The following is a 57,671-nucleotide window of genomic DNA, read 5'->3' on the forward strand; positions in this document are numbered from 1 at the left end:
TAGATAGCCAGCCCGATGGCCAGCCACAGGGCAAGACGCAACCATGTTTCCCAAGGTAAGGACACCATCATTACCAAGCAGGTCAGAATGCCCAGAATGGGGACGAGCGGCACCAATGGAGTACGGAAGCCGCGAGGAGCGTTGGGCTCCCGTTTGCGCATAATGAGCACGCCCAAGCATACCATTACAAAGGCCAGCAGGGTGCCGATGCTGGTCATCTCCCCTACCACTGAAATAGGCACGAAGCCGGCAAACAAGGCAATGAACAAGCCAAGCAGCAAGTTGGACTGCAAGGGCGTGCGGAACTGCTCGTGGATGCGCGCAAACACAGGCGGTAGCAACCCGTCTTTGGCCATGGAAAAGAACACGCGGCTCTGCCCCAGCAAGTCCACCAGAATCACGGACGTATAGCCGATGATAATAGCCAGAATTACGGCCGAGGACAGCCAGGCGTAGGGCGTTTTTTCAATGGCAATGGCTACTGGCGCGGCGCTGTTCTTGAACTCGGTGTAGTTGGCCAACCCCGTCATGACGTGGCCAAACAGCACGAATAGCACTGTGCAAATCAGCAGGGAGCCGATAATACCAATGGGCATGTTACGCTGGGGGTTCTTGGTTTCCTGGGCCATGGTAGCCACAATATCGAAGCCAATGAATACGAAGAATACAACCCCGGCTCCCCGCAGGATGCCGCTCCACCCAAACTCCCCGAACGTGCCGGTATTCTGCGGAATGTAGGCTGGTAGTTGGCGGGGTCAATGTACTGCCAGCCCAAGGCAATGAACACAAGCACGACGGCCACCTTCAAGGTGACTACTAGCGCATTAAACCACGCCGAGCCTTGGGTACCACGAATGATGATGAGCGTAATAGCTAACACAATAAGCATAGCGGGCACGTTTACAAAGCCATGCACTACGCTACCATCTGCCAGCGTGGAGGTTTCAAATGGCGACGTCACCAGCTGGGGCGGCAAGTGGATACCGTACTTGCCCAGGAACTTCAGCAAGTACTGCGACCAACTGATGGCTACCGTAGCCGCGCCCACGGAATACTCCAGCACCAGGTCCCACCCAATAATCCAGGCAAATAGCTCGCCCATGGTGGCGTAGGCGTAGGTATACGCCGAGCCGCTTACCGGGACCATAGAGGCAAACTCGGCGTAGCACAGGGCCGAAAAAGCGCACCCCACGGCTGCCACCACAAACGAGAGCGTAACGGCCGGGCCCGCATTGTTGGCGGCCGCAATACCCGTGAGCGAGAATAAGCCCGCACCAATAATTACCCCAATACCAATGGCAATAAGGTTGAAGCCATTGAGGCTTCGTTTAAGCGTGTTGGCGCCCGTTTCGGCCGCCTCCTGCCGTAGCAGTTCCAAGGATTTTCTGAGCATGATATAGCGCCAACTCTGGATTGGCTAAGAGTGAGAAATTCAGTTATTTCTAGCCTAGGCGCACAACAGCTCCTAGCGGTTTATACTAGGCCTTTGCAGCGCAGTATGCACGCGTAGCGTTTGCGGCTACGCCGCACCAGGCAATGAAAGAACTGATAAGGAAAAAGCGAAAATCCGCAGCACCAGCAGCTAGCTACGCCGCGCGCCACCAGCATTGCCTTGGGGCTTCAACAGCAACAACATCTTTCCCAACTACACTGCCGCGCGCCGACTGCAATACGGAGAGAAGCAGCAAAAACTACAGGATAGTTGAGGGAGCGGAAGCGAAGCACCACGGTACGTTGTTTTTATATGGTCAGGAATTGGCACCGTTCCGGCAGTTGCGGATGGTTGCCGACGCGTCGTAGAGCCTGTCTCTCAGCGCCTCTGTATAAAAACAATCCTTTGGCTAGAAAGAATTGATGGAACAAAGGTAAGGGCCGCTTCGTGGTCCTGCAAGCAGCTCGGCAACTAGTCGGTCGTGCCCCCGGTTTACCTACCGCAGCTAGCCAAAGGCACTCTTCTCTCAACTCACTATCTAGGCTTAGGGGCGTTGCCGCTCTTTTGGTTTATCGTAGAGCCCGCGAAAGCAGACAGAAAAGTGCGGAGAAAAGTCAAACCGTACGTCAATGGGTTCGTACTTGCGCCTACGTTCTTTCTTGTGGTGGCTGCAAGCATGCAGCAGCCCTCCCACCGTTGCCTCTTTTACATGAACTCAGGAATTCAGAAAGCCCTGAAAGCAACCGGCTACGTGGCCGGTTCTGTGGGCGGCGCCCTCGGCCTCTACCTCACAGCTGCCGCTGTACTGTCGCGCATTACGGTACCCAAAGCCAGCACCGATCCGCGGGAGGACCTCGATATTTACATCTTTTCCAATGGTGTGCACACCGATATTGTGGTACCCATCTGTACACCCTACATTGATTGGAGCGAGACTATTCTGTTAGCTAACACCAAATCCAAGACCCCTGGCATGCGCTACATTGGGTTTGGCTGGGGCGACAAGGGTTTCTACCTCGATACACCCACTTGGGCAGAGCTTAAAGCCAGCACCGCCTTCGTAGCCATGTTTTACTTGGGCACCTCCGCCATGCACACTACCTTCTACCAGGACATGCAGGAGAGCGAGGATTGCATAAAAATCAGTATTAGCCACGTCGACTACCAGAAGCTCATTCGCTACATTCAGGAGAGCTTCCGCTACGACGAACAGGGCCAGCCTATTTATATTCCCGGTCATAGCTACGGCTCCGATGACTCTTTCTACGAGGCCCACCGCACCTACGGCTGGTTCTATACCTGCAATACCTGGGCGAACGATGCGCTTAAGTATTGCGGACAAAAAGCCAGCCTCTGGACTCCCTTCGACACAGGCATCTTCTATCAATACCGTTAAAGCGCTTTTCCTACTACTGTTTACTGCACGAGGTGGTACTGATTATCCGCCCTCTTTTCAGTATTCAGCTAATGCACTTGGCACAAATCAAACTGATGAGTCAGTGTTGAAATAGCGCATGCGGTAGCAGTTCATAGCTGTAGTGCCGAGCTGCTCCAACAGGCGGTAGTTGGCAACGGCTCCCACGGCCGCCCCAATTACGGGTACTAGCTGAGCCATTTTGGCTAAGTCGATGTAGTCCCGGTATTCCTGCTGAAAGGTGCGCCAGTCAAACTCGTTTACATCTTGGGGCAAGGTATGGCGGTAGGTCTCCCAATTGGCTAAGCGCTGATACACCTCATTGCGGGTATGCTGGCTGCTGAAAGCCAGCTGAAAGATGTGCAATAGGTACAGGCGCTCAGTATAGTCTTGCACATCGTGGCCGTAGAGGGCAGCTACATCGTAAAGCAGTTTCAGCTTGATGCCCAATAGCAGCGGAAAATCGGCGAGGCCCAGCAAGAACCCGCCGGCCCCAGTTACGGCCCCTTCAGCCGCAGCCGTATTACGATAATTGCGCACACTAGTGCGCACGGCCACTTCTCGGGCTTGCAAGGTAGCATCGGCCAGGGGCCGGCGCGTAATGTACCCGGAGCCAAACAACACTCCGCGCACCATCTGTTTGATAGCGGTGGTGATGGCCGCGTGTACTTTCTCGGGCAGTAGCGCATTCAGCCTCGCTTGCAGGCGGCGCGCCAGCCGGTTCAGCATGGACGGGCGTTGCTGCATTTTGCGTTGCCAGTCTTGCAACTCGGCGTAGGCATCTTGGTCGGAGGAATTCATACGTGCAAGATGCATCTACAGCGTAACCCGTTGCCCAAGTGGCCCTATAGATGGCGCAAACTATAGATTCGCTCAATTATTTCTACCACTTTCATTCCTTCCAGGGCATTGGTAGTAGCGAAGCTGCGCTTTTGCACGGTCTCTACCACGTTGTCAATTACCTGCACGTGATTAGCAGCACTACCCTGATACGGACCGTAGTCGTTGGCAGGTTGGTGGGCGGTAGTTGGGGCAGTTGATAATCCTTTATATGGCAGTACTCTACCTTGTCCATGTATTGCCCTCCAAGACGAAGGCTGCCGTTTTCTGCCACCACGGTAAGGGAGCTTTCCAGATTCCGGTCCCACACGGAAGTGCTGTACTGTAGCGTGCCGCTACCACCGCGCACTAAGTCAAAAGTGACCAGACCACTATCCTCAAAGTCGGTGATGCTGGCGTGGTTGAAGTCGCGGAAGCGGGCGGAAATATTGGTAATGTCGCCGAACACCCAGTACAACAAATCGACGAAGTGACTAAACTGCGTGAATAAGGTACCGCCATCTTGCTGCTGGCGGCCCTTCCAGCCGCCAGCCTGGTAGTAGCGAGCGTCGCGGTTCCAGAAGCAATTGATTTGCACCAAATACACCTGGCCCAGCCGTCCTTCCACCACCACTTGCTTAAGCCAGGCAGCCGGCGGTGAGTATCGATTTTGCATGACGCCAAATACCAAGCGCCCCGTTTGCAAAGCCGTGTGCACAATAGCCTCCGCATCGTGCTTGTGCAGGGCAATGGGCTTCTCGACCACTACGTGCATCCCATGCCGTAGGCCAGCTATAGCTTGTAGCGCATGCTGGTAATTTGGTGTAGCTATAGTTAGAATATCAGCCTCGTACCCACCACATTGCAGGTAGTCCTCCAAAGACGTGAAGAAGGGTATGCCAGGAAACTCAACTGCCAGTGCGGGGGCTAGCTCCGCTTTCACATCAATAAGAGCAACGAGCTGCGCACCAGGATGGCGAGAAACCAAAGCAGCGTGACGACGGCCAATATGCCCTATCCCACAGATAGCAAAACGTACGGCAGCACTGGCAGACACAGAAGAAGCGGGTTGGGATAGCACGCCGCAAGCTCAGAAAAAACTGCGTTTGTTTCTTACAAAACAAAGCCCGTAGCTCCTTTTTGAGGGCTACGGGCTTTTTGAGGGGCACAAATTGCGGCGGCAGTTGGGGCTAGAGCAGCCGCTTTAGCTCATTGAAGTTGCTATTGTTCACGCTACGGCCAGTGCAGCCTAGCTGCTGGGCACTACGTTGGATGCTAGTGATACGCGAGCCTGGGTTGGGGTGAGTACTCAGGAACTCGGGGGTACCTCCCCCACCGGCCTTTTCAGCTTGATGAAAAAACCAGCGGCACCGTCGCAAGAGTAGTAGCGGGTACCATTGAGGTATATGGTCGAGTACTTGTCGGCTTCGGTTTCAAAGCCACGGCTGAACTTGAGCTGTCCCAAGCCAGCCGCAATCTGGACCAACTGGCCGGAGGAGCGCTTGCCCAGAATAAGACCAAGCAAGATGCTGCTGCCGTATTGCTGCTGCAGCTGCTGGGTGCTATGGCGCCGGTCGGCGTGGGCAATTTCGTGCCCCAGTACCCCAGCTAGCTGGTTTTCATCATCGAGGTACTTAATAAGGCCCGAAAACACGTAGATGTGGCCGCCGGGAGTAGCAAAAGCATTCTGGGTTGCATCATCCTTGATGATCTGTACATCCCAAGGAAACTGAGTACGGTACTTGATATTGCCGTTGTCGAGGACGCGCTTTACTACGCCATCAAGCAATTGGTAGGCCCGGGCGTTCTTGGAGCGCTCCATCAGTTGCCCCTTTGCGCGGTATAACGAATCAGTTTGCTTGGCTACCTGAGCCCCCAGGGCAATATCCTGGTTGATAGAAAACAGGTTGATTCCTTGCTGGGGCGAGGTGAAGGCAGCTGAAGCTAACACAGAAACAGCAGCCAGCGGCAGGAAGAGGGTCAGAAAAGGGCGACGCATGGAAGAGAACAAATGAAAGTAAGCGGACAGTAATACGGTCAAAAGAAAAAACAGTGCCAGCTATCCGCTCAAATACTGAACTGGCATAGGTCTCTACCAGCTTTTAGTACGTCAAACAGGTAGCCATGCCCGGAGCACATCCCCTACGTATGATACCTGATCTACGGTAAGCGTAGGATGAATGGGCAGCGACAGTACGGTACGACACAACCGCTCCGCCACGGGAAACTGACCAGCCTGGTAGCCTAAATGCGCGTAGGCGGGCTGCAGATGGTTGGGCTGAGGATAGTACACTACGCTGGGTACTTTATGCGCCGCCAGGTGCTGTTGCAGCGCCGCACGCTGGCCCGGCTCATCGGGCACCTGCACGGTGTACTGATGGAAAACATGCGTGCTGCGCCCATCCCGCGCCGGGGGCACAATGCGTGGGATAGTAGCCAGTGCCGCATCATACTGAGCTGCTACCTGTTGGCGCGCCGCAGTCCAGGTGGGCAAATGGCGCAGCTTCACGCGCAGTAGTGCAGCCTGTAACGTATCGAGACGAGAGTTAAGGCCAATATGTTCGTGATGGTACTTACGGGTTTGCCCGTGGTTGGCAAGTTGACGCAGGTAGGTAGCCCGAGCTTCATCACGGGTGAACAACGCCCCCCCATCGCCAAAACCTCCCAGGTTTTTGCTGGGGAAGAATGAAGTAGTACCCACCTCCCTACGGTGCCGGCTACCCACGTTGTGCCCTGGCTGGTAGTAAATGTGGCTCCAATGGCTTGGGCATTGTCTTCGATGAGAGCGACGCCCTGGCGCTCGGCAATAGCTCGCAAGGCTTCCAAATCTGCACATTGCCCAAACAAGTGCACGGCAATAATAGCACCGGTGCGGGCGGTACAAGCCGCTGCCGCCGCCACCGGGTCCAGGGCAAACGTATCTGCTCGTACGTCAACGGGTACGGGCACGAGCCCTAATACCGCCGCCGCCTCCAGGGTAGCCACATAAGTAAAAGCGGGCACCAGCACCTCTGTGCCAGGCGGCAGGCGCAAGCTCATCAGTGCCAGTTGAAGGGCGTCGGTACCGTTGGCACAGGGCACTACGTGGGGCCCACCCAGGTACTGGCTTACTTCCTGAGCAAACTGCTGCACGGCTGGCCCCTGAATATAAGCTGCTTCGGTAAGCGTTGCTTGCCAAGCGGCTTCCAGCTCAGCCTGAATGGGTGCGTGCTGAGCAGCAAGGTCGAGCATTTGAATAGGCGAAGGCGGAGCAGAGAGAAGAGTAGGCACAAGCGAAAACCAGAGAAACAGAACCACGTCAAAGATAGAGTCCGGGGTAGAACCCACTGCATATACCCCACGTAACCTGATAGGAAGTGATGCCGTTAATCGCCTCAAGCTCGGCCATAACGGTAGGCTTGCGCTGTTTCCTCCCTCCTATTCCCCAACACTACTATGCTCAGGAAAACTGTCACCCTCCACGCCCTGTCGGCCATGCTGCTGCTCGGGGGCGTTGCTGCTACCACCAGTTGCAACCAAGGTCAGAAACAAGAAATTCGGCCGAAAGTGATGAAGCGTACAACGACTTCAAAACGTTTGTAGCCAACACAGAAACTGCCGCTGACAGCGTAGGAAATGAGATAGAGGCCGACTACGACCGGGAGACGGCCCAGTTGAAATCAGACTTTGATACCAAGGTAGCCGCAGTAGATAAGTACGCCGACCAGTACGACGACACCCGCCGCCAGGAAATTGAGCAGCTGCGTACGCGCTACACCACCGCTTACGACAGGCGCGAAATGGCGTGGAAAAACCGTCCGGGTAGCACTGCTACTAGCACCAGCGGCAGCACTGCCAACCTAAAGCCCGGGAAATACTACAAGCCCATGTCGCCAGCGGCCCAACTAACGGCAGCTAACGCCCGCACTACCTACGAGTCGTTCGTGAACAACATCAAGCAAAACGAAGACAAGTATGACATTGACGACTGGCGCTACATTAACTCCGAGTGGCGCGCCTTGGATGAGGCCTACGACGACGTCAAGAAAGACATCTCAGCCCGCGACTTGGCCGAGATTCAGAAGGAAAAGTTGAAGTATGCCGCCTTCAAGTCATTCGACAAAGCGGAAGCTCGCGCCGCTCAAGGTGCCGACGCTGTAAGCAGCGAGGCCAAAGAAGTATCGGCCGAAACGGCCGATGAGCGTAGCAAAGTGGGCCAAGCCGCTTCCAACACTGCCAGCGACGTGAAAGAAGCCGGCAAGGACGTAGGCAAAGGTGCCGCGAAAGTGGGCAAGAAAGTAGGAGGCGCCGTGAAGGACGTTTTCGACGGTAAGGACGACAAGAAAAACTAGTCTTCCTTTATAAGTAACTTAGGCTGGGCGCCGGCTTTCCTTTAGGAAGGTCGGCGCTTTCAGTTGGTATTGGAACGGCTGCGTTAGCTCCTCCAGCAACCAGTACAATTTCAAGGCGTCAAGCTGGCGCAGGCTTGGATTCTGGGAAAGCAAGTTGCTACGCACGTGGGCTTCTCGCAGCCGAAAAACGGTGCATACAGCTTCGCTCAGCCCCCAGCGCTGGAGGCGTAGCGCAGCTTGCAGTAACTTGGTTTCTGCTCCCAGACCTTCTGCCTTATAGAGCTGCACGAGGTTGCGAACGGCATCGTGGGTTTTGGCTAGGAAGACGGTGGCCGGCTCCAGTCCATCATGCAGCACTGGGTTATCCACGTGCACCACATTCACCCCGTGCTGGCGCAGCAGCCACCCAAACTTGGTGTCTTCGTGCCCATAACGAGTCAGGCTTTCGTCGAGCCCAAAGCGCCGGAACAAATCAGCCTGAATCAGGAGGTTGTTGAGGGTCAGCTGGCCGTGGGGGGCCCGCTGGCGCACGGCCGCCGAGCGGGCTTCTCGGCTTCGACCATAAAGCCAGCGCAACCGCAATGATGCATCGGGCGGGGCACTACCTTCGTAGGCCGTGCCACCCGAAAGCACAGGTGCTAGGTCGCGGGCGGCGGCGTACCGAGTCAGGAAATGACCATCGGGTAGTAGGCTATCATTGTCGAGCAACAGCAGCCACTCATAGCGGGCTTTGGCGGCCAACCGATTGCGCACCGCCGAGCGGCCTACATTATAGCCCAGTTCCTCATATTCAACCCCAGCAATGGTTGTTAGCATCCGATTGCGTAACCGGTACTCTGGCGCCGAGCCGTCATCTAGGCAGTGAATCTCAACGGGCTCGCCCCAAGTAGCCGCCTGCACCAACAACCGACGCACGAGAGGCGTCACGTCGCGGTTGTATACCGGAATCAGTACTGAAAGCCCGGGGTGATTCACTGAAAAGGAGCGTTAAAGGGTAGAAGTAGCAGCTAGTAAGCCCAGCTGATCAGGCAGGCTATACCTCTCTCCTTTTAGCTATCTGCGTGCAGATGAAACGGTTTGGTAGCGGAATCTAGTAGCTGGCCCTGCTCACATTTGAGCACGCGCTTAGGGTACTTATTGATAATCTGGTAGTTGTGAGTAGCCATAAGCACCGCAGTACCTGAGTTGTTGATTTCCACAAACAAGCGCATAATGCTGTCGGCCACATCCGGGTCAAGGTTGCCCGTGGGCTCGTCGGCAAGTAGCAACAGAGGCTCATTGAGCAAGGCTCGGGCTATAACTACGCGCTGCTGTTCGCCCCCGGAAAGCTGATGCGGCATCTTAGAAGCCGCGTTGGCTAGCCCTACTCGCATAAGCACTTCTGAAATGCGCTGCTGCTTGCGTGCTTTACCTCTCCAACCGGTGGCATTCAGGACAAAAAGTAAGTTATCGGCAACGCTCCGATCAAAAAGCAGCTGAAAATCCTGGAAAATGATGCCCAGCTTCCGCCGCAGGTACGGAACCTTGGTGCTACCCGCTAGCTTGGGCAAGGGAAACCCAACTACCGTACCCGTACCCGCGGGCAAGGGCAAGTCGGCATAGAGAGTCTTTAGCAGGGAGCTTTTGCCCGAGCCCGTACGTCCCACTAGGTAGGCGAATTCGCCTTTTTCGAGCGTAAACGTGACCTTCTGCAGCACGGTGTTCACGTCCTGCATCACATACGCATCGTGCAGCTCAATAACGGACATAAGCGGTGGGTTCTTGCGGACTCGGGAGCGGCGGAGGTAGGCTACGTACGACTAGTGTTAGACTTCCAGCTTTTGCAGCTTCCCAAACTCCAGGTTAGAAATGACAGCGGCCAGTTCGGTTTCCTTATTCTCTAGCCCGTAGCGGTGTAAATCCTTCAGAGGCCGATCAGCGCGGAAATAGGCGATGAGCACAAAGTGCTCATCACGCAGCTGAATGTAATCCGGAATCTTGGCCTTGCCTTTTACTTTGATGATGTACATAAGTACGAAGTGCGAAACGTGAATAAGTGAGAAATGTGACAAGGGCTTTCTACTGCGTTCAGCACATCTCTCACAGTATGCACATTACTTCTCTACCCGTTGACCTTCTTGTGGTCGGCCAGGAAAGTAGCTAAGCCTTTGTCGGTGAGCGGGTGGCTAAGCAAGCCAGTAATAACGTTGAGCGGACACGTCACTACATCGGCTCCAAGCTCAGCGCACTGAATGAGGTGAGGAACATGGCGCACCGAAGCGGCCAGCACCTGCGTGGGGTAGCCGTAATTTGAGAAGATATCTACAATCTGCTGAATCAGTTGCAGGCCATCATGTCCGATGTCGTCGAGGCGACCTACGAAAGGCGACACGTACGTAGCGCCTGCTTTGGCTGCGAGCAACGCTTGGCCCGCCGAGAAAATCAGCGTGCAGTTCGTTTTAATACCTTTCTCGGAGAAATACTTGATGGCCTTGATGCCATCCTTAATCATGGGCACCTTCACCACAATGTTGGGGTGCAGGTCGGCTAGCGCCTCCCCCTCCCGGATGATACCATCGTAGTCGGTAGCAATTACTTCGGCCGAAACATCGCCGTCCACCAACTCGCAAATCTGGCGGTAGTGGCTCATCACTGCGTCCGTACCCTTAATGCCTTCCTTAGCCATCAGCGAAGGGTTGGTGGTCACGCCGTCGAGCACGCCCAGCTCTACGGCCTCCTGAATGTCCTTCAGGTTAGCGGTGTCAATGAAGAATTTCATGCGGGTAGGTTGGAAACAAAGATGCCCCAAAGCTAATCACGGATTTATCGGATTAAACGCATTGTCCGGATTTTGTAGCTGGCTTGCCGTGTACAGCCATAAAGGAATGGCCTTGAACGCAGAAAGGCGCCCCTTGCGAAGCGCCTTTCGTTTTGTATGCGAGTAGTTCTCTTTATGCCGCCTAGCTAGCAGACTAGACAAAATGGAACTGTAAGGACAAAAAAAGCGAGCCAAAATCGCACCGCTCAACCACCTACCCTTGCTACCTTCCGGTCCTGGGGGAGTTCAGCAGGAGCTGGTCGTTCTGACTCGCCGGTGCAAAGGTAAGCACATATTTGGCGGATTAGGACAAGCAGGCTCATATTTTTTTCACAATACTGCTGCCGTTCCTATACTACCTGGATCTTATTCTGGGAGTAAGTAGCTAGGTAATAATCTACTAGCCAGACTACGCAACCAGGGGCCGCCCAGAAATTTTAGCGCTTCCGATAAGCTTTGTTTGCAGCCTTACTTTGCTGCTTGAGCTGCTGGGCATAATTCCGGATGGGCTGCATTTCCACCGAAACTGGCCGTCCTGAGTCCACAGTTACTTGTACTTGCTGGTATCCGGCGTAGCTCACTATCAGGGTTGGCGCGGTGGCCGTGGTACGCAGCATAAACATCCCGTCAGCATTGGTGCTGCTGGTATGACTTCTTTCCAAGGCTAGCTCTACAGTAGCGCCCGCCAATGGCACTCCACTCGTGCTAAGCACGATGCCACTGATAACGTGCGACGCAGGAGTAGCAGACCCCGCTACCTTGGGCGCTGCGGTAGCAGGCTGGGCGGCTATAGTGGCCATGGCAGCCGGGGGTAACTGGGTAGGCTTGGCCGCCCGGGTTTGGGCAACTAGGGTCAGCGGCAGCAGCAAAAATAGTGCGAGCAGATAACGTAACGTTTTCATTGCGAGCAGAAATGGAAGGAGAAGGAGCCATCTAAACTACCGAAAAACGAGCTTCGGTTGGCTATGATGTTGAACAATATTACACGGGGCTTTTATTCTACGAATTGAGTTCTCGCCCAATGCACGCAAATCCTATGCGAGCAGGCATTTTAGGGGAGTTCAGATGTAGAAAGAACACGCGCGGATTTTGTACGCCCCGGCCAGGTACTTACTTTTGTGCCATGCCTCAACAAATCCTGATTCTTGATTTTGGGTCGCAGTACACCCAACTCATTGCCCGACGCATCCGGGAATTGAATGTTTACTGCGAAATCCATCCGTATACGCACGCCCCGGACCTCACTGAGGACATCCGGGGCGTGGTGCTTTCGGGCTCGCCCTGCTCCGTACGCGACGCCAATTCGCCCAATCCTGACCTGAGCAAGTACCTCGGCCAGGTGCCCGTGCTGGGCGTATGCTACGGCGCCCAATTGCTGGCGCATCAGCAGGGTGGCGATGTAATGCCCGCCACCATTCGGGAGTACGGCCGCGCCCGCCTGGCCCGCGTACACCACGATTCACCCTTGCTGCACGGCGTGCCTACAGAGTCGCAGGTATGGATGTCGCACGGTGATACCATCAAGACGCTCCCAGCCGGCTTCGACATCATTGCCAGCACCCCCGAAGTAGCAGTAGCTGCCTTCCACATTGCAGGCCAGCCAACCTACGGTATTCAGTTCCACCCCGAAGTAACGCACTCGACGGATGGCAAAACCCTCCTGCAGAACTTTGTGGTGGGCATTTGCGGGCTTGATCAGAGCTGGACGCCGGAGCATTTTGTGGATAGCATGGTAGAAACCCTGCAGCGCACTATTGGCGAGGAAGACCAAGTAATTCTGGGCCTGTCGGGCGGGGTAGACTCTTCGGTGGCGGCTTTGCTCCTGCACCGGGCTATCGGCCCGCGTTTGCACGGCATCTTTGTCAACAATGGCTTGCTGCGCAAAGACGAGTTCGAAGATGTTCTTCACTCCTACCAAGACCTGGGCCTTAATGTGCGCGGCGTAGATGCTTCCCAGGCATTCTATGACGCGCTGGCTGGCCTCACCGACCCCGAGCAGAAGCGCAAAGCCATTGGCCGCACCTTCATCGAAGTATTCGATCAGGAAGCGCAGAAGGTACAGGGTGCCCGTTGGTTGGCCCAAGGTACCATCTACCCCGATGTAATTGAGTCCGTGTCAGTGAAAGGCCCGGCCGTGACCATCAAGAGCCACCACAACGTAGGGGGCCTGCCTGAAAAGATGAACCTCCGCATTGTGGAGCCGTTGCGGGCCTTGTTCAAGGATGAGGTGCGTGAAGTGGGCGACACGCTGGGCTTGCCCCACAATATTTTGCACCGCCACCCCTTCCCTGGGCCTGGCTTGGGTATTCGCATTCTGGGCGATATCACCCCCGCGAAAGTAGACTTGCTTCAGCGCGCCGATGCCATCTTCATCAATGGCCTGAAAGCGCACGGCCTGTACGAGAAGGTGTGGCAAGCTGGCGTGATGCTGCTACCCATTCAGAGCGTGGGAGTGATGGGCGATGAGCGTACGTATGAGCAGGTGGTAGCACTGCGCGCCGTAACCAGCGTGGATGGCATGACGGCCGACTGGGCTCACCTCCCCTACGAGTTCTTGGCCGACGTATCTAACCGCATTATCAATCAGGTGCGCGGCATCAACCGCGTGGTATACGACATTAGCTCCAAGCCACCAGCAACTATTGAGTGGGAATAAGCAACCCCACGGCGTTCGTATAGGTAATTAAAACGGTGAGGTGAATGGTCAGAAGCAAAGCACTGCTTAAGACTATTCACCTCACCATTTTTCTTTTTGGTAGTTTCCAACAGTAGCGTAGCACCCTAATCGAGCCAGGCAGCAAACTGCTTGGGCCTGTTGGCTCAATCCCATGCGCTGGGTAGATTTCCCGGTTAGAATAGCCGCCCTACTTCCCCAGATAAATAGGCGCCCTCCTGCTAGCTGTACCGTTCAGCTACTTTCTGCGTAGAAGTGCCGGTACTCACCTTCTCTTGTCTCCCTCCGCTCCGGTATGAAACGCCCTTCCTTCCGTCAACTACTAGGTCTGGGCGTGGTAGTGCTTGTGGTGGCGGTAGGAGTTGTTGCAGGCCTGCTGGGCTCTAGTTGGGGGCGAAGGCAGATAGAACGGCAGGTTCGGGAGCGACTGGCGCAAAACTCCGACCTAGTGCTGGCACCCTTTCAGGTTGATTTCTCGCTGCTGCGCGACTTTCCACATCTGACAGCCTCTCTGCATCACATGCAGCTTACCGACACCGCCTACCGGCACTCGGTGCCTGTCCTGCGCATTGGCCGCGCCGATCTGCGCCTAACAGTTAGCCAGTTGCTATGGGGCCGCGTTCAGATCGACCATATTACAGTGGAGGACGCCGAGTTTCGGCAGTACACTGATGGGCAGGGCCGCGACTGGGGCCTGCACGGTCGTGGACCCCGCAAAGCCACTCCTACCATTCCGCCCGACTTTGACTTGGCATCTTTGACGGTCCGCAACCTGCACGTAACGGACCGTAACGACTTGCACCATAGTGGGTACGCGGCGCACGTAGCGCAAGCGCAGTTGGTGGCCCGGACGCGCAACGGAGTAGCCAGGTGCGAGGCACGATGCGGGGGCAGCTGCAATTTCTACGAAGTGGGCGAGGCAACTTGTTTGAGCAGGAGCCCGTGTGGACGCAAATACGGTACGCCTACAACTTTGGGGAGCGCCAAGGTACGTTTCAACGGACCCGAGCGACGCTCAATGGCGACACGGTCCTGATTTCAGGCACCCACAAGGCAGCAGGGCTGGGCGAGCGGCGGGGCACCCAGTTGAATTTAACGTTTGAAGGTACCCAACCACTCTTGGAAGTGCTACGGGTAGCATTGCCTACCAACCTGCACCGCTTTGTGGCAGAGGCCAAAAGCCCTAGCCGCGCGCACATTCGCTACACCATCCGCGGCCTGAGCGGGCCGACAGTCCGCCCGCGTACGGTTTTGTCGTTTCAGCTGCGCGACGCCCAAATTCAATGGGCCGACTCCGGGCGGCGCATTCGGCGGTGGGATGCGCGCGGGGTGTACGATAATGGCCCCGGCCACAACCCGAAGACAACCTACCTTACCTTTCAGCAGTGTCGCCTTTACTCGTCAACTGGAGAGTTGGATGCGGTGCTGACGGTACGAGACTTTACCCGGCCGGCTCTGAGTGGGCAGGTGCGCGGCCGCACCGACTTGCAAAACCTAGCGGCTATTGTGGCTCCCGAATTATGGAGAGCCCGCGGAGGTGAGGCCACGCTGAACCTGCGGCTGAATGGCCCACTACCCGTTCGCCCAAGCCAAGCAACGGCTGATTCCTTGCTGCTTCCGCTGGCGGCGCGGGGTACTGTTACCCTACGAAACGCCTCTTTCACAATACCCAGCCGAGGAGCCGATATGTCGGGGCTGAACGTACGGGTAGGACTGCGCGACAGTCTCTGGACATTGGAGAACTTATCGGGCAGGCTGAACGGGATGAACGTGCAAGCTAACGCCACTACTACTTACCTGTTGGCGTATGCATCGGGCCAGCATCCTACAACTACCGTGACAGGCACGTTTGCAGTTGACAAGCTGTTCCTGCCCCAACTCCGGCGACTGTTGGCTGCACCTTCGCGCCAGCCCAAGCCAACTCCACCTCCCCTGCCTCCGGGCCGCACCCGCAACCAGCAGCTAGCATCTCGTGCCCTCAATATTTTGCCGCCCGGCCTGCGCCTAAACATCCGGCTGCGGTGTGCGCAGTTCATCTTACCGGCAGACACCCTCTACCAACTTGCCACCACGGTTTACCACGATGGGCACCGCGTGCAGTTACGCAACATTCGCGGCCAGGCCTGGGGTGGGCAGGTAAGCGGAGTCGTTAGCTGGCCTACAGACACTATTCATTTGCAGCCCGTGGCGGCGCAACTACAAGTGCACTTTGGCACGCTGGAATACCGGCGGCTGCTCTCGGTGCTGCGCCGACCTACGCGCACTACCCGCTCCGGTCCTTCCGACCCCACCCTGCGAGAGGTGCTACTGGCCGCCAACGGGCAACTGCTAGCTTCGGTGCAAACAGTGCACTTACCCGGCAGTGAGTCTTTGCGCAACCTACGCCTACGCCTCGACAAAACAGCTACCAGCTTTCATGTGCCCTATCTCACCTTTGCCACTAGCGCGGGTGGGCGGGGGCGCATTACTGCCAGTGCGCGCGTGCACGAAAAACAGCTAGCCGCCGCCACTGCTAACCTCGACCTACACTACGCTACGCTCGATATTCAGCGGTTACTTCAGCTTTTCGCGGGACTAGCACCACCGCCCGCTCCTAACCCGGGAGGAGCAAGCCCAATGGGCCCGCGTAATGAAACGTCGCCGATTCTAGACGGCACTATCAATGCGCAAGTGCGGGTTTCGGCCAACCAGGTGCGGTATGCCGTTTTACGAGGCAGTGAGTTCCGCTTGACTACTCGCCTGCGGGCGGGCCAGGCTTTACTCGATACTTGCTCGCTCCGTGCCTTTGGCGGTAAGATTTCCTTACGCGGGCGGCTAGAAACTAATAATCCCAATAACCAGCATCCACTGCATGCGCAGATGCGTTTGCAGCAAATTCACCTGCCAGACCTATTTCGGCTGGCGGAGGCTCTGAACTTTGATGTCCTAACGGCGGCCAACATCCGGGGTATTATGCAGTGCGATGCCGATGTGCACACCGCCCTCGACAATGACTTCCTACCCGATCTGACCTATACCCACGCCTACCTCAAAACCGACCTACAGAATCTGGAACTGCTAAACGTAACCGCCATTGAGCAGGCGCTACGATTTCTGCGGAAGGAGCGCACCAGCCATCTATACTTCGAGCCCGTAAGTCCCCGCTTTGTGCTGGACGGCCGGCGGTTGCTTATTCCCGATTTGCACTTGAACAGTAATCTAACGGATATGGCCGTGAGCGGCGAATACTACCTCGACGGGCGTGCCAACTTATATATGGGCCTGAGCCACTGCAGGCGCTTTTCGGCAACAACACCAAACGTATAGATGAGATTAAGAGCGGGGCCGCCGCACGCCAGCCCAGCCGGGGCCTTATCTTCGTAAACCTGCACCGCACGCCGGGCAGCAAGTACAAAGTGCGGCTATTTAAGAAGCAGGAGCAACACCAGCAGCAAGACCGCCTGTGGCGGCAGTATCAGCAGCTACTTCGGCGCCAACCGCTTGATACCGTCTTGCGCCAACTTCCCTAGAGCACTGCCGGCAGGGCCAGATTATGGCGGTTGATCTTTTACTACCCTGCTGGTTTTAACGGGGCAACCCTACCGTGAACTCCGTAAAAATGCCCTCTGCGGTTTCTACCCGTATGGTACCGCCATGTCCTTTCGTGATAATGTCGTGAGCCAACGACAGCCCCAGGCCCGTACCTACACCCACGGGCTTCGTCGTAAAAAAGGGCTGAAACACTTTGTTTTTGATTTCCTCGGACATGCCCGTACCGTTGTCTCTGACTCGGATAAAGACGTGTTCACCTTCTTGGCTACTACTCACACTCACGGCAGGTGCGTAGCCTTCGGGTTCTAAGAGCATGCGGGCCGTAACGGCGTGGAAGGCATTGGTAAACAGATTCAGGAGCACGCGCCCAATTTCCGTGGCTACTACACTCACCTGCCCCACCTGGGGATGTAAGTCGGTGGTGAGCGTGGCTTGGAAGGAGGCATCCTGCGCCTGTAGTCCCTCGTAAGCCAAGCGCAAATACTCTTGAATGAGGCCATTTAGGTCGGTGGGCTGGTGCTGGCTGGTGCCGGTGCGCGCATGGGCCAGCATATCGGCAATGATGGCCGAGGCCCGCTGCCCGTGCTGGCTAATCTCTTGCAGGTTTTGACGTAGTCCAGCTACTATCTCCTGCTGAAGGTCGGAAGCATCTTGGCTAGCAGATTCCTGACTGAGCAGCCCCACGCTTACCTCGGCAAACTTCTTCATGAAGTTGAGTGGATTTTGCAGCTCGTGCGCAATACCGGCCGACAACTCCCCAACAAACGCCCACTTCTCGGAAGCCACTAGCTGTTTCTGCGTGGCTATCAGCTGGGTCTGTTGTTGCTCTAGCAGCGCGTAGGCCCGCTGTTTCTGCTGGTTGTTGAGCCACAAAACCGCACTCAGCCCTCCTACCACCGTCAGCCCTAGCAATGCAACTCCTAGTAGCCACTGTTGCTGGCGGTTTTGCTGCCGAATCTGTTCGGCGTGCTGGGTCAGCTGCTGAATGCGCACTTGCCGGCGCGACAATTCGTAGCCGTACTGCAAGGCGGCCGTTCGCCGGATAAGCTCCCGGCTACTCAAACTATCCTGATAGATGCTCGACAGGCGCTGGTAGCGGTAGGCGTCCTGATAACGGCCCAGCTTGGCGCTGGCTTCAGTGAGCACCCGGCTTACGTCGCGCACGTTCTCTTTCACCCCACTGCGCAGGCTTGCTGCCAAACTGGCCTGACCATACACCAGGGCACTATCGGGGCGGCCGGTGTGCAGATGGGCGCGAGCCAGCACTAGCTGCGTCCAGGTAGATAGCCAATTACATCGAGCTTGCGCAGTTGCGCCAGGGCCCGGTAACCAACGGTGAAGGCTTCGGGATAGTGCCCTTGCCGCTCGTACATATCGGCAATGTTGAACTCTTCTACCAAGTGCCCAGGCACATCACCCAAGCGAGAGGCTAGGGCCGCATCCTGCTCATAATACTGCCGTGCAGTATGCCACTTACCTTGCGTGCGATACAAGTCGCCGAGCCCACGCAAGCTCTGGGAAACGCCCGATTGGTTGTTATGCTGCGCGGAGAGCTGCCGGCAGTGCAGAAGGTAGAACTCGGCCTTTACGTACTCTCCTAGCTGGGTGCTAATGATGCCTAACTGGGCGTTCATCAGTACCAGCCAGTGCGGGTTATTGAGCTTTTCAGCCAGCGACAATCCTTGCTGAGCGTGCGACAGGGCCTGCGCATAGTTGCCCTGGCCGAAGTAGATGTAGGCCAGATTATACACGCACGCCAGGTGGTTGAGGGAATCATGCACTTGGGCAAACCCTTGGCGGGCACGCTCGGTGTAACGCTGAGCCGGGCCATGTTCGTTGCGCTTGCGGTAGTAGAACCCAAGCCCCAACTCCGCCTTTGCTCGCCCAAACGTGTAGCCTAGCCGCTTGGCTAGCCGCAACGCTTCTTCAAAGGTTGCTTTAGACTCGCGCGGGGCAGAGGAACGCTGCTCAAACGCCAGGAGGTTAAGCCGGTTGACTCTTCCGGTATCTTGCTGGGGGTGCGCCTGTAGCTGCGCCTGCATTCGTTGAAGAGAAATTCCTTGCCCCCAGGTAACCGGGCTGGCAAGCAGCAGCAATAGGAGGAGCCAATATTTCACGAAGGTCGGCAAGTCAAGAACTATGCAAACCTAACTATATTCTGGGCTATTCCTGCACACTACAGTTCTGCTTGCTGCATTCTAAATCAGCACCATAGGGTACGCTCACCTAGTAGTTATCAGAATATTTTCGGGAGCTCAATCCCCCGAATAGTTCGGAATAGGCTCATTGCATTTTGGTCCGTAAGGCCTCCGATGTAGTCCGTAAGCAGTACAATTTGCTCGTAGGCTGAGGTGCCTTCCTGGGGGCCAATAGCTCGGAATTGCTCAGGTAGCAGTTGTAGCAGCCGGCGCGAGCGGGCACTGGCTTGCGGGTCGAAGGTGGCGTGTAGGAAGGCATCGAGCAGACCGGCCAGTACCTCGAAGCCGGCCGCCTCGGTTTCCAGTACTGGGCGGCTCCGGTAGAGATGCTCCATGGTAAGCTGGTGCATATGCTGCAACTGGGGCCAGCAGTCGAGCTGCTGCACCAGGGGCTCATCAGAATGACCCCGCAGCAGGTCGTCGGCCCGGTCGGCAAACAGACGAGCGGTTTGCTGCACCAAGCGGTTGATGAGGCGAGCCCGTAGGTAGCCGAGTTCCTCGCGCCAGTCGCGCCACTCAATGGAACCACGCCGGCCGGGAGCGTCGCCTAGCAAGTCGCGCAGTAGTTGTAAGCCGGTTTCGCATGGAATCAGGCCCAGCTTCAGGCCGTCTTCAAAGTCGATGATGCGGAAGCACAGGTCATCGGCTGCCTCCACCAAAAAGGCCAGCGGGTGCCGATGGTAGAAGCCTCCTACGTCGGTGCCGGGCGGCTTGGGTAGCAGGCCAAGCTCCCGCGCTACTTCCTGAAAGCGCGGTGCTTCCGTCTGGAAATAGCCGTACTTCTTCTCACTGGTGCCCCGCGTGCTGCCGGCCTCATCTAGAATAGAAGGCCGGGGGTACTTCGTGAAAGCCCCTAGCGTAGCGTACGTAAGGCCCAGGCCAGCCGAGCCCGAGCTATGCGCGGCGTAGGTATGAGTAAGGATGCGAAAGCCCGCGGCATTGCCCTCGAACTGCTGCAAATCGGCCCGCTGAGCGGCGTTGAGCACGCGCACAAACGGCTCGGCGGCGGGGCTGCGGAAGTAGGCTGATATAGCATCTTCTCCGGAATGCCCAAACGGAGGATTGCCAATGTCGTGCGCCAGGCAGGCCGCCGCCACAATATCGCCCAAGTCACTATCGAAGTGAGGCAGCAGTTGAGCTAGGCGCGCCGTTTCTTCCAGCAGCAGTCGGCCGCCCAAGCGCCCCAAGGAGCGTCCTACGCTGGCCGTTTCCAGCGAGTGCGTGAGGCGAGTATGCACAAAATCAGTTTCAGGCAGCGGCATCACCTGGGTTTTGCGCTGCAACCGCCGAAACGCTGAGCTGAATACCACCCGGTCGTAGTCGGCCACGAAGGCCCCACGAACGGGCGGGGCATCGGTTACTACGTGCAGTTGGGGCTGATCGGGGTAGCGGCGGCGGGTCAGGAGTCGCTCCCACGTCATGGTGGGGGCGTCGGGCGAATCGGTTTGCAGGTGCATCATGGGAGGGGCAAGGTAGCGGGCCAAGATGATTTTTGCAGTACGCAGCCAGCAGATAAACTATGGGGTTCCTGGGCCCTTGTATTTTAGATTGCTTTGCCTTCTATCTTGCCAACCTGAACACCACGGAGCCTAGCGCTCTCAGAACCAGCAGCGAAGCAGGTAACCCGCTACTTCATACACGCCACTCCACAAGCGTTTTCCTGGCGCCCGCACCCTTTCTGATATGAAGTACCTAGCAAGTGTTTTTGCGTTCTGCTTACCTGTCAATTTTGCGCAGGGGCAGTCTCTTGCTAGTAGCCAGCCCGCGTTGGACAGCCTGATTCAGGTGCATAGGATTCCGGCGTTGCTTGCCGCCGTGATAGAGCCTACTGGTATTCGCTACCTGCACGGGGGCGTGCGCCAACAAGGGAAGCCCGCACCAGCCGCCTTTACCGACTTTTTTCACATTGGCTCCAATACTAAGGGTATTACCAGCTTTATTGCTGCCAAGCTGGTAGAGCAGGGCAAAATTCGGTGGGATTCGCCGCTAGCGGCAATAGGGCCCGAACTGCGCGGCAAGGTTCGGACGGAGTAGGCCGCCATCACTCTTGCCGACCTCCTCTCACACCGTGCCGGCATTCGTCCCTACGCAAGCGGGCCAGAAATAGACGCCCTACCTTCTTTCAGTGGTTCGATTTCCCAAAAACGCCTGCAATTTGCCTTGCACACGCTACAGGAAAGCCTCGCAGTGCCCAACCAATCGCCATTTGCTTACTCCAATGGTGGCTACGCACTGGCGGCTCTCATGCTGGAGCGGGTGAGCCATCGTTCGTGGGAGGAGCTGGTGGCGCGCACATTCCGCACCCTAGGCTACCGGCACCGGATAGGATTTCCTAATCGGCAGGATGCTACCCAACCCTGGGGCCATTGGCTGGAATCCCCTACCGACTCGGTGTTTACGGCGCTGGAGCCATCCATACCCTACCATATTCAGGATTTCCTGGCTCCTTCCGGGGACGTGGCTATGCCCCTACCCGATTACGCGCGCTTTGTACAGCTGCACCTACTGGGGCTCCTGGAGCAAGCTAACTACCTTCGGGCAGCTACCTACCAGCAGCTACACTTTGGTCAGGAAGCTTATGCGTATGGTTGGGGCAACGGTACGTTTACGGGTTCGGGAGCTAGATTTAGCTTTCATGACGGCACAGCGGGCACCTTCTTCTGCCACACCTTTACGGTCCCAAGCCAGAAGGTAGCCTTCGTGGTCATTACCAATGCCGGTGGCGCCCCGGCTCAAGCTGCCTGTTATGCATTGCGCCGGGACCTTTTACGGCGCTTCACCGCCCATACACTCTAGTTACCTAGCTGTCTCAGCACCTTCTCCTACTTGCCCCATTAGGCGCACAGTAGCGTAGCCAAGCAGCAGAAACACCCCGTACAGCACAGTTACGCCCCAGGCATCGAGGTGGGCCCGGGGGTGCAAAATGCAGCTGATGATGTCGTAAAATAACGCTAGCGGGTTGGTCACCACGTCCCAGCTGTTGAAACGTAGGTAGCGGCCCAGGAAGATACCAAAGGAGCTAAGCACCAGGGCTACCGTCGCGAAGGCCCAGCCACTCCACCAGCCCAGGCGGCGCGCCACGAGCGCGTGCATGTCGCTAAGGGAGGCATAGGCCAGCATTACCCCGTTCCAAGCGCAGGTAAGAATCAGGGCGAGGTCGTACCAATAGGGTACTGCAGCGCGGGGCTCTAAGTGAAATAGGTCGGTAAGTATGTAAGGAGCGTTGGGGAAAAACAGCAGCCACACTGCTCCCACTGGCAGCAATACACGCGCTTTCAAGCGCCCGGCCGACAGTCCGAGCATGGTGCTCAATCCAAACGGTATCAGGGCCAGAAACAAATTCCACAGCAGGAACACAAACGTAATCTGGTGCGTCAGGAACACCCGAAAAGTAATCAGCACTACGCTAAGCGTGAGCGAAGCACCCAGCACCAGCATCAGATTTAGGCGCTGACGAATTTGGGGCAGGGATAGAGTGGCTAGGGACATTGGCATATCTACAAGTAAGACAATTTTAATCGACGATGGTAACGGTGGCTGAAGCCGAGCAGTATTGCTGGGCCAGAAAATTTTATTGTAAGCAAGCCCACTACCCCCAAGGCGGAACAAGGAACCACTGGGCCAGGCCTTACACTAGGTAGGTAACACACCACATCTTCCGCGGCGTTCCTGCGTACCTTTGCGCGAGCGGAGCGTGTTGTTGCGCCCCATCTGTTTCTCCCGCCACCTCTTCCCTGGCCCCTCTGCTATGAGGTATCTACCTGCCCTCCGGCTTGCTGCTTGCTGCGCTGGCTTCGTTCTGACGTTGACGGCCCATGCCCAACAGCCAGCTGCTAAAAAGCCCGCCACTACCCCGCCGACCACCTCTACCAAACCGGCAGCGGGCACAAAAGCTACTACTCCTGCCAAGGTCCAGCCCGCTACTACGTCGGCAGCGAGCAAGGGCAAGGCAACCCCAACGACTACCAAATCAGCCGCCACAACGGCCGCCAAGCCCACCCCTACTTCGGCTACTGCTACGAAGCCCGCTGTTACCCCGTCGGCCCGGCCAGCTGCTACGGCCGCCAAGCCGGTAGGCCCTCCCCTCCCCACCAACATGGGCTCGGCAGACCCCAACATACGCTACAAGAACGGAAAAACGCTTATCGACCAGGCGCGCTACGACTTGGCCATGCAAGAGTTGGAGCCGGTGGCAGCCAACGCGCAGTTTGGGCGAGCTCCGGAGGCTGCTTACCTCTACGCGGTAGCGGCCAGCCGAGCGCAGAAATGGGCCGAGGCTGAGCAGATGCTTAACCTGCTTCGCAATCAGTACCCACAGTGGTCTAATCTGCCCGAGGCGTTTTTCCTGCAAGGACAAGTTTCGTTTGAGCAGGGCGACTTCGACAATGCCTTGCGCGTACTTGCGCAGCTACCTTCAGACCGCCTCGCTACGGAGCGAGAGAACATGAAGGCGGTGTATCTCCCGCGGATAAAAGATAAGGCTACCTACCTGAGCCTACTCAAAACCTACCCTCAGGAGGCCGCCCTCGGCCGTGCCTACGCCGATAAGCTAGCCAACGGTGGGTGGTACACTGACGACGACCGGACCCAGCTCGACCAACTTATTGCCCAGTTTTCGTTGGACCGTGCCCGCTACACGCCCCGCCCCCGAGCCCAAAAGAAGAGCACGTATAATATTGGCGTGCTCCTACCCTTTGAGTTTGGTGACCCCAGCTGGGAAACACGCCGCAAAAACCAGTTTGTGACCGACCTGTACGCCGGCCTGCGCATTGCCCAGGATTCACTGCAGCGGGAAGGCCGCCCAGTACAGCTATTTGCCTACGATACAGGCGCCGATACACTGCAGCTCAAGCAGGTGCTTGCCCTGCCCGAGCTGGCAGGTATGGACTTGATAATTGGGCCGGTATACAAATCGGGCAGCAAAATTCTAGCGCGCTACGCTCAGCAGAAGCAGATTGTGGTAGTAAACCCCCTTTCTGAAGACGGTGCGCTGGTGTTGGACAACCCCTGGCACTACCTCTTCGAGCCCAGTGCGGCCACGCAAGCCCGGCAGGCTGCTCAATTTGCTTTTACACGTTTAGGCGGCCCTCGCACAGCTCTGGTGCTCTACGAGGATAACAAGGACGAAGCCGCTTTCGGGCAGGCGTATAAGCAGACGTACGAAGCCCTAGGGGGCCAAGTAGTACAGTTGCGGCGTATCAACTCTGATGTGGAAGAATCCTTAGCCGCGGGCTTTGCTAGAGTTGACCTCAAAACGATTGGGCACCTTGTGGTAGCATCCAATGGGAAGAAGGCTGGTCCCTATACATTGGGCTTGCTACAAACCCAAACCCCGCGCCCTCCTCTTATCACCTACGCTTCCTGGCTTGAAAACAACCGCGTGAGCTTAGGCCAACTTAATGCCCGCAGCGTGTACTTTGTGCACCCCAAGTTTACAGACAAAACATCTGAGGGGGTGCGCCGCTTCCGCCAGCTCTACACCCAGCGCCAGAACTTACCACCGTCCGTCTTTGCCTTCACTGGCTTCGAGCTGCTGTATTACTTCGGCAACCAACTCCACCAAAACGGCCCGGCCTTTCAGCAGGCGCTGGCTACTGGTGGCCCGGTGTCGGGGTCAGTATTTCAGGGCATTGGCTACCCCGGAGGTGCGCACGATAACCAGTACGTGCCCATTACAAAACTTGAGCGCTTAGAGGTGGAAGTACTGAACCCCGTAGGCATTCGCTAGGTTGTACTATAAAGGCTGGGCATCAGCTCAGCCGGCCCCCGCGCTATCATTTCATGCTGTTTGCGAGGCGAGTATGCCGCTTCGACTTCTCCCTTTTTCTTATGTCTTCTTCAACTACTGACACCCCCAACCTTACCCTCACCACTAGCGACACCTTGTTCACGCGCGCCAAGGAGCATATTCCGGGCGGCGTAAACTCACCGGTGCGCGCTTTCCGGGCGGTGGGTGGTCACCCGGTTTTTATGCAGTCGGCTAAGGGTGCTTGGCTGACCGACGTGGATGGCAACCAATACTTAGACTTCATCAACTCTTGGGGGCCCATGATCTTAGGGCACGCCCCTGATCTGGTGCTAGATGCCGTGCAGCAAGCCGTACAAGGTTCCCTGTCGTTTGGTGCGCCCACTCGCCGCGAGGTAGAAATGGCCGAGCTGATCAAGCAAATGGTGCCCAGTATTGAGAAGGTGCGCCTCGTGAATTCGGGTACGGAGGCTACCATGTCAGCCATTCGGGTAGCGCGAGGCTACACGGGCCGCAACAAAATCATCAAGTTTGAGGGCTGCTACCATGGCCACGGCGACTCCTTCCTGATTGCGGCTGGCTCGGGTGCCCTTACCCTCGGCGCCCCCGATTCGCCGGGCGTGACCCAGGGTGTAGCGCAAGATACGCTCACGGTACCCTACAATAACTTGGCGGCAGTAGAAGAAATCATTGCGGCTAACCCCAACCAGGTGGCGGCCCTCATTCTGGAGCCGGTAGTTGGCAATATGGGGCTTGTAGCGCCGCAGGAAGGCTACTTGCAAGGCCTACGCGACTTATGCACCAAACACGGCATCGTGCTGATTTTTGACGAGGTGATGACGGGCTTCCGTTTGGCCCGCGGTGGCGCTCAGGAACTGTACGGCATCAAGCCCGACCTCACGACCTTAGGTAAAATCATTGGGGGTGGCATGCCAGTGGGCGCCTATGGTGGCCGCCGCGACATCATGGACCAGGTAGCGCCAGCAGGCAAGGTGTATCAGGCCGGCACTTTGTCCGGCAACCCTATTGCTACGGCCGCGGGCATCGCCCAGCTTACCTACCTCAATGAGCACCCTGAACTCTACGACGAGCTTAACCGCATCACGACCCGTATTGCGGATGGCACCCGCAACATTGCGGCCGAGCTGGGCTTAAACTACACGGTAAACCAGGTAGGCTCCATGTTCAGCCTGTTCTTTACCGATCAGCCCGTCACGGATCTGGAGTCGGCAAAGGCTTCGGATACTGAGGCTTTTGGGCGCTACTTCCGGGCCATGCTGCACCGGGGTATCTACTTAGCGCCAGCACAGTATGAAGCGCTGTTCGTGAGCACTGCCATTACGGATGAGCTAGTAGAGACCTATCTCACGGCCTGCCGCGAATCATTGCTGGAAGCGCACGGCCTGTAAGTCCGTCCGGCTACGCGCCAACGCTCCGTAGAAGACCTTCTTGTGCCGATACCCGCCGGTAGTCCGACGAGTGTTTCAGCACGGGAAGGTCTTTTCTGCGCTTGACTACTGCGGTTTTCTTGCGCGGGCCGCCAAACCGCATGGGGAAGCGCTTACCTTTGCGGCAAACCTGCGTAGCCTTATGTTCCGATTTCGTCAGCTGTTCCCGTTGTTTTTGCTGGTTTGGCTTGTGATTCCCGGCCAACTCCGTAGTCAGACTGAAACACCCGCGGCCGCCAACAAGCGCCTCTTCGACCGGACCGTGGATGAGCTGAACTTTCGCACCATGGAAACGGTGTACGATAAGTCCTTTGCTCGCGGCAAGTTTCCTTCTTCCTTGCGCACGACCAAAGCCCGCCGCGAGTTCGATAACTTCCCTGGACGTCCTGACCTGGAAAAGCTCTTTCAGAACTACAACAGCGTGTCTGAACGGTTCAAGAGCCGCTTTGGGCAGGGTCGTACCGATTTAGTTGAGTTCGAGAAGCAGCTGAACACCATTCTGGTTGATAAGAACTTCGAGTTTTTCATTCGGGTGCTACCGCGCGATGAACGGATATCCATCATTCGAAGCTTGCAGCGCGCCATTAAGCAAGCCACTGCTCAGTTCAATGCCTCTCAGGACCCCGCTCCGGAAGAATTAGCCGCCGATGGTGCTGCCGTTCCGCCCGCCGTAGATGGGGAATTGCCCGCTAGTGCTGTTCCCCGCACCCCCGCATCCACGGAAGACTTGCAGCCTGAGCCCGAAGTATCCTTGCCTACCGAAACGGCCATCGGCTACACCGGCCCCCGTTCCCTGGACGTGGCTCCGCGCCACGATTGGATGGACTACCTCACGCTTATGCTGGCAGGCGGCTCCTTCCTACTAATGCTGTACATCATCACAAGCGTTCTGCCCGATCTGCGTACCCGTATCGACGGTCTGGCAGAGGAGCAGGACCAGGCACTAACTAAAAAGCGCACTCGCACCCGGACTGCCCTCCCCGAAGACCGGTACGAGGACGAAGAAGAAACCACCTAAAATCTAGTGGAGCCCAGTTGCTACACCGTCTGCTTAGTAGTAGGCCTCTTGTACGCCGCCGAGCCGCCCAGATTTTTGACGCTTACACTTTATTCTCTTACATGATTCTCACCGACCAGCAGATTCTCGCCGAAATTGAGCGGGGCAACATCATCATTGAGCCCTACGACCGAACCTGCCTTGGCACCAACTCCTACGATGTGCACCTAGGTCGCTACCTGGCTACCTACCGCGACGCCGTGCTGGACGCGCGTAAGCACAACGAAATCGACGTATTCGAAATCCCTGCGGAGGGCTTTGTATTGCAACCTGGCACGTTGTACTTGGGCGTGACGGAGGAATACACCGAGAGCCACGCCCACGTCCCCTTCCTGGAAGGAAAGAGCAGTGTTGGCCGCCTTGGCATCGATATTCACGCTACTGCGGGCAAGGGCGACATTGGCTTTTGCAACACCTGGACCCTGGAAATTAGTGTGTCGATGCCGGTGCGGGTGTACCATCTCATGCCGGTAGGCCAGCTTATTTATTTTGCTGTGCAAGGGGATGTAGAAACGTTTTACAACCGCAAAACCAACGCCAAGTACAACGAGCGTACAGACAAGCCCGTGGAGTCCATGATGTGGAAAAACCGGTTCTAACCCGTACGCATTAAGCCCCAGGTTGCCGGCACGAACTGGCTATCTGGGAAGTGCGAGCTACCGTCTACCTCGGCCGTAATAGGAAACCAGCTGGCTAAAACCCAGAGAACGAGGCAGCAGGTTTTTTAACTGGACTAAACTCGTTGGCATAATTTTTCGTTAGGCATACAAGACAGCGGCACTACCTAGCTCGGCTTTTTTACCCCGAACTTCATCTGCCGCTTTTCTTTTTTAGAAGCTCAACGCCTTAGATACCGATGAGAAAGCAACTTGCCACTGCTGCCCTGCTGCTTACCGCCACCCTCGGCGTTCAGGCCCAGCAGAAACCTTCCCTAGTACAGCCCCAAGATAAGACACAGCCTTCCCCACGCCTCAACCCGGTGCAGGAGCGCGCAAAACGCCTCTCCGACCAAATGGCTCGTGAGCTGCGTCTCAATGGCTACCAAGCTACTCGTTTACGCGCCATCAACGAGGATAAAGTAGCCAAGATGGCGGCTATCGAGAAGAAGAATGCTGGAAATCAGAAGCTCATTACGCAGCAGTGCGATGCAGTGTGCAAAGAGCGCGACCGGGAATTGCAAGCAGTACTGTCTACTGACCAGTACAGTAACTACTACGACTCCCGCGCTACGTTCCGGAAATATGATAGCGACTACGCTGCACGAGCTGCCGACGCTATTTTCGTGAACTCCGTGCAAAACCCTCTGCCAGCTAGTAGCCGCGGTGCCATCTTAGCCCCCGCTCGTACCACAACTACTCCCGCCAACAACGGTCGGTAGGCCATATGGCTCTATATAAGAAAAGCCCTGCCGGTGATCCGGCAGGGCTTTTTTTGTTTACTCACGGGTGTAGCAGCACTTACTTCTGATTGCGCTCCTCTTCCTCAATGTGGTCCATGAGTACGCGGCACAGGTCACGCATCTTGGTAGCCATTACGGAGTCATTCGTAGCAGTTACAATGCTCTCGGCCATGGCGCCCATGGTGTCCACGTAAAAGCGCTTCATCTCGTCTACGGGCATCTCCTTAGTCCAAAGGTCGATCTTCATAGTGCCCCGCTCGTCCCGATCCCACAGGGCAATGTTAATGGCCTTAGCGAAGTGAATGTCGGGGCCCGCGTCGGTGGCCGACCAGCTGATAGCCTCGGGCACCTTCTGATCATCGAGGGCGATGCTGAAGCGGATTTCAGATTTTTTCATGCGAAAGAGGTAAGAAAGAACGTCATGCTGACGAAGAGAAAATCTCGCCGAAGGTAAGTTTATTACCGTGACACGCGAGGTGCTTTCTTCGTCAGCATGACGTTTTGAGTTGAATGATCTGGAAAACCGTCGTTACACGTAGTTGTTTAGCATCACTGGCATTACCAGCATCAGAATGCTCTCGTTATCGTCGGGGGTAGTAGGCATGAGCAGGCCGGCACGGTTGGGAGTGCTCAGCTCCAGGGTAATTTCCTCGGAATCGATGTTGCTCAGCATCTCGGTCAGGAATTTGGCGTTGAAGCCGATTTCCATGTCCTCACCATCGTATTGGCAAGCCAGCTTCTCGTTTGCCTCATTCGAGAAGTCCAGATCTTCGGCCGAAACTGTCAGTTCCGAGCCAGCTAACCGCAGGCGTACTTGGTGAGTAGTCTTGTTAGAGTAGATGCTGATGCGCTTCACCGAGTTCAGCAACTCCTGGCGGCTGATAATGAGCTTGTTGGGGTTAGATACCGGAATCACGTTCTCGTAATCGGGGTAGCGCTCATCAATCAGACGGCATACCAGACGCATCTGGTTGAAGGAGAAGAAGGCATTAGAGTTATTAAACTCTACCCGCACGGTAGTTGTCTCGGAGGGCAAAGCCCCCTTCAACAAATTGAACGCTTTGCGCGGAATGATGATGTTTGCCGTTTGGCCCGCTCCTACGTCGGAACGACGGTAGCGCAGCAAGCGGTGACCATCGGTAGCCACGAAGGTTACCTGGTTGTCGGCTAGCTGTACCAAGATGCCCGTCATAGCGGGGCGCAGCTCGTCGGTGCTAACGGCGAAGATGGTTTTGTTAATAGCCCGCGACAAAGAAGACGAGGGCATTTCTACCGGGGCTGAGCCCTTCACTACCGGTACACGGGGGAAGTCGGTAGCATTTTCGCCGGCTAGCTTGTAGCGGCCATTGGAGCTGGCAATTTCGATAGTGTAAGTTTCCTCATCCAGCGTAAACGTAACGGGCTGGTCAGGCAGGTTCTTGAGCGTGTCGAGCAGGATGCGGGCGGGGGCAGCAATACGGCCGCTTTCGCGGGCCTCCACGGGTAGCTCCGTCATCATGCTGGTCTCCAGGTCGGAGGCCGTAATCGTCAGCTTGCCGTCCTCAATCTCGAAGAGAAAATTCTCCAGAATGGGCACCACGGGGTTGTTCGTAACCACGCCGTTGATGCTCTGCAATTGCTTGAGCAAGGCGGAAGACGAGACGATGAACTTCATATAGGCGGATGGTTTGGCAGGCGTTTGGGGAAGAGGACAAAGATAGGAAACGGGCGTGGGGTTTTCTAGCGCCCTAAGAAGCCGAAACGGCCCAAATCCTTACTTTACCGTTGATTTCTTTCGCCCAGCTTTATAGTGCTTATTTCTATGCTTTCAGACCAGGAGATACTCCATACGCTTGACCACTCCAACGATGGATACTATAGTAGGTTCATTCCGCTAAACCATCCTTATTGCTATCTACTAGACACGCGGCTGAACTTATTCCGCAGCCAAGACGGATGGGCTATTGCGGCAGAAATACTAGGGTATAGCCCGCGCGGTGGCAGCATTGAACTACAAATTTTCTACTACGGCAACTGCCTCATCAACCTCGAACAGTACAACGGCTGCAGCGTCAATAACTCTACCGTGTATCCTATCAGTGAGGCGTCTTACGCAGCTGCTACGGCGCACGGGATGCTTACTCACGATGCAACCACCCTGAGCATTCGCGGTCAAGAAGTTGCACTCAGCCATAACAAGGCTGACTATGCACGAGCGGGTATTGAATTGGTCGAGTTCGAGCCAGGCAGCATTGATATTCAAGAAGCCGGCCGACTACTTATCACCGAGCACCAGCACTTATTACGGGCCACCGATGCAGAGCTCTATACATGCATCCCCCCGCACCTCGATAAGATTTTAGTGCTCGATGAATGGTACCATAAGGATTTTACGATAAGCTCGCCCAAAATCATGACAGAGGAAGATATCAGGCAAGCGTACGACCTTAACCACCCTATTGGCGGCTTGCATGGCATGAGTTTCGAGACGTTGCGAAGCACCATTCGGGCTCAGGAGGAACGTACCAACCAACAAGCTCTCCAAGACTGGAATGAGAACCGCCCAAGCAGCTACGAAACGTGGCAGCAGCTAGCGAAGGTGCTGGCTACTGGCGACCCAGTGCACTACAACCCAACCGTAATGCCTACTACACACTGGTCTAACTGGCCAGAATCAGGGGAGCTATAGTTTATTTCCCGAATGAAGCATACCGCCGCTTGCGCAGCCAAGCGCGCACGGCCCCAAAGAGACCTAAGAGTGCCAGAGGCAGCACTAGGTTCAGGAGCTGCCAGCGGCGGCGTTCCTCTACGGCACGGAGCTTGTCGAGGGGGCGCAGGGTGACTTGCTTGCTACGTACGGAGATGAGGCCCGACTCATCGAGTAAGTAATCAACGGAATTGAGCACCAACTCCCGGTTGGCAAATTCGGTATTGGCCAGGCGGTCGAAGCCGAGGCGGTAAGGCCGGTTGGTTTTCGCGTCTACCTCATTGCGTACGAAGTCACCATCGGAAATCACTAAGATTTTAGATGCCCGCGCCCCAGGTAAGCTTTCTGGTTGGAAGCGGGTAGTACCTGGCTCGGCGCGGTTGGCAAACAAGGAGCGGAATTGGCCTTCTAATAGATAGCCAACGGGCTTGAACTGCTGCTGGTATAACTTCTGATCGGGTTCTAAGCGGGCATCGTTGAGGTTCACGGGCACCGGGGAGGGCAGCACCCGAGTGTAGCGCGAGGTAAACAGAAGCGGCGTCTTACGAATACCCGCGGCCTTTACCGTATCAATGCTGCTCACAAACTTGGTGTACACAGCATCGAGGTTGCGGGTAATGGGGTGCTGGCTGAAGTTGTTGATGAGCGGATAAAATTGCCAGGGCATGGGCTCCACCTTGGGCTTGTCGCCGAGGGCGCCCGTTACCAGCGGAATCACCCCGGAGTTCAGATCGAGCAGTAAATCGGGGTTCACCCGTACCCCGTACTTAAATAGCAGATCATCCAAGTTTAGTTGCAAGGGGAAGGACAGCATGCCGCCGCGGTTAGCACTATCCAGATTCACGCGCATGGCGTCTACAAAAAACAAGGCATTGCCCCCTTGAGTGATAAACTGATCCAGCTTGAATTTCTCGGGTTCCGTATAAGCGGCGGTAGGTTTAGCAACTACAAGAGCGCTAAGCGTTTTCAGATCCTGGGGGCGCGACTGGGCCAGGTTTACCCGAAACACGTCGTAGAACTGCCCAAGCGAGCCGATTAGGTCGCCGGCTTCCAGATTGGTTAGCTCACCATGGCCCTCCACTACCCCAATGCGCTTGCGCCGACCAGGGTTTAGCTTACGAATGGCGCTAGCCAGTTCGTACTCCAACCCTTCAATGCTTTGATTTAGGCGCACATCGGAGGGAGCGGCTTGGTTGCCACGCAGCAGTAGCACCTGTTGCTCTTTACCGCCAGCCGCCACCGTAGCCCAAGGGAAAATGATTTTCTCTACCCGCTTTCCATTCTCATTGGCGCCCAAGTTGGTAGGACGCAGTCCCTTTTTCAGGAGAGCAGTGTAATAATCATTGCGGGCCTTTTCTGTACCGGCCGCGGAAGGGTCCACGAATACATAGTGCAGGTTAGAGCCGCCATACACTTGCATCTCATTGAGCGTTTCCCGAACCGACTGCTGCAGACGGCGAAAGGCGGGCGGAAAGTCACCATCCAGATACACCGTCACTGTTACGGGCTGCTTCAGGTTTTCCAGGAGCTGCTTTGTAGCCCCTGCCATGGTATAGCGCTTTTCCTCCGTGAGGTCGAGGCGAAAGAAATAGAGCCCACCAAGAAAATTAAGCAAGAGCAACGCCAGCAGCGCCACGCCAAAGCGCGTCAGGTCGCGGCGCTTGCGAGATGTAACCGGAGTAGTTGTATCAGGTACAGGAGAAGCCATACAGTGGCAAATTCAAAATCAGATTCTGGGTAATGAAAGCAGGTAGTAGCGGCAAAGTGCCTATTGAGGGCGCAGCATACCACGGGGCGGCTGGGTACTATTACCCACAAAGGAGAATGCGGCCCAAGGGTTACCAGTTCCGGCTCTGCAACACCAGGCGCGTACCCAGCAGCAAGCCCGCAACTAGGCTGAAGAAATACAGCAGGTCGCGGGAGTCGATGAGGCCTTTGCTGATGTCACGGTAGTGGGCCGCAATGCCCAACTGGCTGATATAGTAGGCCAGTGTACCGTCGAAAACCGATGCTAGCGAATCGAAGCCGGAGTACACCAGAAAGCAGCCGACTACCGCCACCAGAAACGCAATAATCTGGTCGCGCGTGATGGCCGAAGCCAAGATGCCAATGGCTGCAAATACCGCCGCCAGCAGCGCCAGCCCCAAGTACGAGCCTACTGTAGCCGCCGAGTCGATATTTCCCTGGGGGCTACCCAATTGGTATACCGAGTAGTAGTACAGCAGCGTAGGCACCAGCGCCAGCAAGGCCAGCAGCAGGCAGGCCAGATACTTCCCTCCTATTATCTGCCCATCGGTGAGCGGGCGAGTAAGCAGCAGTTCAATGGTGCCCGCCTTCTTTTCCTCGGCAAAGGTGCGCATGGTGATGGCGGGAATCAGAAACAGAAAAATCCAGGGCGCCATGTTGAACAACGTTTGCAGGTCGGCATACCCGTAATCCAGCACTGAGCTGTCGGGAAATACCCACACAAACAGCCCCGTAGCCACCAGAAACACCCCAATAACAACGTAGGCTACCGGTGAGCTTAAGAAGGCATTGAATTCCTTGCGAAGTATAGAGTACATCAGCTAGATGTGGTAATAGTGAAGGTAGTAGGGTGCTGACACTGAGTTGCAGTGGCGTTCTAGCATACCGGCCCTACTTAAGCGAAGAACCAGTTAGGAAGCTATTTGGTCAGGGACTGAAACACCTGCTCCAACGACTGTTCTTCCTGCCGCAGCCCCAGCAGCACCCAGCCATGGGAGGCAGCAATTCGGGAAATGGCAGCGCGTTGATCAAATTCCGCACGAATAAGGTAGGTGGAGTCCTTTTCTAGCACCACACTATTGACCCCATGCAGCATAGCAAGAATGTTTAAGTCAACAGGCTGCTCAAATTCAGCGCGGATAACCATCTCGCCCGCGGCGCGAGCCCGTAGCTCGGCTACCGGCGAATCGGCTACCAATTGGCCGCGGTTGATGATAACCGCGCGGGAACATAAGGCGGCTACTTCGGGCAGAATATGGGTGCTGAAAATAACCGTTTTATCCTGGCCCAGTTCCCGAATCAAGGTGCGAATTTCGCCAATCTGGTTTGGGTCAAGGCCCGTGGTAGGCTCGTCGAGAATAAGCACTCCGGGGTCGTGGATGAGCGCCTGGGCTAGCCCCACGCGCTGACGGTAGCCCTTCGACAACGCCCCAATAAGCTTGTTCTGCTCTCGCCCCAGCCCCACGCGCTCCACCATTTGCTGTACGCGCTGGCGGCGCTGGCTTCCTTTCAGGCCGTGCACCGAGCCAATAAATTCCAGGTACTCATGCACGTACATGTCTAAATACAGCGGATTGTGCTCGGGCAAGTAGCCCACCCGACGGCGCACTTCCAGGGGGGCTGTTTGCACGTCGTAGCCATCTACTACTACCGTACCGGCCGAGGGAGGCAGGTAGCTCGTGGCAATCTTCATGGTAGTGGACTTACCGGCCCCGTTCGGACCCAGAAAGCCTAAGATTTCGCCCTTGCCCGCCGTGAAACTGATGTTGTTCACTGCCACTTGGGGGCCAAACGTTTTTGTCAAATGCTGTACTTCTACCATATACTACTAAGTGAAGCGTCTGCTTCGTACCTCCATGAACGGTGGCTGGCGCAGGATAGTGCAAGCACTTTGGTTGCCACGGGGGCGCTACTGCCTAGCTCGCGCTAATAAGGTGCTTGCTGCTTATTTGGGCTGAGTAGGCCGCATTTGCAGCTCCGAAATCATAACCGTTTGGGGTGCCTCCAGGGCGTGCACAATAGCAGCGGCAATGTCTTCGGGTTGCATCTTGTGCGGGTCAGGCTCCTGGCCGGGGGTAGCCCCGTTGAAGTTCGTTTCTACCGAGCCGGGCATTACGCAGGTCACTCGCACACCATCGGGGCGCACTTCCTTAAATAAGGCATCGGAGAAGCCACGCACCGCATATTTGGTAGCGCAGTAGCCGGCCAGGTTGGCACTGCCGGCCGTGCCGGCCAGAGAAGCTACGTTGATGATATGGCCCTGCTTCTGCTTTTTCATTTGCGGTAGTACCGCCTTGGTGCAGTAAAAAACACCGTGCACATTGGTGTCGAACATGGCGTGCCAGTCTTCGGAAGAAAAGCCATCTACCGGCCCAAAGTTGCCGATGCCGGCATTATTGACCAAGATGTGCACTTCGGCGCCGAGTTCCCGCTGGGTATTCATGAAGGCTTCCTGCACGGCAATTTCGTCACGAATGTCACAGTCGAAGAACTGAAACCGCTCATGCGTAAGTCCTTCGGGAGCAGTGCGGCCCCACCCTGCTACTGTGGCTCCGCGAGCTAGCAAGGCCTCCGCCGTGGCATACCCAATTCCTTTGCTGACGCCTGTGATAATGGCTACCTTGCCGCTTAGATCCATAGCTGTCGTGATGTCTAGGTTTGAAATATGGGTGCAAGGTAACGCCCTCCCGCGGCTTTTGTGCGTTGGAATTACGAGCGTGGCAGCCATACTGTGGCTATCGGCTTGCCAGCAAGACAGCGAAGCGGGATGCTTTACCAGTACGGGGCGCGTGGTGACGGAGCGCCGGGAAGTACTACCCTTTCGCACTCTTACGGCGTACGACAACGTACGGGTATCCATTGTGCAAGACACGACTACTTACGCAGAGGTAGAAGCTGGTAGAAACGTGCAGGCCGATATTCGGTTGGCTGTGGAAGGAAATGAGCTTACCATTCGCAACACGAGCAGTTGCAACTGGGTGCGCCGCTACGATACACCGCGCGAAGTAACCATCCACACGCCTACCCTTACCGACGTGTTCCTGCGCGGCCAAGCAGACGTCCGTACCGTAGGAACATTCCGCGCCGACACCCTATTCGCCCACCTCATTGGGTCCGGCGACTTTCACTTGAATCTGGCTAGCCGCTACTTAAATATGGATCAGTATGAGCTAGGTGATTTGCATCTGGAAGGCGAGACGGATGTCCTCGTGCTGACTATTGGGGGCAATGGTAGTACGTATGCGGCTGGCCTGCCAGCCAACCATATCTACCTCCACACCAACTTCGACAGCAATGGAAATGCGCACTTCACGCCCAAGCAGTTTTTGGGAGGTACGCACGCCGGCACGGGCACCGTACGCTACAGTGGTACCCCAAGCAATGGCCTAAGCTTGCAAATTACCGGCAAGGGCAAAGTAGCACAGGAGTAGGGGATCCCCTACTCCTGCACGTGGGGGCCTAGGTTGGACCTGCTCTTATAAATCACCTAATTGGGGACGGATAAGCAACTCCTCAACTACTGCATGGGGGGAAAGGCTGAAAGTGCTGAAAATAGCTTCGGCTACGTCTTCGGCTTTCACAAAGCGTTCAGCGGGCAGGTCGGTGCCGGCCCAACTAGCGGTTAGTGTTGCGCCTGGCAGCACCGCCGTTACCCGGATGTTGTGCTCCTTCAATTCCTCGCGCAAGTTTTTGGTCAGGCCCAACAATGCAAACTTAGCAATACCGTATGAGCCCCCGTTGGGGTACGGCATAATGCTGGCGGTGGAGCAAATGGTGAAGATGTGGCCGCCGCGCCGCCCAATGAGGCCCGGCAGCAACGCCAGCGTTACATCATATGCACTAAGCAAGTTTACCGCTAGCATCTGACGCAGCTGGGAGCCATCCTGAGGCTCGTCTTGCAACCGGCCGGGAATAAACGAACCCGTATTATTAATTACTACCTCCACCTCTCCTAGGCCAAGCACAAAGTCGGTGAAACCTCTGGTTTCGGAGGCTTGGCTGAGGTCGGCGGGAAAGGTGTGCAACACGGCACCAGGGTACGTGGCTTGTAAATCGGTGGCTAAGTCGTGCAAATCCTGAGTTGAGCGGGCACACGTAACCACCGGAAACCCAGCCGCCCCAAATCGAAAGACGAGGGCCCGGCCAATTCCCTTGGTACCGCCGGTAATCACTACGAGTTTTTTTTCCATTCCTTTGATTGCTGAATAGGTTTTTACGTACGTCAAATGCATAAGCCCGGCGGTAAAGCCACGACCACCAATTCGGGCACAAGTTTCCGCTTTTCCTTTCCTTGTTTCGCTTTTTATGGTCAAATCCTTCGGCGAATTTCTACTCTTCATTCAAAGCATGCTCTTCCGGAAGGAGCGCTTCGGCGTGCTGTGGAAACGCATAGTAGATGAGTGCGTCATCATTGGCGTCGATTCCATTTTCATTGTCGCCATCGTTTCAGCCTTCATTGGTGCTGTTACGTGCGTGCAGATTGCCTACAACCTTACCAACCGCTCATCCCCAAAAGTACCATCGGCTATATGGTGCGCGAGATGACCATTCTGGAGCTGGCACCTACTATTACGAGTATTGTACTGGCGGGCAAAGTAGGCTCTAGCATTGCGGGGGGCTTGGGCACTATGCGCATTACAGAGCAAGTATCGGCCCTGGAAGTAATGGGCATCAACTCGGCCTCGTACCTAGTGCTGCCTCGCATTATAGCGGCCATGTTTATGTTTCCCCTTCTCGTGATTCTGGCCATGGCGCTGTCAATCATTGGGGGCTACCTAGCCGGTTCACTCACCGGCGCTATTTCGGCGCAGGAATATATTGAAGGCATCCGTACCGACTTTATTCCTTACAACATCCTGTTTGCCCTGATTAAGTCGGTGGTGTTTGCGTTTCTGGTGTCAGCCATTTCTTCGTTTAAAGGGTTTTTCACCCAAGGCGGTGCACTGGAGGTTGGTGCAGCCAGCACCACGGCCGTAAACAATTCTATCATTGCCATCCTGGTAGCTGACTTCGCCTTGGCCGCCATACTGCTGTAAGCAAAACAAGCATCTGCCAGTCACTATCAAGGAAGCCGACTTCACGTAGGTCTTGGCGCATCCAATAACGCTGACAGCAGACACAAGACTTTAAAAGATGATTGAAGTTCATAACGTTCAGAAGTCGTTCGATGGGAACCAAGTGCTGAAAGGCATCAACTGCACCTTCGAAACCGGCAAATGTAACCTACTGCTGGGGGGCTCCGGCACCGGTAAGTCGGTGCTGTTGCAGTGCATTGTGGGGCTTATGAAGCCCGACATCGGCAGTATTACGTTTGATGGCACGGTGTTCACTAACAATAAGGTGGACATCAAGCAGGACATCCGGCGTAAGATTGGGATGCTCTTCCAGGCTCTGCCTTATTTGACTCCATGACGGTGTACGAAAACGTGGAATTCCCCTTGAAGATGCTCACGTCGGACATGAGCAAGGAGGAGCGCCGCGACCGAGTGGAGTTTTGCCTGAAGCGGGTGGGCCTGGAAAACGCGGGCGCCAAAATGCCCTCTGAAATTTCGGGTGGTATGAAAAAGCGGGTAGGTATTGCCCGGGCTATTGCGCCCAACTGTACTTATCTATTCTGCGACGAGCCTAACTCAGGCCTAGACCCGCTTACCAGCATCAAAATCGACGAGCTCATTCACGAGATTACGCACGAGTATAACATCACCACCGTGGTAGTAACCCACGACATGAACTCCGTAATCGAGATTGGGGACCACATCATTTTCCTCTACAAGGGTCTGAAGTTGTGGGATGGCAACAAGGATGAAATCTTGAACGCTCAGGTCCCCGAGCTCAAGGAGTTTATCTTCAGCAGCAGTCTAGTCCGGGCAGCTAAGAAGGTAGATGATGAAACCGAAGGTGGCTTAGCCGCGGCCACAACAGATGAGGCTATTAATATTTAAGCAACTGAGGGCTCCTCTCCTTCTAAACCGCATGATGGCCGGCCCTATGTAGGACCGGCCATCATGCGGTTTAATGCAGACGTGAGGCGCTTACCACTGCTCACGCTGACGTAATTCTGTAATGTGCGCTATATGATGCCGACCATGCCAGGCATAGAGTGCAAGGGCTTGGTCGAGAGTGAAGGTACGCTTGCTGCCAGGATGGTAGAAAGTTCGGGCCCACTGCTCGTCAGTCAGATTGCGCAGCAGAATCGTCCAGCGGATGTGCAAAGCTTCCAGCAGAGCCAACGAAACGGCCGTGGGAGTGGCTCCTACATCTGGTAACGCTGCCCATGCTTCCTCATCGTAGGGGCTGATGGTAGGATTGTCTTCCGTTAGGGCCAGCCGGAAGCGGCTGTAGCTGTTAAGGTGTGAGTCGGCAGATGGTGAATTACCTGGCGCACTGTCCAGCCATCGGGTCGATACGGAGTGTCCAGTTGCGTAGGGGTGAGGCCAGTTACAGCGGCCCGCAGTTGGTCAGGGAGCAGTGAAATTTGCGCGATATACGCCGTGCGGCTCCCCCGTTCCAACGGTTGTTCGGGTAAGGCCGGCCGCCCGATGGGGTAGCGCAAATCTTGTTTAAGGGTTGTTTCCATAGAAGAGCAATCAGAGCAATTTACGCCAGCAAAAGTACAACAGGGAAGATATTCTACTACTGAAGCTTCCAATAAGTGCCCGTACGAAGCGTGGGAAGGCAATATGAAAAGCGGCCTCCCCGAAAAGAAAGGCCGCTTTAGTAGGTGTTGATAGAAAGTAACAGCTTATCCGTTGCGTTTGTTTAACTCGTCCCGGATTTTGGCTGCCTTCTCGTAGTCCTCGTTAGCCAAGGCTTGGCTCAACATTTTATTTAGTTCTTCCATTGACACCTGCCCACTTGGCTCGCGGGGCATGGGCTCCGGAGTAGTAGGCCCATCGTTAGTATCGTCATCATCCTCATCTTCGTCGTCCGAATCCTCTTCAGAGTTTTCGTCGAGGTCAGATAAGATAATTCCGGCTTCGCTAAGTACGCTTTCTACGGTGAAGATAGGAACGCCGAAACGCAGTCCGATGGCAATGGCATCGGAAGGGCGCGAGTCTAGCTCGAAGGTAGTGGCTCCATCAGAGCACACAATCTTGGAGTAAAACACGCCTTCTTTCAAATCGGAAATCAGAACTTCCAGCACGGCCACATGTAGTTGCTCCGCAAACGACTTAAACAAGTCGTGCGTAAGCGGCCGATTTGGGTTAATCTTCTCTATCTGGATGGCAATACTCTGTGCCTCAAACATACCGATGATGATCGGCAAACGCCGGTTGCCGGTTTTCTCACCCAGGATAAGGGCGAAAGAACCGGACTGCGACTGGCTGGACGAGAGGCCCAGAATTTCGAGGGGTATCTTCTTCAAGGGAAATCGAAAGTGTTAATGAGAGGGAGGTGAAAAATGTGGCTGCGAATGAGAGCAAGCCTGCTCCCAGCCACAGCCACACATTAATCACATTAACCTAATTCCTTTACTGCTTGGGTTAGTTTAGGCAGTACGTCAAATACGTCGCCTACGATGCCATAATCGGCAGCCTTAAAGAACGGAGCCTCGGGGTCTTTGTTGATTACCACAATTACCTTAGAGGAGTTTACGCCCGCCAAGTGCTGAATTGCGCCGGAAATACCACAAGCAATGTACAGGTTAGGCGATACGGTAATGCCGGTTTGGCCTACGTGTTCGTGGTGAGGGCGCCAATCGACGTCGGACACTGGCTTAGAGCAGGCCGTGGCAGCCCCCAAGGCTTTAGCAAGGTCCTCAATCAGGTTCCAGTTCTCGGGGCCTTTCATGCCGCGGCCACCCGACACAACCTTATCGGCTTCGGGCAGCAGCACACCGCCGGCCTGGTCCTGCATTACGACCTGCTTAGGAGCATCCGCAAAGTCGGCATCAGTTAATTGCGCCGAGAATGACTCTACTTGAGCCGTCTTGCCAGCCTCGTGTAGGGCCTCAATAGAGTTTTTCTTAACGGCAATGATTTTCCGGTCGCTCGACAGCTTCACATCGGCCAGGGCCTTGCCCGAGAAGGCACCGCGCTTCACCGTGAAGGTACCACCGTCTACCTTAGGCAGTTCTACTACGTTCGTAGCCAGGCTAGCCTGCAAGCGCACCGAGAGGCGCGAGCCCACGGCAGCACCAATGTTGGAGTTGGCTAGTACCAGCACTTTGGCGTCTTCCTGCTGGGCCGCCGCCGCAATCAGCTTGGTGTACGCGCCGTTTACAAAATCCTTCAGACGGGGCTCAGCATCGTAGAGCACTTTCGTAATACCCTGCTCGCCTAGGGCGGCTAAGCTCGCTTCGGTCGCTTCGCCTACGGCCACAGCCGTAGCTGTGGTACCGAGCAGTTGGGCTACCTGGCTTCCGTACGAAGCTACTTCCAGCGAGGACTTCTTTACCTCGCCGCCATCACATTCAACTACAACTAAAACAGACATTTATTTAGACATGAGGAGTGGGAAAAGAGAAGCGTAGTTCGGTGGAGCAGCAACAAATGAAACGCGTGGGGTGCGCTTGTCCTGGGTTTGCTACTGCTCCCGCTTCTTCCTTTAGATAACTTTAGCTTCGTTACGCAGCAGCTTGATCAACTCCCCAGCGCTTTCGGCTGGGATGAGTTTCACGCCTTGCTTCTTGGGAGGCAAGGCATACTCAGCTACTTCCGTACGGGCCGCGTCGCTGGTAGGCTGTACTACTTTCAGGGGCTTGGTGCGGGCCGTCATGATGCCGCGCATGTTGGGGATGCGGGGCTCGCACATGGGCTGCTGGCAGCTGGCAACGAAGGGCGTGTTTACTTCCACAATTTCTTTACCTCCCTCAATTTCGCGCTCCAACGTGGCAGTAGTGCCGCTCATGTCCAGCTTCATGGCTGGCGCTACCGTAGGGATACCGAGCAACTCACCTACCATACCGTGCACCTGGAAGCCGTTGTAGTCGATGCTTTCCTTACCCATCAGAATAACATCGTAGCCGCCTTCCTTGGCAACGCTAGCAATCTGCTGAGCTACGAAGAAGGCATCCGTAGGAACCGCGTTGACGCGAATCGCGTCGTCGGCACCAATGGCGAGGGCCTTGCGAATGTTGGGCTCGGTGTCAGCCTCTCCTACGTTGAGCACGGTAACGGTGCCACCGCCTTGGGCTTCTTTCAGCTCAATGGCGCGGGTGAGGGCGTATTCATCCCACGGATTGATGACGAACTGCACGCCGGCCTTGTTGAACTCCTTATTATCGGGCGTGAAGGTAATTTTGGTGGTCGTGTCGGGAACGTTGCTGATGCAAACGAGAAACTTCATCTACGGCTGCTTGTAGTGGAGGAGAAACTAAGGGAAAGTCCCAAATTTGGGGCGAAGATACTGAAAACTCCCGCCCAATGGATATGACGCCGAGCCGCCTGCAACAACTCCTGGCCTTCTACGAAGAGGACCCCACCGACCCATTTATCATTTACGCGCTAGCCACGGAATACCGAACTACGGAGCCAAGGCGGGCGATGGAGTATTACCAAAAATTGCTCGAGGAGCACCCGGAGTATGTGGGTACGTACTACCACGCTGGAAGATGCTTCAGGAATTAGGAAAGCCTGAAGAAGCCGAAAAAGTTTACCGCACGGGCCTCACCGTAGCGCGGCGAGCAGGCCAGATGCACGCAGCCAGCGAAATTCAACAAGCCTTAAACCAACTGCTGGGCTTAGATTACGAGGATGAAGATTAGCAGGCCGTAACCCGCTGTGATTTGGCAACGCTATATTCTCCTCAAACTTTCTCGGTCCCGTAACTGGTCCTGCTACGTTTGCCTTACCGTCTGCATGCTGTGAAAATACTACTAGTTGAGGATGAGCCAAAGGTTTCCGCCTTTATTCGGCGGGGTTTAGAGGAAGAGGGCTTTGAGGTGGAAGTTGCTTACGACGGACGCTTTGGGCGCCAACTAGCCCTCTCCCATTCGTACGACCTCATCATTCTGGATGTGATATTGCCGTACGCCAGTGGCTTGGAGGTGCTCCAAACCCTACGCACCCAGGACCAGCAAACCCCAGTGCTCATGCTCACGGCCCTAGGCACCACCCAAGACAAACTAGATGGCTTCAACGGCGGGGCCGACGACTACTTGCTCAAGCCTTTTGATTTTCCTGAGTTGGTAGCCCGGGTGCATGCTCTTACCCGCCGCCGGGGGCAACAAATCAAGAGTGCGGTGCTTTCTCTCGCCGACCTTACCTTGGATACTGCCGCCAAGACGGTGACTCGTGCCGGGCAGCCTATCAAGCTCACCGCCCGCGAGTTTGGCTTGCTTGAATTGTTCATGCGCCATCCGGGCCGCGTGTTGAGCCGCGCTGAAATAGCCGGCGACGTATGGGAAGAGTCGTTTGACGCGGGTTCGAACGTGGTAGATGTGTACGTAAACTACCTGCGCAATAAAGTGGATAAAGGCTTCTCCCAAAAGCTATTGCATACGGTGGTAGGTATGGGCTACGTATTGCGCGTGGAGAGTTAGGGCATCACCAGCAGGTAGCTGCGTGGCTGTACTCTAACTCTCCGACTCGCATCCTTTACGCATCTTACGCCGGCTAATCCTACCTCACATTCTGCTTTGCTTGTCCTATGACCATCCGTAACCGGCTGACGTGGTTATTTCTGGGGCTGGTGGCCGTAATTCTGCTGGCCGTTATGTCGGTGGTGTACATTCTGCAGGCTGATTACACGCACGAAGAATTTCATGTGCGCCTGCGGGACCGGGCCGAAGTAACAGGGTATGTTTTCTTGGAGCAGGACGAGCTGCGGGCCGATGCTTTTCGAGAATTTCAGCGCCGCTACCTCCGCACGCTTACTAACGAGGTGCTGCAGATCTACGACGCGCAGTTGCAGCCCCGCTTCATTGAGCAGGACCGGCGCATCATGATTTCCGAACACCTGCTGGCGCGTATCCTTGCAGAGAAGGAAGTATACTTTCAATTGGGGAGCCGCCAGGCGGTAGGGCTGTTTTACCAAGACAACCAAGGAGAATACATCATTGTGGCGGCCGCGAGAATCACTCGGGGCGGGCCCGTTTGGAGCATCTGGCTACCATGCTGGCGGGTATCTTCGTCAGCAGCATAGTGGTTATTTATATAGCTGGGCGGGTATTTGCGGGCAAGGCCCTGGCTCCTATTGCCGCCGTTAATGACCAAGTAGACCGCATCACCACCCAAGATTTACACCTACGCGTGAATGAGGGCATTAGCAATGAGCAGGACGAGATAACGCGCCTAGCCCGCACCTTCAACCGCATGCTGGAACGGCTGGAAGATGGCTTCGAAACCCAGCGCACGTTCGTCAGCAATGCCTCGCATGAGCTACGTACGCCGCTTACGGCCACTATTGGGGAGTTGCAGGTGCTCTTGAACCGGGAACGGGAGCCAGCCGCGTACCGCGAGGGCCTTGCCTCGGTGTTGTACGAGCTGCAACAACTCAAACTATTGATTAACAATTTACTGGACCTAACCCAAACTAACTCCGGCAACACTGAAGAAATCAGGCTGGATGAATTGCTGTGGGAGGTACGGGAGGCGCTGGCGCCCGATCAGCGCCTTCGCGTGCACATCACGCTGGGTGAGTTGCCCGAGGAAGCCGACCAGCTGGAAATCAAGGGCAACCGCCAGTTGCTGAGCCGGGCGCTGGTAAACCTGCTCGACAACGCGCTCAAATATTCGCCCGAAAACCAACCGGTGGAGGTGCAGTTCAATTACCGCCACGGGCAGCGGCAAATTCGGGTGCAGGACCACGGCATTGGTATTGGAGAGAAAGAGCTACCCCAGATTTTTCAACCGTTTTTCCGGGCCGATAATGCCCGTGCTGTTACGGGGCACGGCGTAGGGCTGCCGCTGGCCCGCAAGATTGTGCAGCTGCACGGCGGCGAGTTGCGTATCAGCTCCCAGCTAGGAGCGGGCACCTTGGCTGAGGTGGTCTTTTAGCAGGTGTTAAGTGGGATTTGCAGGCAGAAATTCATAGAAACTTCATTTTCTAATCGGTTTCTAATCTACCTCTAACCCGTGGCTAATACCGGGGGCGTAAGCTTGCAACTTACAAGCTACGCCCATGAACCGCCTATTCCATTTCTCCTCTCTCCTGCTGCTGCCTACCAGCTTATGCCTGAGCGGCTGCACCGAAGAAACCACCGACCCCCTACCCCGCCCCGATACCCAGCGGCTACCCGCCGCCACCGTGGCCGCTCTGCAAACTGATAGTGTGCAGCTGGCTCCCATCCAAACGGAATTGCGCCTAGAAGGCCGCATAACGCCCAACGCCGACCGCCTAACGCCCGTGTACGCCTTAGCCGGCGGGGTAGTAGAGCAGGCCCCCGTGGCCCTCGGCGACGTGGTAACGGCGGGGCAGCCACTGGCGGTGCTTCGCAGCGCCCACATTGCCGGCCTAGCCCAGGAGCGTACCGAAGCCACCGTGAACTTAGGCACGGCCCGCGTGCAGCTGGAAGCTGTGAGCGAGATGCACGCCGACGGTATGGCCTCCGACCAGGACCTGAGTTTGGCCCGCGCCGCCCTGCAAAAAGCCCAGGCCGAGCTAACCCGCCTGCGCAAGCAAACCGACGTGTACGGCACCGCCCCCGACCACTACACCCTGCGCGCGCCCCAGGCGGGCACCGTCGTTGAAAAGCACCTAACGGAAGGGCAACAGTTCGATCCCGGCCAAGTAGGTAGCCTGTTTACGGTGGCTAACCTCGATGAAGTGTGGGTGCTGGCCGATGTATTTCAGTCGGATATTGAGAAGGTACAGGCGGGTTTGCCGGTGCAAGTACACACCCTGAGCTACCCCGACCGGCAGTTTGCGGGCCGTGTAGACAAGGTGTTCAACGTGCTGGACCCCGAACGTAAAACGCTCCAGGTCCGGGTGCGGCTTGCTAACCCCGACCACCTGCTAAAGCCCGGCATGTTTGCGCGCATTCACCTCACCCAAACCAGCACCACCCGCCTGCCGGCAGTGCCTTCGACCAGCCTGGTGTTTGCCAACGGCCGCCGCTACGCGCTGGTAGTGAAGAACAACTCCGTGGAAACCCGCCCGGTAGCCGTGCAGCACGCCGGTCAGGGTATGAGCTACGTGAGCAGCGGCCTAGCGCCCGGTGAGCAGGTAGTGACTAATAATGCGTTGCTCTATTACAAAGAACTCAATGACTAGCCCGCACGCCTCCTGGCACTGGGTCCGGCATGCCATGAGCACGGCGGAGCGGGAACTACTGGAGCCGTCCTCGGCGGCAATTTCTTTGCCTGCTAACAGCGTCAGAAAGGCGGTTTCGGTAGAAAGGACCACCTTTCTGAAAAAAATATTTCGCTCTAATCCGTTTCTAATATACCTCTAATTCGCCCCTAATATGGGGGGCGTACTCTTGCATATCTCAACACCGAATTCGGATATGCAACGCCTCCTTTTCCTGCTGCCGCTGGCTCTGCTGCTGCACTTCAGCCCCCCTGCTACTGCCGCGCCGCTTGCCGGCGACACCCTGACGCTCACGCTGCCCCAAGCCGAGCAGCAGTTCGTACAAAACAACTTGCTGCTGCTCGCCCAGCGCTACAACGTGTCGGCGGCGGAAGCCCAGATACTACAGGCCCGCCTCTGGGACAACCCTACCATTTCCATCGAGCAGAACACCTATAATCCGCAGACGCGCAAGGTGCTCGACGTAACCAAAACCGGCAACTCCATTGTGCAGGTGCAGCAGCTGTTTGCCATTGCCGGCAGGCGCAAAGCCGCCGCCAACGTGGCCCAGCAGAACGCCCTAGTCGAGCAGTTCACCTTCCAGGAACTTTTGCGCACCCTACGCTACCAGCTCCGCAGCACCTTCTACGACCTGTATTATAAGCAACAGAGCGTGAGCGTGTACGACCAGGAAGTGGCCAGCTTTCAGCGCACCGTGAGCTTATATCAGGGCCAGTACGAAAAGGGGAATATTGCCCTGAAAGAGGTGATTCGACTGAAAGCCTTTCTGTTTCAGCTGCGCAACGAGCGGCAGACCTTGCTCAACGACATTGCCGCCGAGCAAGCCGACCTCCGCACGTTGATGCGCGACACCAGCGGTGCGTACTACATGCCTCAGGCCGACGGCAACCGCCTGAAAGCCCTCAGCCTGACCGACCGCACCGAAGCGCAGCTCATTGACTCGGCCCAGGTGAACCGCGCCGACTTGAAAGCCCGCCAAGCCGCCGTGCAGCAGCAAACCCAGAACCTGCGCCTGCAACGCGCCTTAGCCGCCCCCGACCTGGCCGTAGGCTACGTGTACGACCGGGCCGGCAATTACATCCAGAACTACAACGCCCTCACGCTAGGCGTGGCCGTTCCCATTTTCAACCGCAACCAGGGCAACATTCGCACCGCGCAAAACCAGATTGAAGTCAGCAAGGCGCAGTTCAACCAACAGCAGCTTCAGGTGCAGAACGATGTGCAGGAAGCCTGGCGCCTGGCCCGCCAAAATGACCAGCTCTACCAAGGCACCGACCGGGAAACCTCCGACTTCAACCGCCTGATGCGTGGCATTGACGAGAGCTATGCCAAGCGCAACCTCACCATTGTGGAATTCCTGGATTTCTACGAGAGCTACAAGAACAACCTCGTGCAGCTCAACGCCCTACGCGCCAACCGGGTGCGCGCCTTCGAACAACTCAACTACGCCGTGGGCCGCCCGGTGTTCAACGCCGAATAATCATGCTGCCGACTTCAAAATCCTTCGCCACTTCCCTCAAACGCCCTCTTTCCATGCCCCGCTTTGCCACTCTGGCCACCTCGTTGGCCCTCCCGCTTGCCCTGGGACTGGCGAGCTGCTCGAAATCAGAAGAAGCCGACGTACCACAGAAAGCGGAAGCGGGCTTCACTATGTCCAACCAGATGCTGCGCGAGTTGAAGATTGATACCGTGCGCCGGGAGCCGGTGCGCGACGAGCTGAGCCTCTCGGGCCAGATTGCCACCGACGGCGACAAAACCGTGAAAGTGTACCCACTGGTAGGCGGCGTGGTAGAGCAGCTGAGCGTGGAGCTAGGCGACCATGTAACCAAGGGCCAGGTGCTGGCCGTGATTAAGAGCGGCGAAATTGCCGACCTCCAGAACCAGAGCAGCACCGCCGGCACCGACCTGGACATTGCCCGCAAAAACCTTTCGGTGCTGGAAGACCAGTACAAAGTCGGCCTGGCCTCGGAGCGCGACGTGAGCCTGGCCCGCCAGGAGTTGCGCAAAGCCCAAAGCAACGTGGGCAAAAGCCGCAAGCAGCTTGGTGTGTACGGTGTGTCGGCCGATGGTACCTACACGTTGCGGGCCCCCATTTCGGGCTTCATCACCGAAAAGAACGTGACCGACCACATGCAGTTCAACGCCGACAACGTGGGCAACCTGTTCACGGTCAGCAACCTCGACGACGTGTGGATTATGGCCAACGTGTTTGAGTCCGACATCAGCAAGGTGCAGGAAGCTACCAGGCCGACGTAACCACCCTCTCCTACCCCGACAAGCACTTCACCGGCCGCATTGATAAGGTGTTCAACGTACTCGACCCCGAAAGTAAGGTAATGAAGGTGCGCGTGAAGCTCAACAACCCCGGCTACCTGCTCAAGCCCGAGATGTACGCCCAAATCAAGGTGCTCAATACCGAAAACCAGCAAATGCTGGCCGTGCCTGCCCAGTGCGTGGTGTTCGATAAGGACCGCAACTTCGTGATGGTGTTCAAAGACCGGCACCACGTGGAAACCCGCGAGGTTCAACTCTTCAAAACCGTCGGCGACGTGAGCTACGTGCAAACCGGCCTCAAAGACGGGGAGCACATCATCGCCCAAAACCAGCTGCTAGTCTACGACGAGTTGAACGACTAAAGCTAGAAAGCTAGCTCCCCTCAGATGAGGAGGGGTTGGGGGTGGTTGACCGGAGCGTCAGCTCATCTACTAATACTAGTTCTAAGAACTACCCAAACGACTATCAACCATCCCCAATCCTTCCTCATCTGAGGAGGGGAGCTAGGCTAGCCTTGCCATTTTCTAGCTCTAGTTATTGCCCTCTAGCTTCTTGAAAAGCCATGAATAAATTCATCCAAGGCATTATTGCCTTTTCGCTCAAAAACCGGGGTTTCGTGTTTCTGATGACGTTTGTAGTCATTGTGGCCGGGGTGATGAGCTACCGGAATACACCGATTGAGGCCTTTCCGGACGTTACGAACACCGAAATTACCATCATCACGCAGTGGCCCGGCCGCTCGGCCGAGGAGATTGAGAAGTTCGTGACGGCGCCTATCGAAATTGCGCTGAATCCGGTGCAGAAGAAAACCAGCATCCGGAGCACCACCCTGTTTGGGCTGTCGGTGGTGAAGGTGATTTTCGATGATGGCGTGGACGATGCCTTTGCCCGCGTACAGGTCAACAACCTGCTCAGCCAGGCCGACCTGCCCGAAGGTGCCGACCCCGACGTGCAGCCGCCTTACGGCCCCACCGGCGAAATTTTCCGCTACACCTTGCAAAGCAAGGAAAAGACCACCCGCGAACTGAAAACTTTGCAAGATTGGGTGGTGGAGCGCAACCTGAAAGCCGTGCCCGGCGTGGCCGACGTGAACAGCTTCGGCGGCGAGGTGAAGGACTACGAAATCAGTGTGAACCCCGGCAAGCTCCAGGACCTGGGACTCACGCCCCTCGACCTCTACAACGCCATCCAGCGCAGCAACATCAACGTGGGCGGCGACGTGATAAACGAGGGCCAGCAGAACTACGTGGTGCGCGGCATCGGCCTACTCAACAACATCGGCGACATCAACAACACGGTTATCAAGAACGTGAACGGCGCCCCTATTCTGGTAAAGGACGTGGCCATCGTGCACGAGTCGGCGCTGCCGCGGCTGGGCCGGGTGGGCCGCGGCCTCAACGACGACGTGCTGGAAGGCATTGTGGTGATGCGCAAGGGCGAAAACCCCTCCGAAGTCATTGCCCGCCTCAAAGACAAAGTAGCCGACCTCAACGACAAGATTCTGCCTGCCGACGTGAAGATCAAAACCTTCTACGACCGGCAGCAGCTCATCGACTTCTCGACCGAAACCGTGATTCACAACTTGCTGGAAGGCATTGTGCTGGTGACGGTGATTGTGTTCGTGTTCATGGCCGACTGGCGCACCACGGTGGTCGTGAGCGTGATTATCCCGCTGGCCTTGCTGTTCGCCTTCATCTGCTTGCGGCTCAAGGGCATGTCGGCCAACCTGCTCAGCATGGGTGCCATCGACTTCGGGATTATTATTGATGGGGCCGTGGTGATGGTGGAAGGGCTCTTTGTGGCGCTCGACCACAAGGCACACAAAATGGGGATGGAGCGGTTCAACAAGGTGGCCAAGCTGGGCCTCATCAAGAAAACCGGCCGCGACATGGGCAAGGCCATTTTCTTCTCCAAGGCCATCATTATCACCGCGTTGCTGCCCATCTTTTCCTTCGAGAAAGTGGAAGGCAAGGTATTCAGCCCACTGGCCTGGACGCTAGGTTTTGCTTTACTGGGTGCGCTCATCTTCACCCTCACGCTGGTACCGGTTCTCACCTCCATCCTGTTGAAAAAGAACGTAGTGGAGAAGGACAACTTCTTTGTGCGCGGCATTAACCGGGGCGCGCAACGGTTCTTCTCCTTCACCTACGCCCGCAAAACCGCCAGCTTGCTGGTAGCCACCGTGGCCGTGGTGCTAGGCATGGGCGCCTTCCACTTCCTGGGTTCCGAGTTCTTGCCCGAGCTGAACGAAGGCTCCATCTACGTGCGGGCCCAGCTGCCACTGAGCATCAGTCTTGATGAATCGAACAAGCTTTGCAACGAGATGCGCCGGGTGTTTCTGAGCTTCCCCGAAGTGGGCGACGTAGTGAGCCAGACGGGCCGCCCCAACGACGGCACCGACCCGACCGGCTTCTACAACAACGAGTTTCTGGTGCAGCTCAAGCACACCCCCGAGGTGGAAGCCGAAATGAAGCACAAAGACAAGCGCGAAGCCCTGATTGAGCACATGAAGGAAAAGCTGAACCGTTTCCCCGGCGTGGATTTCAACTTCTCTCAGCCATCACCGACAACGTGGAAGAAGCCGCCTCGGGCGTGAAAGGCTCCATTGCCGTGAAAATCTACGGCCAGGACCTCAAGCTGATGGAGGAAAAAGGCCGCCAAGTGTACGGCATCCTTAAGAACATCAAAGGCATCGACGACCTAGGCGTGCTGCGCAACATCGGCCAGCCCGAGCTGCACGTAGACCTCGATGAGCAGCGCATGGCCCAGTATGGCGTGAGCAAGGCCGACGCCAACGCGGTGCTGGAAATGGCCGTGGGCGGCAAGCAAGCATCCCAGATGTACGAGGGCGAGCGGAAATTCCCCATCCGGGTGCGTTACCAGGAACAGTTCCGCCAGACGCCCCAGGAAATTGCAGCCCTCATGGTACCCACCCAAAACGGCACCACCATCCCCCTCTCCGAAATTGCCACCATCGGCGACGTAAACGGCCCCAGCCTCATCTACCGCGACGATAACCAGCGTTTTGCTGCTGTGAAGTTCAGCATCCGGGGCCGCGACATGGGCAGCACCATCGAGGAAGCTCAGAAGAAGGTCAACCAAGTGGTAAGCCTGCCCAAAGGCTACACCATGAAGTGGACCGGCGACTTCGAGAACCAGCGCCGCGCCACCCAGCGCCTCATGCAGGTAGTACCAGTATCGTTGGGCCTGATTTTCTTTATTCTGTTCATTCTGTTTGGCAACCTCAAAGATGCCGGCCTAGTGCTCCTGAACGTGCCGTTTGCCATCATCGGGGGTATTGCGGCCCTGCTCATCACCCACACCAACTTCAGCATTTCGGCTGGCATTGGGTTCATTGCCTTGTTCGGTATCTGCATCCAGAATGGGGTGATTCTGATATCGGTGTTCAAGCAGAACATGGTGCGTAAGATGAGCCTCGACCGTAGCATCCACGACGGCGTAACCAGCCGGGTGCGCCCCGTGGTCATGACGGCTCTCATGGCCACCATCGGCCTGATGCCCGCCGCCATCAGCACTGGTATTGGTAGTGAAACCTCTAAGCCACTGGCTATTGTGGTTATTGGCGGCCTCATCACCGGCACCATTCTCACCTTGTTCATCTTCCCCTTGATTTTCGAGAAGGCCTACCGCGCCGAGCATACTCACTACGGCGATGATCTTACGCTCCGCCCCGAGCGGCACCAGCTTGGAGTACTGGTGCATTAGGGGTACCTGTTTGGTGAATTAAACAACAGTCGGCTTTTGGCCGGCTGTTGTTTTTTAAAGCCATAGTCTTCTTGCTTGGCGGGTAGCAGCCCTGACAAACAACCATAGCTTTATCTGGCGCATCTGTGCGGAAAAGTTTGCAACTAGCAGTCCTAATTCTTGCTCTTTCATTCATGACAAAAGCTTTCCTGCTGAGCCTCGGCTTATTGGCGGCCGCCCCGGCTTTGGCCCAATCCTCGGCATCCCGTCCCGACTCGGCTGCTACACTCTCCTACCGTGAAACACCCCGCAAAGTCAACGCTCTGGTGCACACCAAGTTGGATGTACGCTTCGACTATGCTAAGCGCCAACTACTGGGCCGCGAATGGGTAACGCTTCAGCCCGTAGCCTACGCCACCGACTCGTTGCGGCTGGATGCGAAGGGTATGGATATTAAGTCGGTGACTATGGTGAATGGCAACGACACCAAGACCCTGCGCTTCGACTACAACCAGGAGCAAATGTTGGTACACTTGGATAAGCTGTACACGCCCGGCCAGCAGTACACGGTATACATTGAGTACGTAGCGAAGCCAGAGGAGCTGAAAGCCAAGGGTAGTGCCGCCATTACCGATGCCAAGGGTCTCTACTTTATAAACCCCGATAGCACTGAGGCGGGCAAGCCCCGGCAGATCTGGACCCAGGGCGAGACGGAAAGCTCTTCGGCCTGGTTTCCCACCATCGACAAGCCCAACCAGAAAACAACGGCGGAAATTAGCATGACGGTGCCCGCCCGCTACGTCACGCTCAGCAACGGCCGCCTGGATTCGCAGAAGCAAAACACCGACGGCACTCGTACTGACACCTGGAAGCAGGAATTGCCGCACTCGCCCTACCTATTTATGATGGCGGTAGGTGATTTCAAAATCACCAAGGACACGTGGCGCGGCAAGGAAGTAAACTATTATTTGGAGCCGAAGTACGCTCCCTTTGCCAAACAGATTTTCGGCAACACGCCCGAAATGCTAGAATTTTTCTCGCGCCGGCTGGGGGTAGACTACGCCTGGAATAAGTACTCCCAGATTGTAGTGCGCGATTACGTGAGCGGGGCCATGGAAAACACCTCGGCCACCCTGCACGGGGAGTTTCTACAGAAGGATGCGCGTGAAATGCTGGACGCCGAGTATGCCAACGGCGAATCGGTAATTGCCCACGAGCTTTTCCACCAGTGGTTTGGCGACCTAGTAACGGCCGAAAGCTGGAGCAACCTAACGGTAAACGAATCTTTCGCCGACTTCTCGGAGGCTTTATGGGCTGAGTACAAGTATGGCCAGGACGCTGGTGACGCCCACGCTTACATGAACATGCGCAACTACCTGCGCAGCCCCCAGGACGCGCAAAAACACCTTGTGCGCTTCCACTATGCCGACAAAGAGGACATGTTTGATTTGGTAAGCTATCAGAAAGGCGGCCAAATCCTTAACATGCTGCGCAACTACCTCACGGACGACGTATTCTTTGCGGGCCTGAAAAAATACCTGACTGATAATAAGTTTGGCAATGGCGAGGCGCACCAGTTGCGTTTGGCTATGGAAGCCGTATCGGGCCAGGACTTGAACTGGTTTTTCAACCAATGGTACTTTGGTGCCGGCCACCCAGTAGTCACCATTGACTACGGCTACGACGCCGGGCGTAAGGAACAGACCGTAACTATCAAGCAAACCCAGCCAGGCAAGGTATTTCAGCTCCCGCTAGCTGTGGATGTATACGTGAACGGTAAGCCGCAGCGCCACCAGGTAGTGCTGCGCCAAGCCACTGAAACCTTACATTTTCCGGCCGCCAGCAAGCCTAACCTCGTGAATGTGGATGCCGATAAGGTGTTGCTGTGGCAAAAAACCGACAACAAGCCATTTGGTGAGTACGCCTATCAGTACAAAAATGCCCCACGTTTCGTGGACCGCCGCGAGGCTGTAGCGGCCGCCGCTCAGTTGCCCCCTACCGATGTGGCAGCCCGCCAGCTTCTCTTCTCCGCCCTGAGCGATAAGTACGCTGGCCTCCGCTTGGCGGCTCTTGCTGGCCTCAAGCTAGACGACAAGGCTGTGCAAAAAGCAGCCGCGCCGGTCATCCGTCGTCAGCTGGCTCAGGAGAAGAACACAAACAACCAAGCAGCCCTGCTACTAGCGCTGGGAGAGTTTAAAGACAAGAAAGACCAGAAAGCATTTACCCAGGGCCTCAACAGCCAGTCGTACGCTGTGCAAGGTGCGGCGCTGCAAGGCCTCGCCGCCGTGCAGCCGAAGCAGGCGCTGACGCAAGCTCAGTCTTTACAGAAAAATGCCAATGGCACCCTGGCGGCCTCCGTAGCGGCCGTGTATGCCGAGTACGGCGATGCTAGCACCTGGGCCTACGTGCGCGACCAGTTTGATGCGGCTGGCCCACAAGGCAAGTTTAGTATGCTGGAAAGCATTGTGGGTTTTATGACTCGCCTGAATGATGCCAAGGTACTTGCTGAAGGCGTAGAACGCCTGCAGAAGATGGCTGTGCAATACAAGAAATATGGCCTCGACGAACCCATTTTGGGCATGCTCGACAAAGTGCAGAAAGACAAACCGGCTGACCAAAAAGCAACCGTGCAAGCCGCCATGCAAGCCATTAAGCAAGCTCCTTAGCACTAAAAAATCTTGCTTTTTTATCAAGAGGCCCGCACAATGCGGGCCTCTTTTATTAGGCGTAACCCTATCAGGAACTGTGTTTTTGCATCGTATTTAACCATGCCGACGGCTAACGACAAACAGGCGCTTGGGTTACACTGCCTCCATAAAATCGAACTTTTACCGCAGGGGCCGTGTCGCACTACCATGCGAAAGACCACTCTGCTGACCGTTGGCGCCCTGCTACTTGCTGGCCCGGCCCGCACCCTGGCCCAGACCACTGACCCACGGATTGACAACGAAGAATCGCCCTTCGTACGCCTCATTCGCCCCGACCGGCCGGGTCAAACCATCACCACCAACATGCTTTATCCTGGTCAGTTTCAACTAGAAACTGGCCTCACTCGGTATGATGCGAGTAGCAGTGTGGGCTACGCAGGGCGCTCGGCCTGGGGTAGCACCCTACGGGTAGGCTTCTTCAACCACATCGAGCTGCGAGCTACCCAAAATTATCTGCTTGCCTCTACGGCCCGCTCTCTTGCCACTGAAGGCGAGGCAGCACCCTACACGGGGCCAGTTGGTTTTGCCCCGCTTAATGTGGGAGCTAAGTTCTTGGCCTCTAGTACCCAAAACGCCAGCTCGCAGGTAGTGGTGCTGCTGGATATGAACCTACGTAATGGTGATGCCACCTTTACCAACAAGCAACTGGAGCCCGGTGCGCGGTTGCTTATTTCCCAACAGCTTGGCCAACGCTTTGGCCTAGAGGGTAACCTTGGTTTTCGGCAACGCGCTTTCACCGCCGAAGGAACCAAGTACGGCCAGTACCTAACCACTCTAGCCCTGAATGGCCCTTTGGGTCCCACTACTCACTTTGGTTTTTTCGCCGAAACGTATGCCACTTGGCAACGCCAGCAAGGGTGGCTACCCGGTTTTACCTCGGGCCTCTATTGGCGTCCTATACCCGGTATGCGCTTTGACGTGACGGGCGGTCACGGGCTGACAAGTCAAGCCGGTGGCCTTACCGTAGGCGGCGGCGTAAGTGTACGCCTAGGCCGATAGTGCCCTACCGGGATTGATGACCCTAAATCTTCGTACTGCCAATACAAACACAAGGCCCTGGCGCTCTAGCGCCAGGGCCTTGTGTTTGTATTGGCAGTACAGCTTGGTATGCCGCATGGCCGAGGGCCCGCTACTTGTTTACCGATTCGGGAGCAATGCGCGTAGGCGTTTGTTGTCCACTCACAATACCCGTGGCGCTTTGCCCGATGGCAGAAATAACTGCTGTCATATTTAGCAAGTCCATGCTTTCTACCTCGTCATTCACAGAGTGGTAGAGCTTATCAGTTGGAATCTGGTCGGTGCTGATGGTATGGGCAGGCACGCCCAAACGGGCTAATGTCGCATTATCAGAACGGTAAAATAGATTCTGCTCTAAATAAGGATCCGGCTCAAAGCGGAACGGAGTGCTTTTGAGATTGGCTTGCAGTAGCGTTCCAAAATCAGACTTGTCGAAGCCCGTGATGAATGCGGTATTTGGTCCGAACTTGGCCTGCTTGCCTATCATTTCAATGTTGAACATAGCCACGATCTTAGCGGCGTCTAACTGTTTAGAGAAGTATTGCGAACCGAAGCCCCCTATTTCCTCGGCCGTAAACGCCACAAACACGAGCGTCCGGGCGTTGTCGTTCTTCTTTTTGAAGTACTCGGCCAGTGCTACTACCGCTGTCGTGCCGCTGGCGTCATCGTCGGCACCGTTCGCAATGGAGTCGCCAGCAACCGCAGAAATTACTCCTAAGTGGTCGTAATGGCCCGAAAATACTACTTGCTCTGCTGCACGAGCAGGGTCTTTGCCGGGCAATACGCCTACTACATTGCGCAACTCTAGGGTCCGTAAGGTGGTATTGCCTGCTACTCTAAATGTTACCTTGCCAGTTGCGGGCGCTGGCGTAAGGACTACGACACTGGAAAAAGTATTTCCCACCTTATCAAGCCGCATACCTCCATGGTTGGCGTACCCCTTCACCCGCTCAAATACCGCGGCGTGCACTGGGTCAATAAGAACAACGAGGTTCTCGCGCGGACGGATAATATCACGCATGTACTGCTGAGGATTGTCGCCGGGGCCCACAACGAGTACTCGGGTAGCAGGCTCATCTTCGTCCGTCCAGTTCAGATGAGGCTGGGTAGATAGTAGTATAGCTTTTTCCTTGGGTATGGAAACGTTGTTTACCGTCACAAACAGCGCTGCCACTTGCGACTCATAGGCGGGGAATACCTGCTCGTAGCTAGTGAGGCCAGGTAATGTGCTCAGTTGGATACGCCGGAACTCGGCCGCTAAGAATTGGGCTGCTTTCAGGCCGCCAGGCTGGCCAGAAGCCCGGCCCATCATATCATCGGCGGCCAAGGTTTTCAGTACTCGCTCTACAGTAGCTGGTGCTACACCAGACGTTTTTGGTACTGCTACGCGCTTTTTCTGAGCGAGCGAAAGGTGAGAGAACAGAGCTAAAGACAGAACGAAAGGTAGGAGTTTACGCATAGCGCAAAATAACCTTTTTGTTCTGTTGTATGTGCA

General features: G+C 56.0%; 51 protein-coding genes, 1 other RNA gene, 6 pseudogenes and 1 riboswitch (1 of these 59 cut by a window edge). Of the genes and pseudogenes, 26 read left to right on the top strand and 32 right to left on the bottom strand.

Annotated elements, in window-relative coordinates; translation table 11 throughout:
* The 3 genes and pseudogenes from VI25_RS28310 to VI25_RS28320 all read right to left on the bottom strand — a co-directional run.
* On the bottom strand, positions 1 to 71 hold the 5' portion of the coding sequence (locus VI25_RS28310) for an amino acid permease C-terminal domain-containing protein (RefSeq protein ID WP_316934265.1). The gene continues 64 nt to the left of window position 1, outside the view; only the first 71 of its 135 coding nucleotides appear in the window; it begins with the start codon at positions 69 to 71; the stop codon falls past the left edge of the window.
* A 36-nt stretch (positions 72 to 107) separates the two neighbouring features.
* Positions 108 to 668, bottom strand: a pseudogene (locus VI25_RS28315) (APC family permease); the annotation flags it as partial.
* On the bottom strand, positions 566 to 1,393 hold the full coding sequence (locus tag VI25_RS28320; RefSeq protein WP_316934262.1) for an amino acid permease: 828 nt from the start codon (positions 1,391 to 1,393) through the stop codon (positions 566 to 568). The pseudogene VI25_RS28315 and the gene VI25_RS28320, both read right to left, overlap by 103 nt.
* 344 nt (positions 1,394 to 1,737) lie before the next feature.
* Positions 1,738 to 1,830, bottom strand: a riboswitch (SAM riboswitch).
* A gap of 311 nt (positions 1,831 to 2,141) precedes the next feature.
* Between VI25_RS28320 and VI25_RS05950 the strand changes: the two genes are divergently transcribed.
* Positions 2,142 to 2,828 carry a TIGR02117 family protein gene (locus VI25_RS05950; RefSeq protein WP_045688207.1) on the top strand — a complete coding sequence of 229 codons (687 nt, stop codon included), beginning with the start codon at positions 2,142 to 2,144 and terminating at the stop codon, positions 2,826 to 2,828.
* An 87-nt stretch (positions 2,829 to 2,915) separates the two neighbouring features.
* Here VI25_RS05950 and VI25_RS05955 read toward each other — a convergent pair whose 3' ends face one another.
* The 6 genes and pseudogenes from VI25_RS05955 to VI25_RS27635 all read right to left on the bottom strand — a co-directional run.
* Positions 2,916 to 3,647 (bottom strand): EcsC family protein, encoded by a 732-nt coding sequence (locus VI25_RS05955; protein WP_045688192.1) that lies wholly within the window; start codon positions 3,645 to 3,647, stop codon positions 2,916 to 2,918.
* A 44-nt stretch (positions 3,648 to 3,691) separates the two neighbouring features.
* Positions 3,692 to 3,814 (bottom strand): hypothetical protein, encoded by a 123-nt coding sequence (locus VI25_RS27625; protein ID WP_262489920.1) that lies wholly within the window; start codon positions 3,812 to 3,814, stop codon positions 3,692 to 3,694.
* Entirely contained in the window at positions 3,805 to 4,722 is a 918-nt protein-coding gene (locus VI25_RS05960) for a Gfo/Idh/MocA family protein (RefSeq protein ID WP_201783260.1), read from the bottom strand. The genes VI25_RS27625 and VI25_RS05960 overlap by 10 nt, the downstream gene beginning before the upstream one ends.
* 252 nt (positions 4,723 to 4,974) lie before the next feature.
* Positions 4,975 to 5,664, bottom strand: a complete 690-nt coding sequence (locus VI25_RS05965; RefSeq protein WP_201783261.1) for a M48 family metallopeptidase — start codon at positions 5,662 to 5,664, stop codon at positions 4,975 to 4,977.
* Positions 5,665 to 5,775: 111 nt separating this feature from the next.
* Entirely contained in the window at positions 5,776 to 6,501 is a 726-nt protein-coding gene (locus VI25_RS27630; RefSeq protein WP_262489921.1) for a DegT/DnrJ/EryC1/StrS family aminotransferase, read from the bottom strand.
* Positions 6,468 to 6,896, bottom strand: a pseudogene (locus VI25_RS27635) (aminotransferase class I/II-fold pyridoxal phosphate-dependent enzyme); the annotation flags it as partial. The gene VI25_RS27630 and the pseudogene VI25_RS27635, both read right to left, overlap by 34 nt.
* A 128-nt stretch (positions 6,897 to 7,024) precedes the next feature.
* On the opposite strand from VI25_RS27635, the gene VI25_RS05975 reads away from it, so the two are divergent.
* Entirely contained in the window at positions 7,025 to 7,996 is a 972-nt protein-coding gene (locus tag VI25_RS05975; protein ID WP_152981511.1) for a DUF6565 domain-containing protein, read from the top strand.
* Positions 7,997 to 8,014: 18 nt separating this feature from the next.
* On the opposite strand, the gene VI25_RS05980 is transcribed toward VI25_RS05975, so the two are convergent.
* The 6 genes from VI25_RS05980 to VI25_RS06000 form a co-directional block, all read right to left on the bottom strand.
* The gene (locus VI25_RS05980) at positions 8,015 to 8,971 is read right to left on the bottom strand and encodes a glycosyltransferase family 2 protein (protein ID WP_052695151.1); all 957 of its coding nucleotides are present in this window, start codon (positions 8,969 to 8,971) and stop codon (positions 8,015 to 8,017) included.
* Positions 8,972 to 9,045: 74 nt separating this feature from the next.
* A complete protein-coding gene (locus VI25_RS05985; protein WP_045688195.1) occupies positions 9,046 to 9,744 on the bottom strand; it encodes a cell division ATP-binding protein FtsE in 699 nt (232 codons plus the stop codon).
* Between the two features lie 57 nt (positions 9,745 to 9,801).
* Positions 9,802 to 10,005 (bottom strand): hypothetical protein, encoded by a 204-nt coding sequence (locus VI25_RS05990; protein ID WP_045688196.1) that lies wholly within the window; start codon positions 10,003 to 10,005, stop codon positions 9,802 to 9,804.
* Positions 10,006 to 10,097: 92 nt separating this feature from the next.
* Positions 10,098 to 10,754 (bottom strand): fructose-6-phosphate aldolase, encoded by a 657-nt coding sequence (gene fsa / locus VI25_RS05995; protein ID WP_055562350.1) that lies wholly within the window; start codon positions 10,752 to 10,754, stop codon positions 10,098 to 10,100.
* Between the two features lie 219 nt (positions 10,755 to 10,973).
* Positions 10,974 to 11,070, bottom strand: an RNA gene (ffs, locus tag VI25_RS23265) — signal recognition particle sRNA small type.
* 160 nt (positions 11,071 to 11,230) lie between these two features.
* Positions 11,231 to 11,695 (bottom strand): carboxypeptidase regulatory-like domain-containing protein, encoded by a 465-nt coding sequence (locus tag VI25_RS06000; RefSeq protein ID WP_045688197.1) that lies wholly within the window; start codon positions 11,693 to 11,695, stop codon positions 11,231 to 11,233.
* A 221-nt stretch (positions 11,696 to 11,916) separates the two neighbouring features.
* On the opposite strand from VI25_RS06000, the gene guaA reads away from it, so the two are divergent.
* The 3 genes from guaA to VI25_RS06015 all read left to right on the top strand — a co-directional run bounded on the left by guaA (position 11,917) and on the right by VI25_RS06015 (position 16,773).
* Entirely contained in the window at positions 11,917 to 13,449 is a 1,533-nt protein-coding gene (gene guaA / locus VI25_RS06005; RefSeq protein WP_045688198.1) for a glutamine-hydrolyzing GMP synthase, read from the top strand.
* 313 nt (positions 13,450 to 13,762) lie between these two features.
* On the top strand, positions 13,763 to 14,503 hold the full coding sequence (locus VI25_RS24620; RefSeq protein ID WP_045688199.1) for an AsmA family protein: 741 nt from the start codon (positions 13,763 to 13,765) through the stop codon (positions 14,501 to 14,503).
* Positions 14,410 to 16,773 carry an AsmA-like C-terminal region-containing protein gene (locus tag VI25_RS06015; protein WP_161806882.1) on the top strand — a complete coding sequence of 788 codons (2,364 nt, stop codon included), beginning with the start codon at positions 14,410 to 14,412 and terminating at the stop codon, positions 16,771 to 16,773. The genes VI25_RS24620 and VI25_RS06015 overlap by 94 nt, the downstream gene beginning before the upstream one ends.
* A 258-nt stretch (positions 16,774 to 17,031) precedes the next feature.
* Here the strand turns inward: VI25_RS06015 and VI25_RS06020 are convergent, their stop codons facing one another.
* The 3 genes from VI25_RS06020 to dgt form a co-directional block, all read right to left on the bottom strand.
* Positions 17,032 to 18,264, bottom strand: coding sequence for a sensor histidine kinase (locus tag VI25_RS06020; RefSeq protein WP_055562351.1), 1,233 nt, complete (start codon positions 18,262 to 18,264; stop codon positions 17,032 to 17,034).
* Complete coding sequence (locus tag VI25_RS06025) at positions 18,264 to 19,115, bottom strand: tetratricopeptide repeat protein (protein WP_152981512.1); 852 nt, start codon at positions 19,113 to 19,115, stop codon at positions 18,264 to 18,266. The genes VI25_RS06020 and VI25_RS06025 overlap by 1 nt, the downstream gene beginning before the upstream one ends.
* 119 nt (positions 19,116 to 19,234) lie before the next feature.
* Positions 19,235 to 20,656 carry a dGTP triphosphohydrolase gene (gene dgt, locus VI25_RS06030; RefSeq protein ID WP_052694873.1) on the bottom strand — a complete coding sequence of 474 codons (1,422 nt, stop codon included), beginning with the start codon at positions 20,654 to 20,656 and terminating at the stop codon, positions 19,235 to 19,237.
* A 223-nt stretch (positions 20,657 to 20,879) separates the two neighbouring features.
* Between dgt and VI25_RS06040 the strand changes: the two are divergent.
* Positions 20,880 to 21,992, top strand: a pseudogene (locus VI25_RS06040) (serine hydrolase domain-containing protein).
* On the opposite strand, the gene VI25_RS06045 reads toward VI25_RS06040, so the two are convergent.
* Entirely contained in the window at positions 21,993 to 22,691 is a 699-nt protein-coding gene (locus tag VI25_RS06045) for a DUF1361 domain-containing protein (protein WP_082455414.1), read from the bottom strand.
* Positions 22,692 to 22,944: 253 nt separating this feature from the next.
* Here VI25_RS06045 and VI25_RS06050 point away from each other — a divergent pair, with 253 nt between their 5' ends.
* From VI25_RS06050 to VI25_RS06070, 5 genes are all read left to right on the top strand, one after another.
* Positions 22,945 to 24,924, top strand: a complete 1,980-nt coding sequence (locus tag VI25_RS06050; RefSeq protein ID WP_082455415.1) for an ABC transporter substrate-binding protein — start codon at positions 22,945 to 22,947, stop codon at positions 24,922 to 24,924.
* Between the two features lie 101 nt (positions 24,925 to 25,025).
* Positions 25,026 to 26,351 (top strand): glutamate-1-semialdehyde 2,1-aminomutase, encoded by a 1,326-nt coding sequence (gene hemL, locus VI25_RS06055; protein WP_045686912.1) that lies wholly within the window; start codon positions 25,026 to 25,028, stop codon positions 26,349 to 26,351.
* 181 nt (positions 26,352 to 26,532) lie between these two features.
* Positions 26,533 to 27,408 carry a hypothetical protein gene (locus tag VI25_RS06060; protein WP_152981513.1) on the top strand — a complete coding sequence of 292 codons (876 nt, stop codon included), beginning with the start codon at positions 26,533 to 26,535 and terminating at the stop codon, positions 27,406 to 27,408.
* Positions 27,409 to 27,509: 101 nt separating this feature from the next.
* Positions 27,510 to 28,046: a dCTP deaminase gene (gene dcd, locus VI25_RS06065; protein ID WP_045686910.1), complete on the top strand. Its 537-nt coding sequence runs from the start codon at positions 27,510 to 27,512 to the stop codon at positions 28,044 to 28,046.
* Positions 28,047 to 28,303: 257 nt separating this feature from the next.
* Positions 28,304 to 28,825: a hypothetical protein gene (locus VI25_RS06070; protein ID WP_052694872.1), complete on the top strand. Its 522-nt coding sequence runs from the start codon at positions 28,304 to 28,306 to the stop codon at positions 28,823 to 28,825.
* Between the two features lie 79 nt (positions 28,826 to 28,904).
* On the opposite strand, the gene gldC is transcribed toward VI25_RS06070, so the two are convergent.
* The gene (gene gldC, locus VI25_RS06075) at positions 28,905 to 29,243 is read right to left on the bottom strand and encodes a gliding motility protein GldC (RefSeq protein ID WP_045686909.1); all 339 of its coding nucleotides are present in this window, start codon (positions 29,241 to 29,243) and stop codon (positions 28,905 to 28,907) included.
* Positions 29,244 to 29,375: 132 nt separating this feature from the next.
* Entirely contained in the window at positions 29,376 to 30,500 is a 1,125-nt protein-coding gene (dnaN, locus tag VI25_RS06080) for a DNA polymerase III subunit beta (RefSeq protein WP_045686908.1), read from the bottom strand.
* A gap of 147 nt (positions 30,501 to 30,647) precedes the next feature.
* On the opposite strand from dnaN, the gene VI25_RS06085 reads away from it, so the two are divergent.
* Positions 30,648 to 31,514, top strand: coding sequence for a DUF7003 family protein (locus VI25_RS06085; RefSeq protein ID WP_045686907.1), 867 nt, complete (start codon positions 30,648 to 30,650; stop codon positions 31,512 to 31,514).
* Between the two features lies 1 nt (position 31,515).
* Here VI25_RS06085 and gldG read toward each other — a convergent pair whose 3' ends face one another.
* From gldG to VI25_RS06105, 4 genes are all read right to left on the bottom strand, one after another.
* Positions 31,516 to 33,240, bottom strand: a complete 1,725-nt coding sequence (gene gldG, locus VI25_RS06090; RefSeq protein WP_045686906.1) for a gliding motility-associated ABC transporter substrate-binding protein GldG — start codon at positions 33,238 to 33,240, stop codon at positions 31,516 to 31,518.
* 130 nt (positions 33,241 to 33,370) lie between these two features.
* Positions 33,371 to 34,096, bottom strand: a complete 726-nt coding sequence (gene gldF / locus VI25_RS06095; RefSeq protein ID WP_045686905.1) for a gliding motility-associated ABC transporter permease subunit GldF — start codon at positions 34,094 to 34,096, stop codon at positions 33,371 to 33,373.
* A gap of 101 nt (positions 34,097 to 34,197) precedes the next feature.
* Positions 34,198 to 35,100: a gliding motility-associated ABC transporter ATP-binding subunit GldA gene (gene gldA / locus VI25_RS06100; RefSeq protein ID WP_045686904.1), complete on the bottom strand. Its 903-nt coding sequence runs from the start codon at positions 35,098 to 35,100 to the stop codon at positions 34,198 to 34,200.
* Between the two features lie 123 nt (positions 35,101 to 35,223).
* Positions 35,224 to 35,916 (bottom strand): SDR family oxidoreductase, encoded by a 693-nt coding sequence (locus tag VI25_RS06105; RefSeq protein WP_045686923.1) that lies wholly within the window; start codon positions 35,914 to 35,916, stop codon positions 35,224 to 35,226.
* 79 nt (positions 35,917 to 35,995) lie between these two features.
* Between VI25_RS06105 and VI25_RS06110 the strand changes: the two genes are divergently transcribed.
* Positions 35,996 to 36,709 (top strand): GIN domain-containing protein, encoded by a 714-nt coding sequence (locus tag VI25_RS06110; protein WP_045686903.1) that lies wholly within the window; start codon positions 35,996 to 35,998, stop codon positions 36,707 to 36,709.
* Positions 36,710 to 36,754: 45 nt separating this feature from the next.
* On the opposite strand, the gene VI25_RS06115 is transcribed toward VI25_RS06110, so the two are convergent.
* On the bottom strand, positions 36,755 to 37,468 hold the full coding sequence (locus VI25_RS06115; RefSeq protein ID WP_045686922.1) for an SDR family oxidoreductase: 714 nt from the start codon (positions 37,466 to 37,468) through the stop codon (positions 36,755 to 36,757).
* A gap of 115 nt (positions 37,469 to 37,583) precedes the next feature.
* On the opposite strand from VI25_RS06115, the pseudogene VI25_RS06120 reads away from it, so the two are divergent.
* Positions 37,584 to 38,314 (top strand): annotated as a pseudogene (locus VI25_RS06120) (MlaE family ABC transporter permease).
* Between the two features lie 97 nt (positions 38,315 to 38,411).
* Positions 38,412 to 39,220, top strand: a pseudogene (locus VI25_RS06125) (ABC transporter ATP-binding protein).
* Between the two features lie 90 nt (positions 39,221 to 39,310).
* Here VI25_RS06125 and VI25_RS06130 read toward each other — a convergent pair.
* The 5 genes from VI25_RS06130 to VI25_RS06145 form a co-directional block, all read right to left on the bottom strand.
* Positions 39,311 to 39,670: a DinB family protein gene (locus VI25_RS06130; protein WP_316934266.1), complete on the bottom strand. Its 360-nt coding sequence runs from the start codon at positions 39,668 to 39,670 to the stop codon at positions 39,311 to 39,313.
* Positions 39,595 to 39,855 carry a maleylpyruvate isomerase N-terminal domain-containing protein gene (locus VI25_RS28325; protein ID WP_316934263.1) on the bottom strand — a complete coding sequence of 87 codons (261 nt, stop codon included), beginning with the start codon at positions 39,853 to 39,855 and terminating at the stop codon, positions 39,595 to 39,597. The genes VI25_RS06130 and VI25_RS28325 overlap by 76 nt, the downstream gene beginning before the upstream one ends.
* Positions 39,856 to 40,020: 165 nt before the next feature.
* On the bottom strand, positions 40,021 to 40,644 hold the full coding sequence (locus VI25_RS06135; RefSeq protein ID WP_045686902.1) for a bifunctional nuclease family protein: 624 nt from the start codon (positions 40,642 to 40,644) through the stop codon (positions 40,021 to 40,023).
* A gap of 92 nt (positions 40,645 to 40,736) precedes the next feature.
* Positions 40,737 to 41,714 carry an electron transfer flavoprotein subunit alpha/FixB family protein gene (locus VI25_RS06140; protein WP_045686901.1) on the bottom strand — a complete coding sequence of 326 codons (978 nt, stop codon included), beginning with the start codon at positions 41,712 to 41,714 and terminating at the stop codon, positions 40,737 to 40,739.
* A gap of 111 nt (positions 41,715 to 41,825) precedes the next feature.
* Entirely contained in the window at positions 41,826 to 42,566 is a 741-nt protein-coding gene (locus tag VI25_RS06145) for an electron transfer flavoprotein subunit beta/FixA family protein (RefSeq protein WP_045686900.1), read from the bottom strand.
* Positions 42,567 to 42,831: 265 nt separating this feature from the next.
* Here VI25_RS06145 and VI25_RS26565 point away from each other — a divergent pair, with 265 nt between their 5' ends.
* From VI25_RS26565 to VI25_RS06200, 11 genes and pseudogenes are all read left to right on the top strand, one after another.
* The gene (locus tag VI25_RS26565) at positions 42,832 to 42,984 is read left to right on the top strand and encodes a hypothetical protein (RefSeq protein ID WP_236704913.1); all 153 of its coding nucleotides are present in this window, start codon (positions 42,832 to 42,834) and stop codon (positions 42,982 to 42,984) included.
* Between the two features lie 99 nt (positions 42,985 to 43,083).
* The gene (locus tag VI25_RS06155) at positions 43,084 to 43,761 is read left to right on the top strand and encodes a response regulator transcription factor (RefSeq protein WP_045686921.1); all 678 of its coding nucleotides are present in this window, start codon (positions 43,084 to 43,086) and stop codon (positions 43,759 to 43,761) included.
* A gap of 107 nt (positions 43,762 to 43,868) precedes the next feature.
* A complete protein-coding gene (locus VI25_RS06160) occupies positions 43,869 to 44,363 on the top strand; it encodes a hypothetical protein (protein WP_045686899.1) in 495 nt (164 codons plus the stop codon).
* A complete protein-coding gene (locus tag VI25_RS06165) occupies positions 44,315 to 45,217 on the top strand; it encodes an ATP-binding protein (RefSeq protein WP_152981514.1) in 903 nt (300 codons plus the stop codon). The genes VI25_RS06160 and VI25_RS06165 overlap by 49 nt, the downstream gene beginning before the upstream one ends.
* Before the next feature lie 124 nt (positions 45,218 to 45,341).
* Positions 45,342 to 46,433, top strand: coding sequence for an efflux RND transporter periplasmic adaptor subunit (locus VI25_RS06170; RefSeq protein WP_045686897.1), 1,092 nt, complete (start codon positions 45,342 to 45,344; stop codon positions 46,431 to 46,433).
* Positions 46,434 to 46,668: 235 nt separating this feature from the next.
* A complete protein-coding gene (locus VI25_RS06175) occupies positions 46,669 to 47,952 on the top strand; it encodes a TolC family protein (RefSeq protein ID WP_045686920.1) in 1,284 nt (427 codons plus the stop codon).
* Between the two features lie 53 nt (positions 47,953 to 48,005).
* Positions 48,006 to 48,728: an efflux RND transporter periplasmic adaptor subunit gene (locus tag VI25_RS27640; RefSeq protein ID WP_052694870.1), complete on the top strand. Its 723-nt coding sequence runs from the start codon at positions 48,006 to 48,008 to the stop codon at positions 48,726 to 48,728.
* 47 nt (positions 48,729 to 48,775) lie between these two features.
* Positions 48,776 to 49,108, top strand: a complete 333-nt coding sequence (locus VI25_RS27645) for an efflux RND transporter periplasmic adaptor subunit (RefSeq protein WP_052694869.1) — start codon at positions 48,776 to 48,778, stop codon at positions 49,106 to 49,108.
* 263 nt (positions 49,109 to 49,371) lie between these two features.
* Positions 49,372 to 52,472: pseudogene (locus tag VI25_RS06190) on the top strand (efflux RND transporter permease subunit).
* Between the two features lie 173 nt (positions 52,473 to 52,645).
* A complete protein-coding gene (locus VI25_RS06195) occupies positions 52,646 to 55,117 on the top strand; it encodes a M1 family aminopeptidase (protein ID WP_045686896.1) in 2,472 nt (823 codons plus the stop codon).
* A gap of 189 nt (positions 55,118 to 55,306) precedes the next feature.
* On the top strand, positions 55,307 to 56,158 hold the full coding sequence (locus VI25_RS06200; RefSeq protein ID WP_045686895.1) for a transporter: 852 nt from the start codon (positions 55,307 to 55,309) through the stop codon (positions 56,156 to 56,158).
* Positions 56,159 to 56,288: 130 nt separating this feature from the next.
* Here VI25_RS06200 and VI25_RS06205 read toward each other — a convergent pair whose 3' ends face one another.
* Positions 56,289 to 57,635 (bottom strand): M20/M25/M40 family metallo-hydrolase, encoded by a 1,347-nt coding sequence (locus VI25_RS06205; protein WP_045687167.1) that lies wholly within the window; start codon positions 57,633 to 57,635, stop codon positions 56,289 to 56,291.
* Between the last annotated feature and the right edge of the window lie 36 nt (positions 57,636 to 57,671).

This window comes from Hymenobacter sp. AT01-02 (genome assembly GCF_000961955.2).
GTDB lineage: Bacteria > Bacteroidota > Bacteroidia > Cytophagales > Hymenobacteraceae > Hymenobacter > Hymenobacter mucosus.

Coding starts and splice junctions, on each gene's coding strand:
- VI25_RS28320 (WP_316934262.1), bottom strand. CDS start 1,393: ATGCTCAGAAAATCCTTGGAACTGCTACGGCAGGAGGCGGCCGAAACG.
- VI25_RS05950 (WP_045688207.1), top strand. CDS start 2,142: ATGAACTCAGGAATTCAGAAAGCCCTGAAAGCAACCGGCTACGTGGCC.
- VI25_RS05955 (WP_045688192.1), bottom strand. CDS start 3,647: ATGAATTCCTCCGACCAAGATGCCTACGCCGAGTTGCAAGACTGGCAA.
- VI25_RS05965 (WP_201783261.1), bottom strand. CDS start 5,664: ATGCGTCGCCCTTTTCTGACCCTCTTCCTGCCGCTGGCTGCTGTTTCT.
- VI25_RS27630 (WP_262489921.1), bottom strand. CDS start 6,501: ATGTGCAGATTTGGAAGCCTTGCGAGCTATTGCCGAGCGCCAGGGCGT.
- VI25_RS05975 (WP_152981511.1), top strand. CDS start 7,025: ATGCCGTTAATCGCCTCAAGCTCGGCCATAACGGTAGGCTTGCGCTGT.
- VI25_RS05985 (WP_045688195.1), bottom strand. CDS start 9,744: ATGTCCGTTATTGAGCTGCACGATGCGTATGTGATGCAGGACGTGAAC.
- VI25_RS05990 (WP_045688196.1), bottom strand. CDS start 10,005: ATGTACATCATCAAAGTAAAAGGCAAGGCCAAGATTCCGGATTACATT.
- fsa (WP_055562350.1), bottom strand. CDS start 10,754: ATGAAATTCTTCATTGACACCGCTAACCTGAAGGACATTCAGGAGGCC.
- VI25_RS06000 (WP_045688197.1), bottom strand. CDS start 11,695: ATGAAAACGTTACGTTATCTGCTCGCACTATTTTTGCTGCTGCCGCTG.
- guaA (WP_045688198.1), top strand. CDS start 11,917: ATGCCTCAACAAATCCTGATTCTTGATTTTGGGTCGCAGTACACCCAA.
- VI25_RS24620 (WP_045688199.1), top strand. CDS start 13,763: ATGAAACGCCCTTCCTTCCGTCAACTACTAGGTCTGGGCGTGGTAGTG.
- dgt (WP_052694873.1), bottom strand. CDS start 20,656: ATGATGCACCTGCAAACCGATTCGCCCGACGCCCCCACCATGACGTGG.
- VI25_RS06045 (WP_082455414.1), bottom strand. CDS start 22,691: ATGCCAATGTCCCTAGCCACTCTATCCCTGCCCCAAATTCGTCAGCGC.
- VI25_RS06050 (WP_082455415.1), top strand. CDS start 22,945: ATGAGGTATCTACCTGCCCTCCGGCTTGCTGCTTGCTGCGCTGGCTTC.
- hemL (WP_045686912.1), top strand. CDS start 25,026: ATGTCTTCTTCAACTACTGACACCCCCAACCTTACCCTCACCACTAGC.
- VI25_RS06060 (WP_152981513.1), top strand. CDS start 26,533: ATGTTCCGATTTCGTCAGCTGTTCCCGTTGTTTTTGCTGGTTTGGCTT.
- dcd (WP_045686910.1), top strand. CDS start 27,510: ATGATTCTCACCGACCAGCAGATTCTCGCCGAAATTGAGCGGGGCAAC.
- VI25_RS06070 (WP_052694872.1), top strand. CDS start 28,304: ATGAGAAAGCAACTTGCCACTGCTGCCCTGCTGCTTACCGCCACCCTC.
- gldC (WP_045686909.1), bottom strand. CDS start 29,243: ATGAAAAAATCTGAAATCCGCTTCAGCATCGCCCTCGATGATCAGAAG.
- dnaN (WP_045686908.1), bottom strand. CDS start 30,500: ATGAAGTTCATCGTCTCGTCTTCCGCCTTGCTCAAGCAATTGCAGAGC.
- VI25_RS06085 (WP_045686907.1), top strand. CDS start 30,648: ATGCTTTCAGACCAGGAGATACTCCATACGCTTGACCACTCCAACGAT.
- gldG (WP_045686906.1), bottom strand. CDS start 33,240: ATGGCTTCTCCTGTACCTGATACAACTACTCCGGTTACATCTCGCAAG.
- gldF (WP_045686905.1), bottom strand. CDS start 34,096: ATGTACTCTATACTTCGCAAGGAATTCAATGCCTTCTTAAGCTCACCG.
- gldA (WP_045686904.1), bottom strand. CDS start 35,100: ATGGTAGAAGTACAGCATTTGACAAAAACGTTTGGCCCCCAAGTGGCA.
- VI25_RS06105 (WP_045686923.1), bottom strand. CDS start 35,916: ATGGATCTAAGCGGCAAGGTAGCCATTATCACAGGCGTCAGCAAAGGA.
- VI25_RS06115 (WP_045686922.1), bottom strand. CDS start 37,468: ATGGAAAAAAAACTCGTAGTGATTACCGGCGGTACCAAGGGAATTGGC.
- VI25_RS28325 (WP_316934263.1), bottom strand. CDS start 39,855: ATGGAAACAACCCTTAAACAAGATTTGCGCTACCCCATCGGGCGGCCG.
- VI25_RS06140 (WP_045686901.1), bottom strand. CDS start 41,714: ATGTCTGTTTTAGTTGTAGTTGAATGTGATGGCGGCGAGGTAAAGAAG.
- VI25_RS06145 (WP_045686900.1), bottom strand. CDS start 42,566: ATGAAGTTTCTCGTTTGCATCAGCAACGTTCCCGACACGACCACCAAA.
- VI25_RS26565 (WP_236704913.1), top strand. CDS start 42,832: ATGCTTCAGGAATTAGGAAAGCCTGAAGAAGCCGAAAAAGTTTACCGC.
- VI25_RS06160 (WP_045686899.1), top strand. CDS start 43,869: ATGACCATCCGTAACCGGCTGACGTGGTTATTTCTGGGGCTGGTGGCC.
- VI25_RS06170 (WP_045686897.1), top strand. CDS start 45,342: ATGAACCGCCTATTCCATTTCTCCTCTCTCCTGCTGCTGCCTACCAGC.
- VI25_RS06175 (WP_045686920.1), top strand. CDS start 46,669: ATGCAACGCCTCCTTTTCCTGCTGCCGCTGGCTCTGCTGCTGCACTTC.
- VI25_RS27640 (WP_052694870.1), top strand. CDS start 48,006: ATGCCCCGCTTTGCCACTCTGGCCACCTCGTTGGCCCTCCCGCTTGCC.
- VI25_RS06195 (WP_045686896.1), top strand. CDS start 52,646: ATGACAAAAGCTTTCCTGCTGAGCCTCGGCTTATTGGCGGCCGCCCCG.
- VI25_RS06200 (WP_045686895.1), top strand. CDS start 55,307: ATGCGAAAGACCACTCTGCTGACCGTTGGCGCCCTGCTACTTGCTGGC.
- VI25_RS06205 (WP_045687167.1), bottom strand. CDS start 57,635: ATGCGTAAACTCCTACCTTTCGTTCTGTCTTTAGCTCTGTTCTCTCAC.